General features: G+C 44.7%; 45 protein-coding genes and 1 riboswitch (1 of these 46 running past the window's edge). Of the genes, 7 read left to right on the top strand and 38 right to left on the bottom strand.

Annotated features, from left to right (window positions below; translation table 11 throughout):
- Positions 1–41, top strand: partial view of a hypothetical protein gene (locus HFM85_RS13805; RefSeq protein ID WP_173738764.1) — the 3' portion only. It extends 103 nt beyond the left edge of the window; only the last 41 of its 144 coding nucleotides appear in the window; its start codon lies off the left edge, out of view; it ends in the stop codon at positions 39–41.
- Between the two features lie 112 nt (positions 42–153).
- A complete protein-coding gene (locus HFM85_RS13800; RefSeq protein ID WP_173738798.1) occupies positions 154–675 on the top strand; it encodes a hypothetical protein in 522 nt (173 codons plus the stop codon).
- A 48-nt stretch (positions 676–723) separates the two neighbouring features.
- Here the strand turns inward: HFM85_RS13800 and HFM85_RS13795 are convergent, their stop codons facing one another.
- Positions 724–1,335, bottom strand: coding sequence for an NUDIX hydrolase (locus HFM85_RS13795; protein ID WP_173738797.1), 612 nt, complete (start codon positions 1,333–1,335; stop codon positions 724–726).
- A gap of 150 nt (positions 1,336–1,485) precedes the next feature.
- Between HFM85_RS13795 and HFM85_RS13790 the strand changes: the two genes are divergently transcribed.
- On the top strand, positions 1,486–2,880 hold the full coding sequence (locus HFM85_RS13790; protein ID WP_119239673.1) for an MATE family efflux transporter: 1,395 nt from the start codon (positions 1,486–1,488) through the stop codon (positions 2,878–2,880).
- A gap of 124 nt (positions 2,881–3,004) precedes the next feature.
- Here HFM85_RS13790 and HFM85_RS13785 read toward each other — a convergent pair whose 3' ends face one another.
- From HFM85_RS13785 to HFM85_RS13685, 21 genes are all read right to left on the bottom strand, one after another.
- Positions 3,005–3,640 carry an ECF transporter S component gene (locus HFM85_RS13785; RefSeq protein ID WP_119239674.1) on the bottom strand — a complete coding sequence of 212 codons (636 nt, stop codon included), beginning with the start codon at positions 3,638–3,640 and terminating at the stop codon, positions 3,005–3,007.
- Between the two features lie 140 nt (positions 3,641–3,780).
- Positions 3,781–3,898: riboswitch (FMN riboswitch) on the bottom strand.
- A 68-nt stretch (positions 3,899–3,966) separates the two neighbouring features.
- Entirely contained in the window at positions 3,967–7,128 is a 3,162-nt protein-coding gene (locus HFM85_RS13780; protein WP_173738796.1) for a glycosyl hydrolase, read from the bottom strand.
- A gap of 55 nt (positions 7,129–7,183) precedes the next feature.
- Positions 7,184–8,668, bottom strand: coding sequence for a response regulator transcription factor (locus HFM85_RS13775; protein ID WP_173738795.1), 1,485 nt, complete (start codon positions 8,666–8,668; stop codon positions 7,184–7,186).
- Entirely contained in the window at positions 8,646–10,460 is a 1,815-nt protein-coding gene (locus HFM85_RS13770) for a sensor histidine kinase (protein WP_173754688.1), read from the bottom strand. The genes HFM85_RS13775 and HFM85_RS13770 overlap by 23 nt, the downstream gene beginning before the upstream one ends.
- 199 nt (positions 10,461–10,659) lie before the next feature.
- Positions 10,660–11,490, bottom strand: a complete 831-nt coding sequence (locus HFM85_RS13765) for a carbohydrate ABC transporter permease (RefSeq protein WP_173738793.1) — start codon at positions 11,488–11,490, stop codon at positions 10,660–10,662.
- Between the two features lies 1 nt (position 11,491).
- The gene (locus tag HFM85_RS13760) at positions 11,492–12,352 is read right to left on the bottom strand and encodes a carbohydrate ABC transporter permease (RefSeq protein WP_119239679.1); all 861 of its coding nucleotides are present in this window, start codon (positions 12,350–12,352) and stop codon (positions 11,492–11,494) included.
- Between the two features lie 83 nt (positions 12,353–12,435).
- A complete protein-coding gene (locus tag HFM85_RS13755) occupies positions 12,436–13,755 on the bottom strand; it encodes an ABC transporter substrate-binding protein (RefSeq protein ID WP_119239680.1) in 1,320 nt (439 codons plus the stop codon).
- 351 nt (positions 13,756–14,106) lie between these two features.
- On the bottom strand, positions 14,107–15,411 hold the full coding sequence (gene thiC, locus HFM85_RS13750) for a phosphomethylpyrimidine synthase ThiC (RefSeq protein ID WP_022426187.1): 1,305 nt from the start codon (positions 15,409–15,411) through the stop codon (positions 14,107–14,109).
- A 475-nt stretch (positions 15,412–15,886) separates the two neighbouring features.
- The gene (locus HFM85_RS13745; RefSeq protein WP_173738792.1) at positions 15,887–16,135 is read right to left on the bottom strand and encodes a hypothetical protein; all 249 of its coding nucleotides are present in this window, start codon (positions 16,133–16,135) and stop codon (positions 15,887–15,889) included.
- Positions 16,136–16,240: 105 nt separating this feature from the next.
- Positions 16,241–17,269, bottom strand: coding sequence for an AraC family transcriptional regulator (locus HFM85_RS13740; RefSeq protein ID WP_173738791.1), 1,029 nt, complete (start codon positions 17,267–17,269; stop codon positions 16,241–16,243).
- A 202-nt stretch (positions 17,270–17,471) separates the two neighbouring features.
- Positions 17,472–18,458, bottom strand: a complete 987-nt coding sequence (locus HFM85_RS13735; protein ID WP_173738790.1) for a bile acid:sodium symporter family protein — start codon at positions 18,456–18,458, stop codon at positions 17,472–17,474.
- A gap of 3 nt (positions 18,459–18,461) precedes the next feature.
- Entirely contained in the window at positions 18,462–19,301 is an 840-nt protein-coding gene (gene panC / locus HFM85_RS13730) for a pantoate--beta-alanine ligase (protein WP_173738789.1), read from the bottom strand.
- Between the two features lie 158 nt (positions 19,302–19,459).
- Positions 19,460–19,852: an aspartate 1-decarboxylase gene (gene panD, locus HFM85_RS13725; protein WP_021652727.1), complete on the bottom strand. Its 393-nt coding sequence runs from the start codon at positions 19,850–19,852 to the stop codon at positions 19,460–19,462.
- A gap of 350 nt (positions 19,853–20,202) precedes the next feature.
- The gene (locus HFM85_RS13720; protein WP_330594915.1) at positions 20,203–21,066 is read right to left on the bottom strand and encodes a mechanosensitive ion channel family protein; all 864 of its coding nucleotides are present in this window, start codon (positions 21,064–21,066) and stop codon (positions 20,203–20,205) included.
- 217 nt (positions 21,067–21,283) lie between these two features.
- Positions 21,284–23,440, bottom strand: a complete 2,157-nt coding sequence (locus tag HFM85_RS13715; RefSeq protein ID WP_173738788.1) for a Tex family protein — start codon at positions 23,438–23,440, stop codon at positions 21,284–21,286.
- A 72-nt stretch (positions 23,441–23,512) separates the two neighbouring features.
- Positions 23,513–24,460 carry an L-lactate dehydrogenase gene (locus HFM85_RS13710; protein ID WP_173738787.1) on the bottom strand — a complete coding sequence of 316 codons (948 nt, stop codon included), beginning with the start codon at positions 24,458–24,460 and terminating at the stop codon, positions 23,513–23,515.
- Positions 24,461–24,872: 412 nt separating this feature from the next.
- Complete coding sequence (locus HFM85_RS13705; RefSeq protein WP_173738786.1) at positions 24,873–26,447, bottom strand: FMN-binding protein; 1,575 nt, start codon at positions 26,445–26,447, stop codon at positions 24,873–24,875.
- Positions 26,448–26,563: 116 nt separating this feature from the next.
- Entirely contained in the window at positions 26,564–28,774 is a 2,211-nt protein-coding gene (locus tag HFM85_RS13700) for a penicillin-binding Tp47 domain C-containing protein (protein WP_173738785.1), read from the bottom strand.
- A gap of 127 nt (positions 28,775–28,901) precedes the next feature.
- On the bottom strand, positions 28,902–29,966 hold the full coding sequence (locus HFM85_RS13695) for an FAD:protein FMN transferase (protein ID WP_173738784.1): 1,065 nt from the start codon (positions 29,964–29,966) through the stop codon (positions 28,902–28,904).
- A 3-nt stretch (positions 29,967–29,969) separates the two neighbouring features.
- A complete protein-coding gene (locus HFM85_RS13690) occupies positions 29,970–30,743 on the bottom strand; it encodes a 4Fe-4S binding protein (protein ID WP_173738783.1) in 774 nt (257 codons plus the stop codon).
- The gene (locus tag HFM85_RS13685; protein ID WP_173738782.1) at positions 30,740–31,345 is read right to left on the bottom strand and encodes an FMN-binding protein; all 606 of its coding nucleotides are present in this window, start codon (positions 31,343–31,345) and stop codon (positions 30,740–30,742) included. Before HFM85_RS13685 ends, HFM85_RS13690 begins: the two co-directional genes overlap by 4 nt.
- Positions 31,346–31,793: 448 nt before the next feature.
- Between HFM85_RS13685 and HFM85_RS13680 the strand changes: the two genes are divergently transcribed.
- On the top strand, positions 31,794–32,168 hold the full coding sequence (locus tag HFM85_RS13680; protein ID WP_173738781.1) for a NusG domain II-containing protein: 375 nt from the start codon (positions 31,794–31,796) through the stop codon (positions 32,166–32,168).
- Between the two features lie 4 nt (positions 32,169–32,172).
- A complete protein-coding gene (locus HFM85_RS13675) occupies positions 32,173–32,661 on the top strand; it encodes a Gx transporter family protein (RefSeq protein WP_173738780.1) in 489 nt (162 codons plus the stop codon).
- A gap of 624 nt (positions 32,662–33,285) precedes the next feature.
- Here the strand turns inward: HFM85_RS13675 and HFM85_RS13670 are convergent.
- The 15 genes from HFM85_RS13670 to HFM85_RS13600 all read right to left on the bottom strand — a co-directional run bounded on the left by HFM85_RS13670 (position 33,286) and on the right by HFM85_RS13600 (position 50,841).
- The gene (locus HFM85_RS13670) at positions 33,286–34,065 is read right to left on the bottom strand and encodes a DUF975 family protein (RefSeq protein WP_173738779.1); all 780 of its coding nucleotides are present in this window, start codon (positions 34,063–34,065) and stop codon (positions 33,286–33,288) included.
- Between the two features lie 93 nt (positions 34,066–34,158).
- Positions 34,159–35,367 (bottom strand): aspartate kinase, encoded by a 1,209-nt coding sequence (locus HFM85_RS13665; protein ID WP_173738778.1) that lies wholly within the window; start codon positions 35,365–35,367, stop codon positions 34,159–34,161.
- A 22-nt stretch (positions 35,368–35,389) separates the two neighbouring features.
- Positions 35,390–36,601, bottom strand: coding sequence for a homoserine dehydrogenase (locus HFM85_RS13660; RefSeq protein WP_173738777.1), 1,212 nt, complete (start codon positions 36,599–36,601; stop codon positions 35,390–35,392).
- 4 nt (positions 36,602–36,605) lie between these two features.
- A complete protein-coding gene (locus HFM85_RS13655) occupies positions 36,606–37,058 on the bottom strand; it encodes an ACT domain-containing protein (protein ID WP_173738776.1) in 453 nt (150 codons plus the stop codon).
- A gap of 172 nt (positions 37,059–37,230) precedes the next feature.
- A protein-coding gene (prfB, locus tag HFM85_RS13650) for a peptide chain release factor 2 (protein WP_118061801.1) occupies positions 37,231–38,350 on the bottom strand; the annotation gives its coding sequence in 2 pieces (ribosomal slippage) (positions 37,231–38,274 and positions 38,276–38,350; 1,119 coding nt in all).
- Positions 38,351–38,451: 101 nt separating this feature from the next.
- On the bottom strand, positions 38,452–39,282 hold the full coding sequence (locus HFM85_RS13645; protein ID WP_173738775.1) for a carbon-nitrogen hydrolase family protein: 831 nt from the start codon (positions 39,280–39,282) through the stop codon (positions 38,452–38,454).
- A gap of 111 nt (positions 39,283–39,393) precedes the next feature.
- Positions 39,394–41,973 (bottom strand): preprotein translocase subunit SecA, encoded by a 2,580-nt coding sequence (secA, locus tag HFM85_RS13640; protein ID WP_173738774.1) that lies wholly within the window; start codon positions 41,971–41,973, stop codon positions 39,394–39,396.
- A 491-nt stretch (positions 41,974–42,464) separates the two neighbouring features.
- Positions 42,465–45,410, bottom strand: a complete 2,946-nt coding sequence (locus HFM85_RS13635) for a transglutaminase domain-containing protein (RefSeq protein ID WP_173772929.1) — start codon at positions 45,408–45,410, stop codon at positions 42,465–42,467.
- A gap of 157 nt (positions 45,411–45,567) precedes the next feature.
- A complete protein-coding gene (gene hpf / locus HFM85_RS13630; RefSeq protein ID WP_173738772.1) occupies positions 45,568–46,095 on the bottom strand; it encodes a ribosome hibernation-promoting factor, HPF/YfiA family in 528 nt (175 codons plus the stop codon).
- Between the two features lie 191 nt (positions 46,096–46,286).
- Complete coding sequence (hisA, locus tag HFM85_RS13625) at positions 46,287–47,057, bottom strand: phosphoribosylformimino-5-aminoimidazole carboxamide ribotide isomerase (protein ID WP_173738771.1); 771 nt, start codon at positions 47,055–47,057, stop codon at positions 46,287–46,289.
- Positions 47,058–47,186: 129 nt separating this feature from the next.
- Positions 47,187–47,669, bottom strand: a complete 483-nt coding sequence (locus HFM85_RS13620; protein ID WP_173738770.1) for a hypothetical protein — start codon at positions 47,667–47,669, stop codon at positions 47,187–47,189.
- Between the two features lie 182 nt (positions 47,670–47,851).
- Complete coding sequence (gene dapB / locus HFM85_RS13615) at positions 47,852–48,607, bottom strand: 4-hydroxy-tetrahydrodipicolinate reductase (protein WP_173738769.1); 756 nt, start codon at positions 48,605–48,607, stop codon at positions 47,852–47,854.
- A 36-nt stretch (positions 48,608–48,643) separates the two neighbouring features.
- Complete coding sequence (gene dapA, locus HFM85_RS13610) at positions 48,644–49,540, bottom strand: 4-hydroxy-tetrahydrodipicolinate synthase (protein ID WP_119240464.1); 897 nt, start codon at positions 49,538–49,540, stop codon at positions 48,644–48,646.
- Between the two features lie 35 nt (positions 49,541–49,575).
- A complete protein-coding gene (locus tag HFM85_RS13605; RefSeq protein ID WP_173738768.1) occupies positions 49,576–50,082 on the bottom strand; it encodes a cob(I)yrinic acid a,c-diamide adenosyltransferase in 507 nt (168 codons plus the stop codon).
- A gap of 132 nt (positions 50,083–50,214) precedes the next feature.
- Positions 50,215–50,841, bottom strand: a complete 627-nt coding sequence (locus HFM85_RS13600; RefSeq protein WP_173738767.1) for a single-stranded DNA-binding protein — start codon at positions 50,839–50,841, stop codon at positions 50,215–50,217.
- A 204-nt stretch (positions 50,842–51,045) separates the two neighbouring features.
- Here HFM85_RS13600 and typA point away from each other — a divergent pair, with 204 nt between their 5' ends.
- Positions 51,046–52,878: a translational GTPase TypA gene (gene typA, locus HFM85_RS13595; protein WP_119240476.1), complete on the top strand. Its 1,833-nt coding sequence runs from the start codon at positions 51,046–51,048 to the stop codon at positions 52,876–52,878.
- Between the two features lie 816 nt (positions 52,879–53,694).
- Positions 53,695–56,331 carry a bifunctional acetaldehyde-CoA/alcohol dehydrogenase gene (adhE, locus tag HFM85_RS13590; RefSeq protein WP_173738766.1) on the top strand — a complete coding sequence of 879 codons (2,637 nt, stop codon included), beginning with the start codon at positions 53,695–53,697 and terminating at the stop codon, positions 56,329–56,331.
- 85 nt (positions 56,332–56,416) lie between these two features.
- Here the strand turns inward: adhE and HFM85_RS13585 are convergent, their stop codons facing one another.
- Positions 56,417–57,607: a pyridoxal phosphate-dependent aminotransferase gene (locus HFM85_RS13585; protein ID WP_173738765.1), complete on the bottom strand. Its 1,191-nt coding sequence runs from the start codon at positions 57,605–57,607 to the stop codon at positions 56,417–56,419.
- Positions 57,608–57,671: the final 64 nt, after the last annotated feature.

Genomic DNA, 57,671 nt, shown 5'->3' with positions numbered 1-57,671 from the left:
TTCCGATCTATTTCGGAAATATCATTCCCGGCGGTTCATAATATTGTCATTTTACATGTTTTTTATTGCTTTATGTATAATCCAGATTTATAATAAAAGATACAAAAAAGTACAAAAAATCCTACATGGAAATAAAATTCTGGAGGGAATATTATGAACGAAGAACTTTTTAATGAAGCGTCAAGATCCAATGTCCTTTCTAAGAAGCTGGTAGATCAGCTGCAGGAGAGCATGAGCTACAGCAGCATTTCCTTTATCAACTGGACGATCGAGGTTCTGAAACTGTTGAAAGCCCGTATTGAACGCGGAGATAAGCTCACAGATGAAACCACAGGTGTTACCTATGATCTTCAGTCCTTCCGTAAATTTGTGGAGGATAATTTCTCTGATTACATCACAGGCCAGGTATTTGCAGTATCCTTCAGAGCGCAGAAGGTCTACTTCTCCCTGGAGGCCTGTCCGGGCGGCTATAACCTTATCATGGCAGATGATGGCAACCAGAAGACCTACCGCTGGATCTCCAGCCTCAGTAAACGTTTCTCACTGGTAGAGATGATCGCTACAGGAATCGTATATGTCAAAGATAACCGCACGGATACCTATCAGCCTTTCATCTCTGAGAATGGTAAATACTGTAAATATAATAAAGACACAGGAATGATCGTGGAACTGTAAGTAACAGACAGGGGAATCTGCACATGGCAGATTCCCCTGAAATTTTTCTCAGATTTCCTTCAGAAAATCAAACGGCTCCTCATCTTTCAAAAAGTGCATAAGCATATATGCACACATAATAGCCACTCTTTCTTCCTTCAGGATTCTTCGTACTTCATCTCTGTCAGCGATGATAACTTCGATTTCTTCGCTGTCTTCCTGGGCTGCTGCGCTGATTTCACCACTGGCGTAGCCATAGACGGTTGCACAGGATTCATCTGTCATTCCGATGGTTGTAAAATACGGCTTCTCAAAAGCTTCTGCAACCTTGATCGGCTCAAGCTTCAGGCCTGTCTCCTCGTAAAGCTCTCTGGCTGCGCCCTCATGAAAATCTTCCCCAGGTTCCACCAGACCTGCCGGAAACTCATAGATATACCCGCCGATAGTATAACGATACTGACGAATCAGAACTACCTTGTCATGCTTCTCTCCATAAACACTGTAAATAATCACACCATCCGGATTATTTTCCCCTGTGGACAGCTTCATATCTTCCACATCCTTCGCTCTGGAAGCCACAAAATACGAAACCTGCGTATTGTGAACACTGGTTGCATCCACTCCGTAAAGATTCACGAATTTATTATCTGTAAGTTTTTTTACACTGTTGATCTTACCCATCTCAGAAAAACTCCTTCCAAAATATTCTCTTTTACAACATAGCCTCATAAACACATTGTAGTCCATCCCACACAAAAGGTCAATTTTTATGCTTTCACCAAATCGCAAAAAATGCTATAATCAATCATTATTCAGAAAGAAGGAAAAACATTGAACAATCAAACAACTGTCTCCCAGGATGAAAATCCTCTGGGAGCTGCACCAGTAGGCAGCCTGATCGCCAAATTCGCCATTCCTGCAGTGATCAGTATGCTGGTCAGTGCATTTTACAACATAGTTGACCAGATCTTTATCGGGCAGGGAGTTGGAATGCTTGGAAATGCAGCCACCAACATTGCATTTCCGGTAACCATCATTTCCACTGCAGCCGCTCTTCTCCTGGGAATCGGAAGTGCGTCCAACTATAACCTGGAAATGGGTGCAGGCCGGGAAAAAAAGGCCAGCTCCATCGCAGGAACCGGACTTTCTTCCCTTGCAATCTTCGGCACTGTGATCGCAGTGATCGTGCTTTTGTTCCTGAAACCGCTGCTTCACCTCTTCGGCGGAACACCGGACGTTATGCCATACGCCATTGACTACATGGGGATCACTGCCATCGGACTTCCTTTTTATGTGCTTTCCATTGGCGGTAATCACCTGATCCGCGCAGACAGAAGCCCGACTTATTCCATGACCTGCACATTGATCGGAGCCATTATCAACACCATCCTGGATCCGCTTTTTATCTTCGGATTCGGCTGGGGGATCAAAGGCGCAGCCTGGGCAACAGTCACAGGGCAGGTCGTTTCCGGAATTCTGGTGATCTTTTATTTCGCCAGACTCCGAAAAATGTATCTTGACCGTTCCATGCTGATCCCGCGGTTTCCCAACCTGTGTGCGATCTTTTCCCTCGGAATGGCATCCTGCATCAACCAGATTGCCATTGCTGTGGTACAGATCGTTATGAACAATATTCTCCGCCACTACGGAGCAGAATCTGTTTACGGAAGTGATATCCCTATTGCCTGCGCAGGCATCATCTCAAAAGTTAACCAGGTATTTATGGCTATCTGCATCGGAATCTCCCAGGGTTCCCAGCCCATCTGGGGCTTTAATTACGGAGCCGAAAAATACAGCCGTGTACGTCAGACTTACCGCTGTTCCGTAACACTTTGCACCATTATCGCTATGATATTTTTTATCTGCTTCCAGTTCTTCCCACATCAGATCGTGGGCATCTTCGGAAACGGAAACGATCTGTATTTTCAGTTTGCGGAAAAATATCTCCGCATCTTTATGCTGATGACTTTTGCCAATGGAATACAGCCTATGTCTGCCGGATTTTTCACCTCTATCGGCAAGGCAAAGCTTGGTATCATCATGTCCCTTACAAGACAGGTACTTTTCCTGCTGCCGCTGATCGTGATCTTCCCGCTCTTTCTTGGAATTGACGGTGTCATGTATGCAGGACCGATCGCAGATACTTCTGCTTTCGTGCTTGCAGTTGTTTTTGCAAGAAAGGAACTTGGAATTATGAAATCCATGGAATCCGACCAGGAAATTTAGAAATTCAAACAAAAAATACCTGCTGACCAAAACAGAAATGCCATGTACCGGCCGCTGCCTCAAACAGCTGCACGTTACATGGCATTTCTGTGTCAAAATCCGTAATATGTCTTTTATGCTTAAATCAGTCACCTTTCAGCACAACACGGATTTTCTTATAAATTACAAACACGATCAGGGATGTCACTGCATATTTAAAAATATTAAACGGTGCAATGATCAGCAGTGCAAATGTAAGCAGTCCGTTTACTGAACTGTGTACTGCGCTTCCCATCTGGATAAAAGTCTCGATCGGCATTCCAAAAGCTTTACCGTAAGCCGGAAGCAGTACGAACGCATTGATGAAACATGCAAGGATCGCTGTCAGAACAGTTCCAACTGCCATACCTGCAACTGCATGTACTCTGCTCTTCTTATGATGAAAACGATAAATCAGTCCTGCCGGTACTACATAAGCACATCCAAACAGAAAGTTGGCAACATCACCGACACCGGCTGTCATAGTTCCCTTGGTCACAAGATGCACGAGGATCTTCACAAGCTCGATCAGAATACCTGCTACAGGACCCATGGCAAAAGTTCCCACCATAACCGGAACCTCGGAAAAGTCAAGCTGATAAAAAGACGGTGCAAGAAACGGGATCGGAAATTCCAGATTCATCAGCACACCTGCAACAGCACCAAGCATGGCTACCTGCGCGATTGTCCTTGTCCTGCTCCTTTCCATGGCGTTTCCTCTCTGCAATACCTGTTCACTCATAATTCTCTCTCCTTCTTTCGAAATATTCCAAAGAAAATTTCTGCCAAAATCATGTCGCGAGAATTTCCTGAATAATTCTCCCAAACATAGAAAACCCCGGGAACTTCTTCCCGGGGCACTGAGCACGTTTAAAAATACTGCGCGTTCTTCTCTCATCCAGACTTTACTGTCGGTTCCGGAATCTCACCAGATCAGCCGCCGAAGCGGGTCGCGGACTATACCGCCGGTAGGGAATTACACCCTGCCCCGAAGAAATTTTCTTTTGTGAATTTATTATAACTCACACTTTCTGTAATTACAACCTTTAATTTTGCTGTCTTCGCGTCTTACCGCTCCATAAGTACCGGTGCTTTCAGAAGTCCGGTTGGCCTTATCTGATATTCATATGCCCACAGATCACCTGTTGTTCTCCAGGCATTCGGTCCGTACCAGTCTTCTTTCCGGTCACAGTTATGCAAAGTGCCGAAGGTGTTTACCCTGTTTCCGAATACAGTCAGTTCAAGCATATGTTCTCCCGCCGGCAGTTTGCCAAGAGATATCTCATATGGGGAAAATGCGATATACCCTGCCTCTTTTCCGTCAACAGATGCTTTTATTACAGGTGCACGGAATAAGTTTTCACGGACACTTACTTCGCCGCCGTTGCTTACAAACGGAATCTGATAGGTCACATTTCCACCGTAGAACGGATAACCCTGGCTGGTAAGATCACTGAAAGCTGCTTTGTGGCTCGCTGCGCCAAGTATCTGGTCTCTTCCCACAACCTTTACTGAGAATTCTCCGAGAAGGAACATGGCCTCGATATTTACTTTGGAATTATACGGAATCTCCACGATCAGCTCATGCTCTCCTGCTTCCATATCCGGCATCAGTATCTTGCGGATGCAGTGATCCACATACCATCCGTCAGCCTTGTTTTCCACTGGCTTTGCATCCAGGAATATCTTTGTCTTCTCATCATTTTCCATTGCAAGGAATGTTCCCTTTAATGCTGTTTCGGTATTGATATGGAACCGTAAAGCCAAAGTGTGTTCAAAACCTTCCACCTTATCGTTGGTCCATGGCTGTGCAAAAGCCTCCATACGGAGCGGATATCCCAGTTTTTCACGGAAACGGTTATCAATGCGGAGGATTTCATCCTCATCCTGCCACTCACCGCCGTCAAAAGCATACTCTGCAAGATCCAGGATGCTTACATTCGGCTCACTGCGGATGATCTCCACCTGGTCGGAAATATCCAGCGCACAGCTGCACTTCTTTGACATACACGCCGAACCCAACTCATTATTCTCTTCTCCTGTACCAGAAGGCTCCAGCCAGAGAAGAAGACTGTCATGGTCAAACATACTCCGTTTCAGAACAGTGTCCCCTTTATGGTACTCTGCATTTACCGGATAGATCTCACCGGTCATGGCATCGTACACCGTTACCTTCCATGCTCCGCGGATACGGATACGAAGCTTTTCCTCTCTTGGAAGATCCTGGTTTTTCCTGCGCTCCTGCAGTTCATTGATCACGATGCAGGCATCGGAAATCTTCTCTGTGCGGTTTACATGGCACAGGAACAGCCAGCGGTTTTCTCCTTCTTCTCGCATCTGGTAGATCAGGTTTGTGGAAGGTTTACCATCATCCTCAAGTACCTCGATATCTCTTGCGCCTTTCACAGCTTCCAGCAGACGGTACTTGCTGAATGCCACAGTCTCACACTTTTGCGCCAGCTTCGCACCTCTGTCTGATGGATAGGCATCTGCATATTTCGGAAGCTGGCCTGCGAAGATCACACGACCGCCTCGTTCTTTGAATTTCTCAAGAATCTCCAAAGTAGAGTTTCGAAGTGTCAGGCAATTTGGTACAAGAACAGTATCGTATTTCATTGCTCCGACCTTCAGAAGTTTTTCCTCTTCCTGACCCATATTCAGATCCGGAAGCAATGATTCAGAAATAAAATCAAAATCAACGGTACCGTAAAGCAGCCACTCGATCATATGGATAAAGTTCTCATCCATCTCCTCACGGATCGGTGCTGTCTGCTCCTTCGGACCCCAGAAAAGCCAGTAGGACTCTACCGGATGGATCACAGCCAGCTTCACATGAGGAACACCTCTTGTCAGTGCTGTATTTACTCTTGCAAAATAATTCTCTACAAGAGGATATTCTTTATACCACGGTGACTGATAGCTGATAGAAGCCGGATAATCACGTTTCGCCTCGCCGGCCATAGAAGTCCAGGTCAGATGAGGTACACGGACAGTTACACCAAGAGCAGCCTGCCAGTCGCCCTGAAGCTTATGTCCCCGGAAATCAAAATCCCAGTTTGTAACGCCGTAAAGCTCACTTGTCATACCTTCTCTTCCGAACTGATGCACTGCACTCTCTGCCTGCTTCGCAGTGGAAAGCTCTCTTCTGTCACAGAGCATATCAATTCCCGGAATTTCGAAAGAACGATAAGAACGCATTGCCTCACCAAGTGCTGCTGTCTGTGTTTCCAGAGTAGGCTCTTCCATCATATGGCCTGTCAGTGCGATCCCATGCTCCCTGCACCAGCATCCAATAGTATCTGCAAAAGCATCTGCAAAACGCTCTGCGATATGGTCATGATACTCATAACGGATTCTGGAAACAGCCTCTCCCGGAAGCTCCCAGAACAGCTCCGGAAGGTGTTCAAGAAGGCTGTGTCCATATGCAGCCTTGAAAGTATCCTCCAGATCATCGGTGTAAGGAATGGTCACATCCATCCTCTCATCTGCAAAATCAAGGCACTGTTTATGGGAAAACTGTGGCTCATCTGTGAAGATCGCGGGAATCGTTTTCCCAAACTCCTGTCCCAGATTTTCATAATATTTCTCGTGTGTTACCTCAACGAAACGCTTTACGGCCTCTTTATCAAGGGTATTCAGATAGGCTTCGTTATTGAACCATGGATTATCGCCGGATACCTCAAGATAAGCAAACCATTCCTGAAATCCCTCTTTCAGCTCCTGGTCCTCACTGATCTTCTCATACTCTGCCAGATAACCGTTCTCCAGGTGCACCTGATATCTTCCCAGAAAAGTCCTTTCATTACTTCGGACAGCCTGCCCGGATGACCTGAGATCACTGTTCCCGATTTCTTTTCCATCCTGACATTCCGGTGTGAAAAGCAGAAATCTGATTCTGTATTTATGGTCTCTTGTAACCAGTCCACCGCCTGCACCTGACGGCCAGCGATCTTCATCATAAAGCCATGTGAGCATGTCTTTTTCCAGGCTTTTTTTCCAGGAATATTTTACCAACTCCAGGAATTCCTCACCCAAGTACGGATTGTCCATTCCTGTACGACAGTGTATATGTCCTCCTCCCATTCCCATGGCCTTCAGCGCATCCAGAGTGTTGTCGATCTCTGCTTTTGTCATGCGGCAGTTCCAGGCCCAGAACGGTGCTGCCCTGTACTCGCTGCCCGGATTCTGAAATTTCTCTTTTGTAAGTTTTTCCCCATTATGATACAGCATACCTTAACCCTCCATTTTGGTTTTATATTATTTTTGTTATATCATCCCAACTTTTTTATTTTTCAACATATTCTGACGGCCGCACTCCTGTATAGGAATAAAAAATACGGCTGAAATAAAACTGATCCTTATACCCAACTTTCTCCGCAACATCCTTCACATACATCTTATCTTCCCGAAGAAGAAGCTTCTTGGCTTTTTCCATTCGAAGTGCAGTCAGATATGTATTAAATGACGCATCCTCATATTTACGGAAAAGTCTGCTTAAATAAGTCTGTGAAACGCCTACCGCTTTGCTTACACTATGAAGTGACAGCTGTTCTGCCATATGCTTACGTATGTATTCTTTTACACTGTCAAAATATTCTTCTGTGTCTGCTTTCTGTGCGGGAGCACTTTCCTCACGGACATCCTTGAAGAAAATATCTGAAATTCCGCAGCAAAGCTGATCCACATTCTCTGCACCGGAAAAAATGTCATCCATAAGAAATTCTGCTTCCCGGTAATCCCTGTTTCCTGCATTGTAACGCTGAAGCAGATAACTGATCTGCCGTACACGCCCTTCGATCCAGAGCTGAGTATGTTCTTCTTTTACCCACTTACGGATCAGCATTTCCGTGTCCTTCTGAAGCCGGTCATACTTCTGTTTTTCTGCCAGATATTCCAGCTCCTCCAGATATTCATAATCCCGCCCGGATAATCCGGGTGTCTGAAAATTTCCGGCATCCTCTATAATAATAGTCTGGCTCTTTCCCAGAATAATGGAAGCATCCAATGCCCGGTAAAGTTCACGAACCATATCTCCAATCTGTCCTGCCGGAACTGATTTTCTTCGGATAATAGTAGTCACATAAGCCGCTTCCGGCTGTTCTTTTTCAATATGGCGGCGGATCATCTGTTCATAATCTTCATCGCTGACAAGCACGCCCGGGCAGAGATAAAGCGTCTCCTGGGTATCACGGCCATATGCTAACATCATCTCATTGATATCTGAAAAAATCTCCTTTTTTCCCCGCTCCCCATAGCGGCTTGGAAGTCCGTTCAGCCTGACGATCGCCCCGTAATAATTTTCCGACTGAAAGTATCTTCTGAGAGCTTTTTCATCTACAGGAAGCTCATTTACCATCCTGTGCATAAGAACGTTTCGTTCCTTATAATATTTCTGTCTCAGCTTCTCTTCAATCTTTACGATCAGCTTGGCAAACTCTGACGGCACGATCGGTTTCAGGATATAATCACACACACCAAATGCGATAGCCTGCTTCGCATATTCAAATTCCTGATATCCGCTGACTATCACACTAAGCACTTCCGGATAACGTTTCTTTGTCTCTTCTACAAGCTTCAATCCATTCATCACCGGCATCTGGATATCTGTGATCAGAACATCCGGTTCTCCTTTTTTCTCCATCAGTTCCAGTGCTTCCTCACCGTCATAGGCAGTTCCCATGATATCAAAATTACTGTATTTTCGTTTTATAATGTTGACGATCAGACTGGCTGCCATCGGCTCATCATCAACAACCATCACCTGATACATCGGCTTCATCCTCCTTTTCCGATACCCCTATGATGACACTTAATCCCTCTTCAAGGTTTCTTATCCGGAATACTGCTCTTCTATTGTACAGAAGGAACATTCTGGCATAGGTATTCGCCAGCCCCATACCTCCGATTTCCATCTCTATACTGCTTCCCTTGGACATGATCTTTTTCCGGATTTTTCTCATTTTTTCGTTTAACTCTTCACGCACTTCTTCCGTGGTCCCCTGTCCGTTATCCCGGACTTCAAAGTACCAGCCCGTTTCATCTCTCCAGCCATGTACGTGAATTTTCATGATATTTTTGCTGTTATTATATCCGTGCTGTATGCTGTTCTCCACCAGCTGCTGCAGTACAATCTTGGGAAGCTGCTCATGTTTTACGGATTCCTCACACTCCACTTCCACCTCCAGCCGATGTTCATATCTGGATTTCAGCAGAAAAATATAACGTTCAAGATACTCCAACTCCTTTTCTACTGTTGCGTATCTCTCCTTTGTGTTCGTGGAATATCGGAGCATGGCTGCCAGACAGCCGCATATCTCACAGATTTCCTCATCACCGTCCATAATGCCTCTGCTTGATATCACATTGAGCACATTGTAGAGAAAATGCGGATTAACCTGCGCCTGAAGGGTATCAAACTGAGCCTGAAGCTGCAAAAGAGACATTCGTTTTTCCTTTACAATGGATTCGTTCAGTCTGTGCATCAGATTCTGGTATGCGATTCCTACAGCCTGCACTTCATCATCTGTATCCGGAACTGCAAGCTCTGCATCCATATTCTCGATTCCTGTATTTTCCATCTGATCCTTTAACACAGTCAACGGCCTGGAAAGCTTGCTGGCAATAAAGATTACCACACCCATGGAGATCACAAAGCAGCCTATAGCCATTCCCAGAGCGATCATCACAGCCTCTTTCATACCCGCAACGATCTCCGTTTTTTCCTCCAGGGCAACCACACGGATTCCATAATTATCGGATATCTCTGATGCTGATGCCCACATGCTTGTGTCCGAGGAAACGGTAATAGAATCCATTTTTGTTACTTCCGGATGTTTTTTTATGTAGCTTACCAGATCGCCGGCCAGTCCCTCGGACTGATACAGTATTTCTCCTCCCGGAAGAAACGCCACAACTTTAATATCGGAATCCGGAACCTCAAATATATCCTTCAGTTCATCCGTAGCATACTGTACTTCAATATATCCGAAATCTCCGCCCTGAACTTTTCTGGCCAGGGAAAAAACTTCCTCGCTTTCCCTGATTCCCCAGCCATCCATATGTGGTGCTATCAGGATCGGTTTACCATGCATTCTGGTTGCTGAATCCAGCCATTTGATGTCGGATGTATTCCTTGCCTTATTGGTAAGCTTGGAACCGGTATTTGTACTGGATGCCACATCTCCGAACTCATTAAAAATGATCACCCTGTAAAAATTACTGTCGATATAGTACATGGCAAGTCCTGTATTTAAGGTATCCAGAAGATCATTATGTTTTATCGTTTTACCAAATCCATAATTGCCTTTTTCATAATATTTCGGCAATGTTTTCATTGCATTGAGCATATCCTGTTCTGACAGGATATAATCTGTCACATGCTTCATGGAATCTACTGTAAAATCAACATTAGCAGCTGTCTGCCTGGAATAGAATTTCAGGCTTTGAGCTGCTTTTTCAGATAGCCTTTTTGAATTATAGTTATAGCAGACTATACCCAGGATTGCCGATATAAAAAATATTACAATGGAAAAACCCAAAATCAGTTTTGTGCGAAATTTCATAAACACACCTCATATATTTTTATTTGCCAAAACAGATACCCTGCCGTCACAGCAGAGTATCTGTTTTCTTTTATCTGCATGGCATGTCAGGTGGATAAAACCATCCTTATTCACTGCTTGCTTATCATAACCGAATAACTGCTTCGCAGTTGATTCAATTATGATAATACCACACAAATCCGATTTTGCATATTTGGCATCAGCCTTTGACAGCTCCGGCTACCATACCGTCTACGATCTTCTTGTTGAAAAACAGGAAGAGGATCAGCATCGGGATAGTGATTATCAGTACATCTGCAAACAGCAGGTTATAAGAACTGGAGTATCTGCCCATAAAGTTATAAAGAGTAAGCTGAACTGTTACATTATCATTTCCCGGAAGGAAGTACAGCGGGTTAGTAAAATCGTTGAAAATTGTTACCGCATTCAGGATGATAATTGTGGATGTAACCGGTTTCAGAAGAGGGAAAATAATCTTTACAAACAGATTGCTTCTTGTACATCCGTCGATGTATCCTGCCTCCTCAAGCTCTACAGGAATTGTATTCATAAAACCTTTGTAAAGCATGATGGTAAACGGAATCTGAAGTGCTGTCTCAACCATGATCATACCAAACATGGTTTTGTAAATGTGAAGTCCCTGCATAATCCAGATTGTAGGAAGGATTGCAGGAGGAATCATAAGACCTGTCATAACAAGTGTATCCACGATCTTTACAGGTCTGTCAGATCTTCTCTGAAGAACATAGCCGGCCATGGATCCTACAATGATAAGCACGATCAGGGATCCTACAGTAAGGATAATACTGTTCTTGAATGCTGTGATGATCTGATAATTATTTGCGGAAAATACTTCTTTGAAGTTGCTCCACATCCACTCAGTCGGAAGGGAAAGTCTCAGAAGGTTTGCTTCTTTTCTGTCCTTCAGTGCATTGATCAGCATGAAGAGAAACGGTACTGCAAAAATGAGAATACCGAAAACACATCCAAGGATGTCTCCTAATAAGGTAAGTCTTTTCTGTTTTTTCATTTTAGTTGTACACCTCCCTGCTGTTAAGGAACTTCTGAAGCGGGAATGCGATGATCGCAATTACCGCAAACATGATAACGTTTCCTGCTGTAGACAGACCGAAGAAGCCTGCTGCGTACTGTTTGTAAACAACGGATGCAAGTACGTCTGTTGCAAATCCAGGACCACCCTTTGTCATAGCCCAGATCAAATCAAAGCAGCGAAGTCCGCCGATCAGGGAAAGTGTGATAATGGTATTTGTTGAAGAACGAACCAGTGGCATTACGATGTTTCGAATAGTCTGCCAGCGGGTTGCACCGTCGATAGAAGCAGCTTCATAATAGCTGGAATCAATAGATGTGATGCCGGCAATAAAGATTACTGTGGAAATGCTGACACCTTTCCATACATCAACCGCAATTACGGAAAACAGGGCAAGGTGTGTATCACCCAGCCAGTTAGGTCCGGAAATTCCAATGGCTGCAAGAACTGTGTTGAAAAGTCCCTTGCTCGGATGCATCAGTGCTTTGAAAATAATACCGATTGCTACCGCACTGACAAGGTTCGGGAAAAATACAAGAGATCTTAAGAAATCTTTTGTTTTGATCTTACTTGTCAGGAACAATGCAATAAAGAATGCAATGATCACTTTCAGTCCACTTGTAAGGACTGCATAGATCAACGTATTTTTTACAGATATACTTAAGGAGTTTTCACTGAAGAATGTTTTATAGTTATCAAGGCCGCAGAATGTAAATGATTTCAGATCCCATACAGTTAAGCTGAAAAACAGTGATGTCACCATCGGGATGATGAAGAAGATCACGAAAATCAGTACTGCCGGAAGAAGAAACCATAAACTGTATATTTTCTTTTTGTTCATGCTTCATTTCCTTTCCGATTTCCAGATGTCTGGCTGACATTAAAGCCGGCCGCCTGCAGCGCAAGCGGCCGACACACATTTACTTATTTCCAGTCAAGTCCAAGCTGTGTTGCCTGTTTCTTGCAGTCCTCATCGTAAGCTTTTGCAGCTTCCTCTGCTGTAGACTGTCCGGTTGCAACCTCAGAGCAGATATACTCGCAGTTTGTTCCCTTTACAGATGTCTGGAACTCCATTGCAACATTTGTTTTTCCTGTGTCAAAGTATTTCTCCTGAGCCTCTTTAACTCCGTCATATGCGTCATCCGGAAGCTCATATCCCTTGATACAATATGGGCCGTCTGGTTTCTGTGCTTCTGTGAATGCGTCAAGTGCCTCATCAGATGTATAGAACTCCATAAATCTTAAGATATCATCTTTTTTGTCACTGTTAGCGTTTCCGTAAATAGCTGTTGGCTCCCAAACTGTAAGACCATGGTTGTCAGCGTCATCTCCCGGAACACCCATAACACCGATTTTGTTTACATCGTCTCCGTAGAGCTCATAGATGCTGGAAAGTGCCTGAGAAAGAATGAACCAGTGAGCACCCTCGCCGTTTACAAGCTTATCGCATGCATCTGCGTATGTAGTTGCTGTGTAATCCTCGTTAAAGTATGGCTGAAGGTCAGCGATTTTCTGGAAGCTCTTAAGACCAGCCTCTGATGTAGCGTATTTAGCTTCACCAGCTTCGAATTTCTCTGAGAAATCCGGCTCTGCTGCAAGTACGTTGTAGTGATCTCCAAGGTATGGAACCTGAATTGTCCAGGAATCTCCAAGAGATCCGATCACTGCTGTCTCACCAGCATCTTTCAGTGTATCACAGTTTTTAAGGAAATCTTCCCATGTGTCCGGAACCTCGAGATCATATTTCTCATAGAGGTCTTTGTTATAAAGGATACATCCGAGGTTTGTAGCTGTAAGCGGAACACCATATACTGCGGAATCAGAACCTGCACTTACTGCAGATGCGAATGTATCGTCCAGACGGCTGGCCCACTCTTCGCCGGAAATATCGATAAAGTTGCTCTCCGGATCAAGCTCGTTAAGTTTCGCTCCTGAGTTGTATCCACAAAGATCTGTCATATCGCCGGATGCAAGTCTTGTTTTTACCTGGTTGTCTCCGTCACCGCCTGATGCACGAAGCTCTGTCTCAATGTGGATACCTGTCTCTTTCTCGCAGAGATCAAATACTGCCTGATATCCGGATGATGCTGTGTCCGAATCGATCAGAAATGTAAGAGTGGCCTCTTTGTACTCCCATTTGCTGTCGGAATCTTTGTCGTCAGCTGCAAGTACGCTTGTTGCACCTGCCAGTGTTGTTCCCATCATCGCTGCACAGAGCAGAACGCTGAGCATCTTTCTTTTCATGTTTCGTCCTCCTTTATTTTGACGTTCTCCGTTATTTGATGATGCTATTTTAACAATTTGGACATAAAAAATACATGGATTATCCAATCCTTCTACATGGATTATTGAGCACTTTGTATATGGAACATGTATTTTTTCGTCATATAGACGACATTTTACATGTATGTTTTTATTTTATACACAGAAAAAGAGCCGCCCTGTTGTGATATTTTACCACAAACATGGACGACTCTGATATTCCGTTTTCTTCTATTATATTATATTGCAGCTAAACAATATATCCCGTCAGTGCTCTGGCTGGCTGCTGCATATCCCGAAAACAGGTATGTTATGCTGCCGGCTGCCTATATACTACAGAATATCGATATGCTCTCCTGCAAGTGCCTTGTTCATGCTTCGCACTGCGCAGAATTTACCGCACATGGAGCAGGTATCATCATGCTCCGGTTTGCGCTCGTTCCAGATACGTTTCGCTGTTTCCGGATCCATTGCACACTCCCACTGCGCTTCCCAGTCAAGCTTTCTTCTGGCATCAGCCATCTTGTCATCGATCTCACGGGCACCGCGGACACCTTTGGCAATGTCTGCTGCATGAGCTGCGATCTTGGATGCCATGATTCCCTGTTTCACGTCCTCAAGGTTCGGAAGGGCAAGGTGCTCGGCCGGTGTTACATAGCAGAGGAATGCAGCTCCGGACATAGCTGCTACTGCGCCGCCGATTGCAGATGTAATGTGGTCATATCCCGGTGCAACGTCAGTTACGATCGGTCCTAATACATAGAACGGTGCACCCTGGCAGATGGACTGCTGTACTTTCATGTTTGCCTCTACCTGATCAAGCGGAACGTGTCCCGGTCCCTCAACCATAACCTGGACATCTTTTTCCCATGCACGCTTGGTCAGCTCGCCAAGACGTACAAGCTCCTCGATCTGGCATACGTCTGTTGCATCAGCCAGACATCCCGGACGGCAGGCATCGCCAAGGGAGATGGTCACATCATACTCACGGCAGATATCCAGGATCTCGTCGTAATATTCATAGAACGGATTCTCCTCGCCGGTCATGCACATCCATGCAAATACAAGAGAACCTCCTCTGGAAACAATGTTCATTTTTCTCTTGTGGTTACGGATCTGATCGATAGTCTTTCTTGTGATTCCGCAGTGAAGAGTTACAAAATCTACTCCATCCTGTGCGTGAAGTCTTACCACATCAATGAAATCCTTAGCTGTCAGTGTGTCAAGATCTCTCTGATAGTGGATAACTGAATCATAAACAGGAACTGTTCCGATCATAGCCGGACACTCACTTGTCAGCTTACGGCGAAACGGAATGGTATTTCCGTGGGAAGAAAGATCCATGATAGCGTGTGCTCCCATGTTGACAGCTTCCATTACTTTCTGCATCTCTACATCATAGTCCTTGCAGTCTCTGGATACACCAAGGTTTACGTTAATCTTAGTGCGGAGCATGGAGCCTACACCCTCCGGATCGATACATTTATGATTTTTATTTGCACAGATTGCCACCTTACCGGAGGCTACCAGCGGAAGCAGCTCCTCTGTTGTCATTCGTTCTTTCTTAGCTACAATCTCAAGTTCAGGTGTGATGATGCCTTTACGGGCAGCCTCCATCTGTGTACTGTAATTTCTCATGTAAAAAAATCTCCTTTCATTTCGTATCCGAATCTGGAAAATCTGTCACTGCTGTCGGAATTCCGGTCTGCTGTACAAGCTCTGTTCCCGTCAGATATAGGGTATCCTTCTGTAAATTCTTTATGTTTATACAACAAAAAGCCGGTCGCTGCAACGCATACGCATCACGGCAACCGGCTCTTAATCTTACGTACTTAATAAAAATCTTCTGTACTCTCTGATCTTCTGTGTCTTTAAGAATCCTTCGTGCATATGTCCCTACGTTGGCATTATCCAAATCAGGTTATGGGTCAAGACATTTACAGTCTACTCTCAGCTCGCTTCAGCGGGCCCCCCTGTTTTCATATGTTGGGGACTTTTGTCGTCCATGGTCTTATTATAGTATAAGAAAAAATATTTGTAAACCGCATTTCTGCATTTTATGACTTTTTCTTTCGACATAATGTGACTTGTATCGATTTGTTGTAACAGATTATCACACTCTGTCTCCACAATCGACAGCACATGCACATATCGTATGCGCATCACATCTGCATTTACCGGCACTGTCGGACATATTCTCTGTAATATTTCCCGAACGCTTCTTTAATCGAGATATCATGACAATCAATTTGCGTAAGAATCTGCGGCGTTTTTCTTTTTTCTCCCGTTCTTTCTTAAACTCAACTTCAAATCCCTGGTTAATCATAGCTCCGATCATGGAATAAGTATCATTATATTTCATACTGGCTTCCTCCTTTTTATTCTGCATTGATGTTTTTTATTTGCTTACATCATAGCGGAATGTCGGAACTGCTTCCATGATTTGAAATAATCAATTTAATTGACTTTATTTATTCTTTCTTCTGTATTGACTTGGTGTATCATTGTATAAGCGGCGAAATGCACGGATAAAACTTTCCGGATTTTTATACCCTACCCTGTCACTGATATCTTCTACACTGAGCTGGCTGCAGAGAAGAAGCTGTTCGCCATGCTGCAGACGGATCTCTGTGAGAAGATTGGAAAAATTTTTTCCTGAGATAGATTTGATCAGTTTCGAACAGTATGGTACAGAGAAATGAAATTTCTCTGCAAGTTCATTTAAAGTTACTGTACTGCAGTTTCCCATCATATAAGCAAGCATTTCGGATTCCTGCTCCGTCCGTTCTCTTCTGTTATCCGGTATGCTTACATTTTTCCCATGGCGTCTGGTCAGCTCCACAAAAAACAATGTAAGGATGCTGCAGATGATCCTGTCTGAAAAACTGTCGCTGGTTTTCTGTTCCCTGTACATGTCCAGAATGTAATTACGGATAACTGTATCATTCTTCGTACGGAAAAGAAGGTAGCGTATTTTTTCTCTGGAATATAGGTTCCCTACAAAGAAACCGGAAATCTGGGTCTTATCACGGACTGTATTGTAAAAGATATCCATAAATGTGCTGCGGCGGATCAAGATATTCAGAATTACACTGTCGTCCTCCACTGCCAGGATTCCATGTCTGACATCAGGTGCGATCAGGCACAGGTCTCCTGCTGTCAGTTTCTCTGTGGAATCCCGGAAGGAATTAGTACAGGTTCCTGACAGAACATATATGATTTCAAAAAAATCATGTTCATGATAAAACAATGGAAAATATCTCGGGTGTTTTACCAGACTCACATTATATCCCTGCGGGATAAACGCATCCTCTCTGGAATGCGCATTTACTTTTTTCGGATTCTGTACCCACTCAACTTCTTTTTTATGGTCCGAATGTCTTGCTGCAAATCCCGAAATATTCTTCGGAATTTTTTCCATAAAATAATATTCCCGGAAAATCTTCTCATCATACTCCCATGTATTCAATTCCTGTATCAGATCATCATATTTCATTGCAGTGTCCTCTTTTACAATGTTTAATGTTCACAGGCTTCTTTCCTGAACCTGTCTTATATCTGTGTTTTATGTTTCCAGTTTAACATGCGATTTCCAAATCCACAACGCAAAACCCGACAGCATACAGATCAATCCATACGCTGTCGGGTTTCTTTATAAAAACGATATTCCGAACTCCCCTCAGTGTTCTTCTGTCTTTTTAGCTTTCTTCCGCCAGCTTACCGCTCCCTGGTTCTGTCTGGCGTTCTGCTCCTGCACGGCGGATTCCGGCGAATATGGAACCTGCGATATTGTGCCATACGCTGAAGATTGCTCCTGGCAGTGTTGCCAGAGGATTGGCTGCAAAATTAGCTGCTGCCAGCGAAACTGCAAGACCGCTGTTCTGCATGCCTACTTCTATAGCTATGGCTGTTGTTCTGGAATATTCCACGTGGAAGATTTTTGCTGCAAGGAGACCTAACATCATACCGCAGAAGTTATGGATAGCCACCACTCCAAGCACCAGAACTCCACAGTTTAAGATCTTGTCCGCATTTACTGCCACGATTCCTCCGATGATCATAGCGATAGCGATCACTGAGATCAGCGGCATCACGTCGGATACTTTGTCTACGTGTTCTCCTGCAAGACTCCGCAAAATGATTCCCAGAAGTACCGGAACCAGGATCACTTTTATCACAGAGAGCACCATAGCCCAGAAAGATACTTCCACCCAGGCTCCTGCCAGAACATATACAAGAAACGGTGTGGCAAGGGGTGCTGCCAGCGTGGAAACGATTGTCATTCCTACAGATAATGCCACGTCACCGCCTGCAATATAGGTGATCACATTGCTGGCTGTTCCCCCCGGGCAGCAGCCTACCAGGATCACTCCCAGGGCCAGGTCAGCCGGAAGATTCATCACCTTGCACAGTATCCAGGCCACTACAGGCATGATGGTATACTGTGCCACTGCTCCGATCACCACTTCTTTAGGTCTGGAAAAAACAATCCGGAAGTCTTCCATCTTTATGGTCAGTCCCATTCCGAACATGATAACCCCAAGGAATACAGAAGTGTAATTGGTCATCCAGGCAAAACCGTCCCTCCAGAAAAAAGCCACGCAGGAAAAAGCGATGATAATGATCCCGATATATCTGGATGCAAGGCTGCTGATCTTTGCGATTTTATTTAAGATTTTTTCCATATATTATACCTCGTAGCTGAAGTTGTCGATCAGTCTTGTTTTTCCGATGTAAACAGCCATTGCTACGAGAACGCTGCGGTCAGCTTTTTCCACCGGCTGCATGGTAAGTGCGTCTACCATGGATACATAATCGATCTTTGCCAGAGGTTCTTCTTCGATCACTGCGCGCATTCTTCCAAGGAGCTCTTCTGCCGGGATTCCTGTGCGGATAGCTTCCTGTCCGGCTTTTACTGCTTTTGACAGGCAGAGAGCTGCTTTTCTTTCTTCAGGGCTTAAATATGTATTTCTGGAGGATTTTGCAAGTCCGTCCTCCTCACGGACGATGGGGCAGCCAATGATCTCAATATCAAAATTCAGATCCTGCACCATCTTGCGGATGATAGCCAGCTGCTGTGCGTCTTTCTGTCCGAAATATGCTCTGTCCGGTGCTACGATGTGGAACAATTTGGACACTACTGTGCATACACCCTTAAAATGAATAGGGCGTGTTTTTCCGCAGAGTGTTTCGGATAAGGTATCTATGCTTACAAATGCGTGGGGATCATGATACATTTCGGAAGGCTCCGGGCAGAAGATCAGGTCTGCTCCCAGGCTTTCGCAGAGTTTGCTGTCACGCTCAAAATCTCTTGGGTATGCTTCCAGGTCTTCGGTCGGTCCGAACTGTGTCGGATTGACGAAATCAGATACTACTACGATGTCGTTCTGCTCTCTGCATTTTTTTATCAGGCTTGCGTGTCCTTCATGGAGAAATCCCATGGTCGGGACAAGTCCTACTGTTTTGCCTTCCTTTTTCCACGCTTTGATCTGTTTTCTTGTTTCTTCTACTGTTTTTGTTACCTGCATTGTTCTCTCCTCTTTCTCAGTCACGGGAACTGGGATTTTTTATAGATTTCGAGATAGCCTCTTTTCTGAATTCACTTTCCTCTTATTTTATAAGGCGTTATGTCCACATTGGACACATACCTAATCTGTAATCTGAGTTTCCTCTATTACGGATTTTTTCAGGCCATATCTTTCAGCAGTCCGTGTTTCTCATAATTGGTCACTCTGCTGATCTTATTTTCTTCATCTACAAATACTACTGCAGGCTTATGTGTACGGGCTTCTTCCTGCTCGTACTGTGCGTAAGCCATGATGATGATCTTGTCACCTGTGCTCACGCATCTTGCTGCTGCTCCGTTCAGGCAGATCATACCGCTTCCGCGTTCTCCGCAAATGGTGTATGTCTCGAAACGGCTGCCGTTGTTCACATCTACGATCTGAACTTTTTCATATTCCAGTATTCCGGCAGCTTCCAGCAGTTCCTCATCCACAGTGATACTTCCCACATAATCCAGTTCTGCCTGGACAACAGTTGCTCTGTGGATCTTTCCTTTTAACATTTCTATTGTCATCTTATATAAGTCCTTTCCTGCAGGGAAGTGCATAAAAAAAGCGCCTCAGGGTATACTTCGACCCTGAAACGCTTCTGATTGATTCCCTGTATGCTGAGTCCTGTTTTTTGTACATGAAAAGGTATTCACAGAATTTTCTGCTATAATACTTTCCCTGCCATCAATACAGGCTCTTATCTTTTATAATTTCATATATCCGTCCGTTCCCATTTCCCGGGTTCCGGCTGGTTATTTATATAAGATTCCAGTGATTTCAGCCAGAGTATAGTTTTGAGTCCAAATACTATCTCTGTGGGGTATTATGACATTGTGATAGTTATTTGTCAATAACTGAAACTTAATCCGGGTTTTTATTTATGCAAATGCACATCCAGCTGATTATAAGGAATCTCAATTCCATAATAATCAAAGTCTTCTTTGATCCTCTGGTTCAGTCTCCATCTGGTGTCCCAGTAGCGGTCTGTATCTACCCAGACACGGAAGCCCATGATCACAGCACTTTCTGCCAGCTCATCTACAAATACTACCATCTCTTCGTCTTCTCTTGTGTCAGGATCTTCTGTCAGGATGTCTTCCAGGATCTCCTTGGCTCTCTGGATGTCTGCGTTGTAAGAAATCCCTACTTTGATCTCCAGTCTTCGCTGATCCCTTGCCGTTACGTTGGTGATGGTTGTGTTGGAAAGCGTACCATTTGGGATCACGATATGCTTGTTGTCAATGGAAAGAAGCGTTGTGTAACAGATCTCGATCTTGGATACTGTTCCTTCGCTTCCGTTCTGTCCGTTGACAACAATGTAATCTCCTACCTGGAATGGCTTGAATAAAAGAAGCATCATTCCTCCTGCCAGGTTTGAAAGTCCGCCCTGCAGGGCAAGACCCAAGGTAACGCCGGCAGTTCCAAGAAGTGCTGCCAATGATGATTCCTTCACTCCGAAGCTTGTGGATATGTTAAAAATCAGAAGTATATAAAGCACGATCTTGACCAGGGATGACATAAACTGAGCAACACCTGTGTCCAGTCTGGATTTTGTCAGTGATTTTCTGACGAACTTTACGATCCCTTTAATGACGGTGCTTCCTACCCAGAAAGCCACGATGGCCAGGACAACCTTGATTCCGAATTTGGTAATATCCGGAATATAATTTTCAAACATCTGCTTGTACTGGTTTACCTGATTTCCTACCTCCTGAACGGTCTGTACTGTACTGTCCAAATTAATTTTCCTCCCGTCTGATATAGTCAAACTCTATTGTCCGCATCCTGTAATATAATAATACAGCAGCGATTTTTTCCTGTAAAACCGATTTCTCCGGCTCTGTAAGGAATAAGTTATAATCGCTGCTGTAACTGTATCATAATTCTGTTGTATTTCTATCCGGTAATGTAATGCAAAACATTCCCGGCTGCTTCACTTTACTGAATATTTCTTTTTATTTACTGATCCCCTTCATGGAAAGGCTGATCCGCTTCTTCTTCATATCCACACCAAGAACACGCACATCCACAATATCACCAACGCTGACTGCTTCCAGCGGATGTTTGATGAATTTCTCGCTCATCTCTGAAATATGAACCAGTCCGTCCTGATGTACACCGATATCTACAAAAGCTCCGAAATCAATTACATTGCGGACAGTTCCTTTAAGAACCATGCCTTCTTTCAGATCCTTCATATCAAGGACATCTGTGCGGAGAATCGGCTTCGGCATCTCATCACGTGGATCTCTTGCCGGTTTCTCCAGCTCTTTTACGATATCCCGAAGTGTCGGCTCACCGATTTCCAGTTCTTTGGCCAGTTTTCCGTAATCGCGGATCTGTCTGGAAATGCCGGTAAGTTTACGCTCTGCCACGTCTTGTGGTGTATAGCCAAGTTTTTCCAGGAGTTTTTTTGCCGCGTCGTAGCTCTCAGGATGAACACTTGTTGCATCCAGAGGATTTTTGCCCCCTGTGATCCGTGTGAAACCTGCACACTGCTCAAAGGCTTTCGGGCCAAGTTTCGCAACTTTGAGAAGTTCCCGTCTTGTCTGGAAGCGGCCGTTCTCCTCACGGTAAGCTACGATATTCTTTGCGATAGCTTTGCTGATTCCGGAAATATATTCCAGAAGGGAAGCAGATGCTGTATTGAGATCTACGCCGACTTTGTTCACGCAGTCCTCAACAACTCCGTTCAGTGCCTCGCCCAGTTTCTTCTGGTTCATGTCATGCTGGTACTGACCGACACCAATGGATTTCGGGTCTATCTTTACAAGCTCTGCCAGCGGGTCCTGGACACGTCTTGCGATAGATGTGGCACTACGCTGTCCCACATCAAAATTCGGGAATTCTTCCGTTGCAAGCTTGCTTGCGGAATATACGGAAGCACCTGCCTCGTTGGTGATCACGTACTGAACTTTTTCCGGGATTTCCTTAAGGAGTTCCACGATAATCTGCTCTGACTCTCTGGATGCGGTTCCGTTTCCTACGGAGATCAGGGTTACGTGATATTTGCTGATGAGTTTTTTGAGGGTTTCTTTGGCTGCACGGATCTTGGTCTCATTGGTAGGCGCTGTCGGATAGATCACAGTGGTATCCAGAACTTTTCCGGTCGGGTCTATCACTGCCAGCTTACATCCTGTACGAAATGCCGGATCCCAGCCAAGAACTACCTGTCCTGCAATTGGAGGCTGCATAAGAAGCTGCTCCAGATTTTTGCCAAATACGTGAATGGCTCCGTCCTCTGCTCCTTCCGTTAATGCACTTCTGATCTCACGCTCAATGGCCGGGCCGATCAGACGCTTGTAGCTGTCCTCCACCACTTCCTTCAGAACCAGGGTTGTATTCGGATTGTCACGGACGATCACCTGTTTCTCAAGATAGCGGATGATATCTTCCTCCGGTGCCACGATCTTCACTGTGAGGAATTTCTCCTTCTCACCACGGTTCAGTGCAAGGACACGATGGCCTGCCAGTTTCTTCACAGGCTCCTCGAAATCATAGTACATTTCGTAAACAGACTGCTCTTTCTCATCTCTCGCAGTGGAACAGATAGTTCCTTTATCCATTGTTTTCTTACGGATATAGATACGGTAGTCTGCCTCATCGGAAATATGCTCTGCGATAATATCTTTGGCTCCATTGATAGCATCTGCCGTTTTTTTAACTTCTTTTTCCTCTGAAAGAAAAGCCTTCGCCTCTTCTTCCAGCGGTTTCTTTGTCATCTGAAGAAGAATGATATCTGCCAGCGGCCCGAGCCCCTTCTCCTTTGCAATAATAGCACGCGTACGGCGTTTCGGACGATATGGGCGGTAAAGATCCTCCACTACTACAAGAGTCTGTGCCGCTTCGATCTGCTTTTTCAGTTCCGGTGTCAGCTTGCCCTGCTCCTCAATACTGCCAAGGACCTGAGCTTTTTTGTCCTCAAGGTTTCTTAAATAGGTAAGTCTCTCATTAAGATTACGAAGCTGTTCATCGTTTAATGTACCGGTTGCTTCTTTACGGTATCTGGAAATAAAAGGAATGGTGCAGCCTTCATCGATCAGCCTGACTGCTGCTTCTACCTGCCATTTCTCAACGTTCAATTCTCTGGTAATTACCTGAATAATATCCATTTTTATCTTTCTCCCGTTGTTACAGATTTGTCTTGGGCTGCATTCCCCTTTTTACACAGCTTCAGACATTTATTAAAGGTCAATCTGTGCGATCACGTTTTTCAGTGCATTGGCACTTGCATGAAGTTTCTCAGTCTCCTCTTCAGTAAGAGGAACGCGTACGATACTCTTCACACCTTCCGGTCCGATAGATGCCATTGTACTAAGACATACATCCTCAATGCCGTACTCTCCGTGAAGCATAGTTGACACACTGACAATTGTATCAGATGCTGCAAGAAGAAGCGAGCAAAGTCTGCACACAGATACTGCTACTGCATAAAAAGTTGCACCTTTTTTGGCAATAACAGTTGACCCTGAAGTATGAACATACTCCAGAACCTCTTCCTTGTCAAGTGGCGGCATATCCTTCTGATCCTCATGAGCAATCTTATCAAATTCATCCAGAGTTGCACCTGCCACAAATGCTCTTGACCATGGTACAAAAGAAGTATCTCCATGCTCGCCAAATACATAAGCGTGGATATTTTTCTCAGAAACTCCATAATGCCTGGAAAGTCTGCAGCGGAGACGTGCAGTATCCAGAGCTGTACCGGAGCCTAAAATCTGGCTCTCCGGAAGTCCGGAAAGCTTCGCAAAAGCGTATGTCATAATATCACACGGATTGCTTACGATAATATAAAGTGCTTTAGGAGCCACTTTTACGATCTCCGGAGTGATGCTCTTCATAATATTAACGTTAGTCTGTGTCAGTTCAATTCGTGTCTGTCCTGGTTTTCTGGCAATACCGGAAGTGATGATTACAATATCTGAGTCCGCAGCATCCGGATAATCTCCCGCCACAATGGAGATCGGTTCACGGAAACTGGTTCCCTGTTCAATATCCATGACCTCTCCTTCTGCCTTCTGCTTGTTGATATCGATCAGTACGATTTCTGAGGCAATGCTCCTCTGTGATAATGTGTAAGCGATGGTTGCTCCTACACTTCCTGCTCCGATGATCGTAATTTTACTACTCATGTTATTCTCCTTTCAGCGTTGTTTGTCATATAAATAACAATTATAAGTACACACACTAAAACATATCATAAAATCAAGATCCGTGCAATAAAATTATAACTATACTTCTTAAGTTACGCGCCATTAATTCGCGATATTTTTCAATTATTTTCAATGTATATTCTGACGTTTTTTATATTATTCTGTATATTTCCATGTTATTTTTTTATCGAAATAACCTCTTGAACGGATATTTGCAATCCTGCTGAAAACTTCCCTGATTCGGTTAAATTTTTTCTAATACGGAAAAACCCCTGAATTCCAGAATATTTTTTTCTGAAATTCAGGGGGGGCTTTTAGTCAATCGGATATTCGCAATCCGCTTTCGCTACTTGCTCATAACCGAATAACTGCTCCGCAGTTTCGGTTAAAATCAGTTTTTCGCCTGGTTTAATGCTTTCTGTGCTGCTCCGATGATTCCCTCTGAGGAGAAGGTTGCACCGCTGACTGTATCAATTCCGTCTGCTGACTGATTCGCCATGATCTGGGCATAGATAGTTTCCCATGCCGGATCAAAAAATTCCGGCGTGTCGTTGTTGGTTTGTGTGATGGACACGATCTGACCTCCGCTGATAGTCACTGTCAGTCTTGTTTTTCCGCCATATCCGAAAGCAGCTGCTTCATATGTTCCGTCTCTGTACAGGCCTGCAGGGGTTGGCTCAGGTGCTTCGGTCGGCTCCGGCGTTACATTGGGATCATTCGGAACAGGTGTTGTGTTCGGATCATCCGGTGTCGGTGTTATATTTGGATCATCAGGCACTGCCGTTGGTTCCGGTGTGGCAGTTGGCTCAGGCGTTGCTGTCGGTTTCGGTGTGGCAGTTGGTTTCGGAGTTGGCTTCTTCGTTGGAGTCGGGGTCACTTTTTTTCCATATTCTGGATTTTTCGCTTCCTTCAGGGCTTTTTTTACAGCTTCCAGAATTCCCTTTGAAGAATAAGTTGCTCCGCTGACTGTGTCAATATCATCCACGGAATCTGAGCCTACGATCTGCTCTTTCAGAGCACTCCACGCTTTTTCAAAAAACATCGGAGTATCTGTATTCTCCTGTTTTACAGATGTGATCACGTCATTTTTGATAGTGATAGTTACTTTTACATCTCCGCTGTAGCCTTTTGCAGAAGCTTTATAGGTTCCGTTCAGGTACTGGCTCGGACTATTCGGATCAGGTTTTTTGGTCGGCTTCGGCTTTTTTGTCGGAGTTGGCGTTGGTGTGGAAGTCGGTGTCGGTGAAGGGGTTGGCTGACTTGTGCTTCCATCTGCTGCTGCCTGGGATAAAGCATTCTGGACTGCCTGGATGATTCCGTTGGAAGAATAGGTTGCTCCGCTGACCGCATCTACATTCGGTGTGTTTCCGGCGATCATTTTGCTGATAACACCTTTCGCTGACGCAAAATACGATCCGGTTTCTCCGGAAGCGTCCAAAATATCAATAGCTGCGATCTTTCCGCCGCTTACTGTCACGCGTACAGTGATCGTACCGCCGAATCCGGTTCCGGATCCTTTGTATGTTCCGTCTTTATAGCCGCCTGCCGGAACATTGGCCACTGGTGTCTGAGTGGAACCCTGTCCTGCTGCGCCGGCATTGTTTTTTGCAGATTCAGATACAGTTCTTTTTCCGGAGCTCTTTTTTGCTGCTGTTTTTTTAGCAGATTTTTTTGATGTCTTTTTTGAAGTACTTTTATTGGATGTGCTTTTCTTATCTGCTGCTGTACCGGTTTCGGAAACTGAATTATCTTCTTCCTCATAACCAAGATATTTTTCCAGCTCAGAAGCAGACATTACGGTCGTATCTGACTTCTGAAGAGTTTCTGTGTTTTCATCAGAGCCCTGTGCCTTGATACCTGAAAATGCAAGTGCCGCGATCACAGCTGCTGCAGGGATCAGTTTTGGCCAGGGTATCTTCGGGTCATTATTTTCAGATGGCTTTTTTTCTTTCAGATCTTTTTCCATGAATACTTTTCTCCCCTCTTTATGCGGCTTTTGCCAGGCATTTATTTCCGTGCCGACAGGCAGACTTCTGCCGCAGATACATAAAATGCTCTGCGGCAGAGGTACTTACCAGGTATTTACTTAACAGTTACCACAAATTTCTTTGTAATGCCGTTGCATTTAACTGTGATTGTTGCTTTACCTTTTTTGATTCCTTTAACAACGCCTTTGCTTGTTACAGTTGCAACTTTCTTGTTGCTGCTTGTGTATGTAACTTTGCCGGCAGGTGCTGCTTTGGATTTGATTGTTGTTGTTTTTCCTTTTTTGATTGTTGCGGAAGATTTTGTAAGACTGAATGTCGGGTTCTTAACTATCAGCTTGTATGTTGCTTTCAGTTTTCCGCTTGTTGCTGTGATTGTTACTGTTCCAGCTTTCAAACCTTTTACTGCACCTGTTTTGCTGTTTACTGTTGCAACTTTATTATTGCTGCTTGTGTATTTTACAGAGGAAACGCCTGCCAGTGTTGCTTTTACTGTTGCTGTTTTTCCTTTGTAAACAACCACTGTCTTCTTTGCAAATTTAACAGATGAAGCTTTAACTGTTACTGTGCATGTTGCTGTTGCATTTCCGTAAGCAGCTGTAATTGTTGCTGTTCCGGCTTTCACACCTTTTACAACTCCTGTACTACTTACTGTTGCTACTTTTGTGTTGCTGGATTTAAATGTTACCTTTGCATCTTTATCATTACTTGTTGCTTTCAGAGTTACAGTTTTTCCTATGTATACAGCTGCTGTCTTTTTATCCAGAGCTGCAGTTACTTTGACAAGTTCTTTCTCTGCTGCCTGAAGATGTGAAAGTGCTTCGTTAACCTCTGCCTGGCTTGCATCTGTCTTTGCAATAACTTCCTCTGCCTCAGCAAGCTCACCTGCGAAAGATTTCCATGTTGCAACAGTGTAATCTGCCTGTTTCAGTGCTTTTGCAGTCTCAACCTCAGCTTTAAGATATGTAAAGTCAGTCGGCTCCACCTGCGGCTCTACAATATTCTCTGCTGTTGCCTGGAATGTATATGTATAATCATTGTATCCAAGTGCATATACAGTCAGTTTCCAGTAACCGGTTCCGTCTGTTCCTCCCGGAAGTTTGCAACGCTTGGAATGAGTCAGTCCAAGCTGGATTCCCATAGCTTTATGCATCCAGTTATCTGCAGCAAACTTGGTTCCGTAAGAAGCAAGGGGTTTGGTATATGTAGAATCATCTCCATAGTAATCCCAGCGTACAGCCTGCATGTTCGCACCAAGATCTCCGTAATTTCCAAGAAGGTCTACACGAAGGAACTCACCATAGCTTCCACTTGCAGCTTTCACCTGCGGTTCAATACCTGTAGCTGTTTTCAGAGCCTGATCTTTAATACCGGATGCTGTTCCATCAGACTTTCTTGCTGTAAATGTAAAACTGTCACCGTTCTTCTCAGCATATTTCAGACCATTGGTATCAGCAGTTACATCAGCTACAAGACCAACATAGGACTGAAGATTCATCTCGCCATATCCACCGGAAATAGTTCCGCCAGCCTGTACAACATTATATTTTTTGCAAAAATCTGCAAAATCTGCTGTTTTAACTGCTACCGGAACATATTTAAGGCCATACACTTCGTAATGATTCATTTCATAATCTTTTCCGTCTTTTGTAACAGTTCCTCTGTTCCATGCAGCCTCAGAACCATCTGTAAGTACGATTGTTTTTCCACCGTCTTTCCAGTAGGAAACATCAAATCTTGTTCCATCTTCTGCAACAATTGTAGCTTCTGTCTGATAGCTTCCTCTGTGAAGTCCATGATTGGCAGTTGCTCTTGTTACTGTATCAAAAGCACCTTTATCAGCCTCACCTTTAAGGTCAGGCTCATCACTGGAGCTTGTATCGCCTGCATTATAAACTCCCTCGGATGCCCAGTACTCACCCCATGTAAGTCCCGCATATACATACTGATACTCACCTTTCAGCTGGCTTGCATCGGAGAAAGCTTCCTCTGTATCATCGCCTGCTGAAAACTCATCTTCTCCATCGGAAACAGGATCGGCTTCTTCAGCTACAGCATCTTCCTGGATCTCAAGATCATCTGCTGCCTCATCCTGCTGAATATCCTCTGGCATCTCTTGTGTTGTATCCTCAGCAGCTTCAACTTCTTCTGCGCCAAAGTCCTCAACATCTGCTTCCTGAGTTTCTGCTTCGGAAACGACTGCCGTATCAAAATCTGTTGCCATTACAGCTGTCGGGAAAGTTGTTGCTGCCACTGCAAGACTCAGGATGCATGGAGCTGTTTTTTTCAGTAGATTCCACTTCTGCATTACTTATTCCTCCTAAAAATATGAAATATTTATAGAAAACCTTCCATAACAATTCCGACTCTCCCTGTTTTCGGTCGAGAACCTGATGACGAAATTTCAGGAATTGCTACAGGCTTTACTATCGCTTTTATTGTGTGATATCCTCCACGCTGTAGGAATCCTGAAGAAGGCTGAATCGCTCCTTCATTCCATCGGTGAGGTACACATGATGGTCTTCATCCACAAAAAGTCCATCTGCGTTGTACTTTTTCAACAATTCGGAGCCTTTTTCCACACCTAATACAAAGCATGCTGTGGAAAGTGCATCTGCTTCCAGTCCTGTATCGCATACAACGGTCACTCCGGTTACTCCGCTTTTTGCCGGATATCCGGTAGACGGATCCATAATGTGGTGATATCTCACACCATCTTCGATAAAATATTTCTCATAATCTCCTGATGTGGAAAGAAACTCTGTGCCGTTTAAGGCAACCACTCCAAGATACTCTTCGTCATTTTCAGCCCGCGGATCTGTCACTGCCACGTTCCAGGAAGAACCGTCCGGTTTGCTTCCGTAAGTCATGACACTGCTTCCACCAAGATTCATCAGTGCTGCTGTTACATCCTTCTGAGTTTCCACATATTCCAGAACAGAGTCACATCCGATACCTTTTCCGGCTGCACCAAGATCAAGGGAACATCCTTCATCCATACTGATGTTGTTTCCTGCCAGCGAAACTTTTTCGTAGCCGGAATCCTTCAGAACTTTCCTGATCTCATCCTCGCCCGGAATCCTCTGATCTTCCCCTCCAATATCCCACAGCCGGATCAGTTTCCCGATCGTCGGATCAAAAGCTCCGTCAGAGTCTCTGGCAATTTTAAGTATCCGCTCCAGATAACCGGAAAGTTCTCCGGAAATCTCCATATCTTTTCCGTCAGATGCGTTCACCTTGCAGATCTGCGAGTCCTCATTCGTCCAGGAAAGAAGGTTCGTTTCCACATCCGTCAGCACGGATGTCAGCTTACTGTTTATATCGTCTCCTGTGGTATAAAGTGTTTCGGATACCACAGTATCCATAGCAAAATCTGTATCTGTATATGTCTGTATATCTTTATCTGATGCAGCCAGGCACATGGATGGAATCACCATTGTTGTTCCCGTAAATACTGCTGCTGCCAGAAAAGCTTTCTTTTTCAGAGCATGAAATTTCATAGATTATTTTTCCTCTGTTGTTCCTATGTGAATGTTTTTTCTGGGGCATGTTGCCGCACAGGCATGACAGCAAAGACATTCGCCGGACATTGCTGTGTCACCGTCAATGTCCAGATGTGCAGGGCATCTTTTTTTACAAAGTCCGCATTTCGGAGGGCATTTCTCTCGGTTTCTCTTAAAAAGTGCTCCGGGCAGGATCGGCATCAATGCGAAAACCGCTCCCATCGGGCAGAGAAACTGGCAGAAAAAACGCTCCTGTGTACACATTCCCACCATGATCAAAATCAAAAGGATGATTCCCACCAGATATGTACTGTTTGGAAGCCTTCCGGCTGTGAGCATGGAAAAAACATCCCATGGGCTGGTTCCTGTAAGCTTTCCGTATACGCCTGTGAGGCAGGAAAGCAGGATCAGAGCCAGTACGATATATTTCACTTTCTGAAGTCTGTGAACCAGTTTTTCAGAAAGAGCTGGTTTCTTTTTTTTATGAAAACATTTCGTCCAGATCCAGGCAAAGCCTTCATACATGACATCTCCAAATGCTCCGAATGCACAGGCATATCCGCAGAAATGTCTTCCGAAAAAGCATGTAAAGATCAGAAGTACTGCTGTTACGGTCAGAAAAGAATTCCACTCTACCGGCTGTCCGGCTGCAATGGCGAGAAAAATCGATTTAATTCCTGCAAAAGCTGTGGAAAACAGAGACGGGGCCGCTATGAAAAACGCCAGCTGAATCCCTGCACGTATCAGCCTTACATCCCGCTGTCTTTTTTTCATTTGTTTTCCGCCTTTCCAAGTGCTTCATCAACAGCATTCAGGATTCCTGTTGAACTGAAGGTTGCGCCAGATACAGTGTCCACATCTGTGCTCTGGGCACTGATAACGGAATTTATCACGCTTTCTGCCTGTGAAAGATATGCGCTGTCCTCGCCGGGTGCGCTGACTACATTGATGGATGTGATCTCATCACCGGCCAGTGTCACCTCAACCTGGATCGTTCCGCCGTATCCCTCAGCTTCACCTGTGTAGGTACCATCTTTATATACGTAATCAGAATCTGTTGTTGTGTCGTCTGTGGTGTTGTTATCTGCTTCGCTGTTGTCTGCTGATGCACTGTCTGTTGATACACTGTCTGTTGTATCGCTGTCTGCCGCAGTATCTGCTGCGGATGCTGTCTGATTCTGAACCCGGCTGGTGTAGATCGTCTCCAGTGCGCTTAAAAGTTCACTCTGCTGATTCTGAAGAGTGTCCACTTTATCGGTCAGAGCTGCGATCTCTTTCTCATTCTCCTCAGCCTTCATACTGCTGTTGTAAAAAAGCACAGCCATGATCACCAGAAGAACGGAGATCACTCTCATGTAAAAATTCTGGTTTTTCATCTCTTTTCTCCCCTGTTTTTATTTATAACGAGTAAAGCAAAATAATCCGTCAAGCAAATATCCTTTATTTCAATTACATTGTAAAATGCCAGATATGGCACTCCCTGAAATGACTATAGATTCCTTAGTTCCGTGGGAGCTCGCAAAGTTATATATTATTCATTTACATATTTAACTTAGTCGTATTTAATCTTATTTTACAAATTAGATACTTCTAACTTACAGGTAGGTATTATATCATCGTTTTTTTTCCTTGTCCATACTTTTTGTTAGTATCTTATAACTTTTTTATTGGGGATTTTATCTGCCTGAATGAATGATTTCAATTTTGCCGGTTATGGAGCGAACAACATTATTTTTTAGGTTAGATGCACTTAACTTATATTTGCCTTTTGAATGGGAGTATGATATTATTTTTACGAATCTGTGATAGAAATGGAGATTTATTTTGAAGAAAAAAGAAGCGATTTTTATTGCGTCCATACTGGTGATCGCCGGGATTCTTGGGCTTGGTTTCCGGATTTCGGGGCAGCGTTCCCATAATACGATCCGCATTACTGTTGATGGAAAAGAATTCGGGACGTACTCACTGAGCAAGGATCAGGTGATCCATATCGGAGATACCAATGTCTGTGAGATCAAGGATGGAAAAGTCACCATGATCGAAGCCACCTGCCCGGATCATTACTGTATGAAACAGAAGGCAGTTGACGAACACGGCGGTTCTATTATCTGCCTGCCGAATAAAGTTGTAATAGAAGGAAAGGATTCTGCTGAGCCTTCGGAGCCTGATGATTCACCGAAGATCGATGCAGTAACATAAGATCATGAAACGAAAAACAGCTTATCTTGGATTGTTTGCTGCGGTTGCCATTATATTTGGATATGTAGAATCGCTGATCCCCGTCTTCGCCGGAATTCCCGGTGTAAAAATAGGACTGGCGAACCTGGCGGTACTTTTTATACTGGATCGGTATTCCTGGCGGGAAGCTGCACTTGTATCGGTTGTCCGCATACTTGTAATTGGATTTATGTTTGGAAACCTGTTCAGTATTGTATATAGTCTTGCCGGAGCAGCACTCAGCCTGACTGTGATGAATTTTCTGAAAAAGCATTCGGAGTTCAGCCTGATCGGAATCAGTGTTGCCGGAGGCGTTACCCATAATATCGGGCAGCTGATCGTTGCTATGATCGTGGTCAGCAACACCAGTCTGATGGTGTATGCACCGGCACTGCTTGTTGCAGGTGTGCTCGCCGGGGTTGCCATAGGTGTGTTGGTAAAGGAAGTTCTGGGGAGAGTTCCTTTGAATCCTTAGTTTTGTATGTTTTGCTTTTTGGATTTATTAGTTTTACTTTGTGAAAGTGGGGAAAACCGTGGGGAGGAAAGGCACTCATAGTTGCGAAGGCCGTTTTTCCTCCCCACCCCCCTCCTTTCTGGCCACGCCGCTGTGATGCGTTTTGATTAGTGTAAATTTATCGGCTTAATCCTGTATGCTTCTGTATTGGAAATGACAGGTTGAGCCGATTTTTTTGGACCGTATATTATTAGCCCAATTCTTCATTTCTCAATTGGGATATTTTTTACGTATGGGTACGGAAAAGCGGCCTGCGCGGCAGGCCTGTTTCCTGTTTATTGAATATACGGAGAAAAACTTCCTCTTTCTACATTCAGTTCCAGGAACAGGTCTGCTATGCAGACCGCCTTCTGTCTGGCTGAGGGAGTGATCACTCTGACGGCTCACCCTCACCCTCAAAAATCGGCTCAGACTTTCATACAGCAACGGCGTGCCCGGAAAGGGGGAGCTCAAGGGGGAAAAGTGGGCTTCGCAACTCCGAACGCCTTTCCCCCTCGTAACCTTGCCCACGCAACAGTGTCCCCCGGAAAGGAAAGTGCAATTCATGCCAGTCGCATCCAGGCCCTCCCGTCGAGAGACATTCATCTACGCCTCGGTTTCATCCTGAAACTGCGGTATCGGTGTTACAGGAGATACCGGGGGTTCATCGAACTCCCCGGATATATTCCGATAGAAAACCGCCATGCAGGTCTCTATATAAGGTACCAGCCAGATAAGCGCAAGATAAAGTGTAAACATGGAAAAAATAATCCACGGCACAAAGCTGAGCAGCATCTTCAGGTACTCCCATAAATGCCCTTTCATAAGCTTCGCACTGGCTTTCAAAGCCTGTCCGCCCTTCATTTCCGGATTATCCGCCAGAATATAATAAGTCATGGCAAACGGCATCGCTATCAGAAGATTCAGCAAAAATCCCAGCAGCGTAAACAGCAGATAATTCACCGCCCAGTTCATCTGAGCATCTGCTGTACTTCCCATATCCGTAGTATACGAAAACCACGCCATAGGAAGCGAAGTCACCAGATTGATCAGTGCCAGCACAAATGATGCCACGATCACATGATCCGGCTGATGGCTGAAAAAGTACAGAAGATCACCAAAAGAATATTTTTCCCGACGGGAAATATTCAGATAAATCCTGTAAAGTCCCGCTGAAAAAACACAGATCACCAGTGAAAGGATAAAACTGAATACCTCTCCCCCAATGATCGCATACAGGGAATCTCCCGGAAAAAGTGCTGTAGAAATATAACCGGATACCGCACTCATCGCCGCAACTGCAATACTTCCGATCACAGGAACTGTAAAATTCCCAGCCAGAGTTTCCCTCGCAAGCCTCTTACAGCCCTTCAGATTTTTTCTCATAAAATTCTCTCCTTATGAGCGATTACATCGCTCCGTTATAGAAAGCGGAGACTTATACCAAGCCTCCGCCCTGTCATTCATTTCTTATTTTGTTTAATCCGCCAGATTAAACGCATCATGTACCGCATTCATCGCACGTACACCATCTTTTTCATTGATAAGAACAGTGACACGGATCTCAGAAGTTGCGATCATGTTGATGTTCACGCCCTCATTGTAAAGGCTCTCGAACATCTTCGCAGCAACTCCCGGGTTACTCATCATACCAGCTCCCACGATGGAAAGCTTGGCGATATTTTTCTCCGCATGAAGCTCAACATAACCGATACGTGACTGGTTGGCCTCCAGTACACCCATTGCATCATCCAGATCATTCTTGTCAACTGTAAATGAAATATCCTTAGTTCCGGCACGGCCGATAGACTGAAGGATCATATCTACATTTATATTTTTCTTAGCCAGGGTATCAAACAGCTTAAATGCTACTCCTGGTGAATCTTTAAGTCCGATCACAGCAATACGTACTGCATCTGTATCCAGAGCAACACCGCTGATCAGCATTCTCTCCACTGTAACTTCCTCCTTTACCACAGTTCCTTCGCTGTTGTTGAGACTGGAACGTACTACAAGCGGTACGCCATATTTCTTTGCCATCTCTACGGAACGGTTGTGAAGCACACCTGCTCCCAGAGTTGCCAGATCCAGCATCTCATCGTAAGTGATCTCCTTCAGCTTACGGGCTTTGGGAACTTTACGAGGGTCAGCTGTATAGACTCCATCCACATCTGTATAGATCTCGCAGGCATCTGCATGAAGTGCTGCTGCAAGAGCAACAGCTGTGGTATCGGAACCGCCACGGCCAAGTGTAGTGTAGTCATTATACTTGTCTACACCCTGAAAACCTGTAACAACAACGATCCTGCGGTTATCCAGTTCTCTGCGGATACGTGCGGCATCGATCTTTTTCAGGCGCGCACTGCCATGGGCACTTGTTGTATGCATAGCCACCTGAAACGCATTCAGGGAAACAGCCGGTACTCCCATGCTGTCCATAGCCATAGCCATAAGTGCTACTGACATCTGCTCTCCGATAGTAAAAAGCATGTCCATTTCACGTTTCGGAGGTTTCTCATTAATGTCCCTCGCCATGGTGATAAGCTCATCAGTATATTTACCCATTGCTGAAAGCACAACCACCACGTCGTTTCCTTTTTTGTAATCTTCGATACATCTTTTAGCCACATTGAAAATCCTCTCTTTGTTAGCCACAGATGTACCACCGAATTTTTTTACGATTAACATGTTCTTTTCTTCCCCTTCGGCATCAGTCCTTCACACGGATCATCGCCAGTACTTTTCCGTCAAGCTTGCTGATCTTCTCTTTGTAATCAGCCTGCTTCATCTTCGGTGTGATAAATCCGAACTCCTCCGGAAGATTATCCGGCTCGATAGTCTGTACATCACCGAAAGCTTTCTCCACTTCATCCATAGTTGTATCGGACACACGTACAAAGAAACGTCCCTCAACATCATCCATATCCATAAGTTCCAGATCACGGCTGCTCCAGTTTGTCATGATATTTCTGTGAAGATGTTTTGCCTCATCTACAACATCGGCAACCACTGCGCTTGCAGTCGGGAGTTTACCTGCTCCACTTCCGTAGAACATGGCATCTCCAAGAACATTTCCATGTACAAATACTGCATTGAACACATCATTTACGCTGTAAAGCGGGCTCTCCTGGCCCACCAGGAACGGAGCTACCATTGCATAGAAAGCATCTCCGATTCTGCGGCTTGTTGCAAGAAGTTTGATGGTCATGCCAAGCTCTTTCGCATATTCCATATCTGCCGGTGTGATCTTTGTAATTCCTTCTGTATAAATATTCTCGTAATTCAGGAATTTTCCATATGCAAGTGAGGAAAGAATAGCAATCTTACGGCATGCGTCAGCACCTTCTACATCTGCTGTCGGGTCTGCTTCTGCATAGCCTTTCGCCTGTGCTTCTTTCAGAACTGTATCAAAATCACAGTTCTCTGTACTCATTTTATAAAGCATATAGTTGGTGGTTCCGTTAAGGATACCTGTGATCTCATCGATCTCATCTGCTGTCAGTGAAGAATTCAGCGCACGAATGATCGGGATTCCACCGCCACAGCTTGCCTCAAAAAGGAAATTGATACCTTTCGCCTTGGCGATCTCCATAAGCTCGGAACCATGTTTGGCCACCAGAGCCTTGTTGGATGTACTTACGCTCTTTCCGGCCTCGAGTGCTCTTTTTACAAAGGTATATGCCGGCTCGATTCCACCCATAACTTCAACGACAATATCTACCTCCGGATCGTTTACGATCACTTCATAATCATGAACCAGAACTTTCTCCACCGGATCTCCCGGGAAATCTCTTAAGTCCAGCACGTATTTAATATTGATCTCATCTCCGGCTCTCTTGTTAATGCTCTCATGGTTTGTGTTGATAACCTCGACAACTCCGCTTCCTACTGTACCGTAGCCTAATACTGCTATGTTTATCATATGCTTACTCCCTGCCTAAAATTTTCAAATAGTGTATACCGTCTTTCTGTTCAATATCCTCCACCATAGCTTCTGCATCACCTTCACCTGGAAGGATATCAACGCTCAGCGTCAGTGTTGCAACTCCGTTAATAGGAATACTCTGATGTATGGTCAGGATATTACCGTGAAAACGGGCAATCGTCTGCAGCACCATTGATAAAAGTCCCGGCTCGTCGTCCATCTGAATAATAAAGGTGATGGTCTTTCCCCTGGTCTCCTCGTGGAAAGGAAAAATATCGTCCTTATATTTGTAAAAAGAGCTGCGGCTGATCCCGGTCTTTTCAGCTGCTTCCTGAACAGTTGCCACCCTTTTTGATTCGATCAGTCTCTTGGCTTCCACAACTTTCAGAAGCACTTCCGGCACTGCCCTCTCTCTTACTACATAGTATTTTTTCTTCTCAACCTGTTTCTGCATAGCAACCTCTTCTGTCCGTTCTATAAAGACAACTGTTTTTGTACAAGAGATATATTATCATAATAAAAGAAACTCCACAAGCATTTTTTTGCCTGCGGAGTCCTTGTATTGCTGTGGCCAGCTTCCTGGCCAGCAATCCTGGTCATCTTTATAGGGTTCCGTGACAGTAATGTTATTCTTTCTTTTTCGCCAGCGCGATCCATTTCAGGTATGCATTGATAAAGATATCAATACCGCCGTCCAGAACTGCGTCAACATTACCGGTTTCCTCGTTGGTACGGTGATCTTTCACCATAGTATATGGCTGCAGGACATAAGAACGGATCTGGTTTCCCCAACCGATATCTGTCACTTCGCCTCGAATGCCGGAAAGCTTCTCCTCAGCTTCCTGCTGCTTCAGAAGATACAGCTTGGCCTTCAGCATCTGCATGGCCTTGTCCTTGTTCATGTGCTGAGAACGCTCATTCTGGCACTGTACCACGATTCCTGTCGGAAAATGGGTGATACGAATCGCGGAAGACGTCTTATTAATATGCTGTCCACCGGCACCGCTGCTTCGGTAGGTATCAATACGGATATCATCATCATTAATCTCTACGTCCAGATCTTTCTTGATATCCGGCATAACATCACAGGATACAAATGATGTCTGTCTCTTACCTGCTGCGTTGAACGGTGAAATACGTACAAGACGGTGAACACCTTTCTCGGATTTCAGATAACCGTAGGCATTCTCTCCGTTTACCTGGAAAGTTACAGATTTCACTCCGGCCTCATCACCGTCAAGGTAATCCAGCACCTCAAGCGCAAATCCTTTCTTCTCTGCCCATCTGCTGTACATACGGTAAAGCATTCCGCACCAGTCGCATGCTTCTGTTCCGCCTGCTCCTGCATTCAGCTTGATAATGGCATTCTCTCCATCATATTCTCCGGAAAGCAGTGTCTTCACACGGATACTGTCAAAACTTGCCTGGAATTCATCCAGCATCTCCTGGATCTCCGGGATGATCTCGGGATCATTCTCCTCATATCCCATCTCGATCATGGTTTCCATATCTTCCATCTGTGTTTCCAGATTATGGTATGTCTCAATATCGTCCTTGAGACTCTTTAACTGTTTCATCTTCATCTGGGATACTTCTGCATTATCCCAGAAATCAGGCGCTTCCATCTCGCGCTCTAATTCTTCGACCTTCTGCTCTTTATTAGCGAGGTCAAAGTGAATCCCTCACTTCCACTAATGGCTCTGTGTATGTTGCAAGAATACTCTTGAACTGATCTAACTCAACCACAGCTTCACCTTCTTTCTATATATTGATGCAGGAAATCCTGCCTGTCTTATACAATACCATATGGACATGAAAATTACAACGAAAACGTGGCTCAGGCATTTCTATTTTATCTGTGACAGTTTATAGATATCCTCTCTGCGATGCTTCAGAAACGGCAGCTGCTCACGGACTTTTTTCACCTCATCCAGATCCAGCTCCACGATCTTAACTCCAGGTTTCTCGTCCATTTGCATGAGGACTTTTCCCCAGGGATCTGCGGCAATGGAATGCCCCCAGGAATGATATCCTGCGTTCATGTCCCTGGCTGGTGCGGCTCCGATGGTGTATACCTGATTGTCTACGGCTCTCTGACGGAACATCAGCTCCCAGTGGAGAGGGCCTGTTGTCATGTTAAAAGCAGCCGGCACAATGATGATTTCTGCACCTTTATCTGTCATCAGTCTGGCAAGCTCCGGGAAGCGGAAATCGTAGCAGATACAAAGTCCTATTCTACCAAATTCCGTATCAAAAACTGTCACCTGGTCTCCTGGTGTGAGTGTATCGGATTCTTTAAAATACTGGCCACCTTTTACATCAATATCAAAAAGATGCATTTTTCTGTGTTTCCCGATCTGATGTCCCTTTCTGTCAAAAACATAGGAGGTATTGTAAATATGTCCGGCCTCATCCCGCTCAGGCACGCTTCCTGCTATGAGATAAATCCCATGATCTGCTGCCAGCCAGGAACATTTTTCCCATGTATCTCCACCCTCTGGCTCGGCATATTCCGGGAAGTATTTATTCTCATAGGGACAGCAGAACATTTCGGGCAGGACTGCCAGATCGATGTCTTTGAGCTCCGGATCGGCGAGAAGTTCTTCTGCCTGGGTGATGCTGCGGGATTTTTCCTTGTATACATGTGTCTGGAGAATTGCTGTTTTTATAATTGCCATACCCATCACATCCTCTCTCTGATTTTATATCATCAATATAATCTCTAATATGCCTCGATACAAAAATAGCCCCACCACGTCATCAGGGTGAGACTATTTTCATCTTCATTCTCAGATCTTAGCAGCCTTACGTCCGCAGCACTGTTTATATTTCTTGCCGCTTCCGCATGGGCACGGATCGTTCGGATATACTTTATCTTCTTTTCTCTGAACAGGTTTCTTCGGGCCTGCGCTGTCATCTTTGTTTGTGCCTGTTACTTTAGCAACCTGCTCACGCTCAATCTTCTGCTCTACATGAACATGATACAGCATACGTACAGTATCTTCCTGGATGGAAGTGATCATATTGTTAAACATTTCGAATGCGCTCATCTTGTACTCAACAACCGGGTCTCTCTGGCCATATGCAGTCAGACCGATACCCTGACGGAGCATCTCCATATCATCGATATGATCCATCCACTTGCTGTCGATACATTTCAGAAGAACAACACGCTCAAGCTCACGAAGCTGCTCCGGCTCCTGGAACTCAGCCTCTTTTGCTTCATAAAGCTTCACAGCCTCTTCTTTCACAATGTGCTTGATCTCGTCTTTCTTATGACCTTTGACCTTCTCAGCTGTCAGCGGTTTGATCGGAATGATCGGAGTGATGGCTGTATTGAACTCATCAAGATCCCACTCGCTGGAATCCATATCATCAGAGAAGCACATATCTGTCATGCTGTCTACGATATCTGTGATCATCTTGTAAATGGCATCACGCATGTTCTCACCGTCAAGTACCTGACGACGCTCCTCATAAATGATTTCTCTCTGCTCATTGTTTACCTGGTCATAATCAAGAAGATTTTTACGGATTCCAAAGTTGTTGAACTCAATCTTCTCCTGAGCTTTCTCGATAGCGTTGGAAAGCATCTTATGCTCGATCTGCTCATTTTCCTCAACCCCAAGAGATGTGAAAACCTTCATCAGTCTCTCAGAACCGAACAGACGCATCAGGTCATCCTCAAGAGAAATATAGAAACGGGATTCACCCGGATCTCCCTGTCGTCCTGAACGTCCACGGAGCTGGTTATCAATACGTCTTGACTCATGACGTTCTGTACCGATGATCTTCAGACCGCCGGCTTCTCTTGCCACATCGTCAAGCTTGATATCCGTACCACGTCCTGCCATGTTGGTTGCAATGGTAACAGCATCTGCCTGTCCGGCCTGTGCTACGATCTCAGCCTCCAGTTCATGGAACTTGGCGTTCAATACGTTGTGCGGGATTCCTTCTCTCTTCAGCATCCTGCTGAGAAGCTCGGAAGTCTCAATGGTGATCGTACCAACCAGTACCGGCTGATGCTTCGCATGTGCTTCTTTAACAGATTCTACAACTGCATTGAATTTTTCTTTCTTTGTCATGTAAACAGCATCGTCAAGGTCTTTACGCTGTACTACACGGTTAGTCGGGATCTCTACAACGTCCATTCCGTAGATATCACGGAACTCTTTTTCCTCGGTAAGGGCTGTACCGGTCATACCGCCTTTTTTGTCATATTTGTTGAAGAAATTCTGGAAGGTGATGGTCGCAAGAGTTTTGCTCTCTCTTTTAACCTTAACATGCTCTTTCGCCTCGATCGCCTGATGAAGACCATCGGAATAACGGCGGCCCGGCATAATACGTCCGGTAAACTCATCAACAATCAGGATCTCATCGTCTTTTACAACGTAATCCTGATCTTTATGCATCAGGTTATGTGCACGAAGTGCAAGGATAATGTTATGCTGGATCTCCAGGTTCTCCGGATCTGCCAGGTTCTCGATATTGAAGAATTTCTCAACCTTCTTGATACCCTGCTCAGTAAGGTTGACAATCTTATCTTTCTCATTTACAACGAAGTCACCTGTCTCGATAACTTCCTCTCCCATGATGGCTGCCATCTTAGTCATCTCATGGCTGGCCTCACCACGCTCCAGCTGCTGTGCAAGGATATCGCACACTTCGTAAAGCTTGGTGGACTTGCCGCTCTGTCCGGAAATGATAAGAGGTGTACGTGCCTCATCGATCAGGACGGAGTCGATCTCATCGATGATACAGTAGTGAAGGTCTCTCTGAACAAGCTGTTCTTTGTAGATAACCATGTTGTCACGAAGGTAATCAAAACCAAGCTCGTTGTTGGTTACGTATGTGATATCGCATCCGTATGCCGCACGGCGCTCTTCCGGCTTCATGTCGTTGAGTACAACGCCTACTGTCAGACCAAGGAACTCATGAACCTTACCCATCCACTCAGCATCTCGTTTAGCCAGGTAGTCATTGACTGTTACAATATGAACACCTTTTCCCTCAAGGGCATTCAGGTATGCAGGAAGTGTGGATACAAGAGTTTTACCTTCACCTGTTTTCATCTCGGCGATACGACCCTGGTGAAGAATGATACCACCGATGATCTGTACACGGTAATGCTCCATTCCAAGTACACGTTTCGCTGCCTCACGTACTGTTGCAAATGCTTCCGGAAGAAGGTCATCCAGTGTTGCCCCTTCTGCCAGGCGTTTCTTATATTCTCTTGTCTTCTCTCGTAACTGCTCATCACTAAGCTGCTGCATCTGAGACTGATAGCTCTCAGTTTTCTCAACCAGCGGCATGATACGCTTTACTTCTCGCTGGCTGCGGGTTCCAAATACTTTTGAAAAAACATTCATGTTTCTGCTCCAATCATCTTAATTCATGCGGATATCCATATTCCGATCCGCTGCATATTCATAAACGCAACCACATTTCAGGACGTGATTCACGTTCAAAACAGGGCTTTTAAGCCTCTTATCTATCCGATTCAGGATCATTCCAGGTCACTGTTGATATCCAGATCACATATGGTATATATTCTACCACTTTCCTGTAATAAAAACAATGAACAATTATTTAATAAATCGTGTACTGTATATCTGTACCGGAGCCTGTATCACTTTCTGACTTTAACAATTTTGATACTTCCCCAGGCACTATAATATATTTTTCCACCTGTCCAGGAATCTCCTCCGACTCCTCATTCATATCCTTCTCAGATATTTCCATAGCTACAGTATCATTAGTGAACTCTGCCGCCATACCAGTTACAGGCGTAGCACTAAAAACTATCTCTGCAGTAAACAGCTTTATCCAGCGTAATACTGCAGAGATATCTTCTTTTTTATTATTTGGTTATTTTCACAGCTTTTACGGCACTCCAGGATGAATACAGCTTCTTCTTACCTGCGGTTTTATAGGTTCGAACTCTTACATAGTAGGTCTTTTTACCTGCAAGGCTCGTTGCTGTATATTTTGTTGTGGAAGCTTTTGTGATGGCTTTTGTTTTTACTCCGCTTTTGAAGGTTTTGTTTGTGGAGTACTGAACTTCGTAACCAGTTGCATAGCTATTCTTCTTCCACTGGAGATCCAGCTTTCTTGTTTTTATGTTGCTGCATTTCGTGAATGATGTCGCCGAAGGATTCACGGTTACTGTAACAGTTTTTTTCGCTGACTTATAGTTCTTGGATGCTGCTGATGTGATGGTGATCGTAGCTGTTCCTGTAAAATTCGCCGCAACTGTTACTTTTCCATTCTTATCAACTGCAACACTCTTGTTGCTGGACTTATATGTAAGCTTCGCCTTGTACAGATCCTTTGCTCCCAGAGAGAAGGTCTGCTTCTTTGTGTTCTGGGTTTTCTTTACATTGGAAGCTGTAATTTTATTGCTGCCCGGAACGATCTTAAAGGTTGCCGTCAGAGTTCCCTGATAAGCGCCCTCTATTCCAGTTACCGTTACCGTCGCAGTTCCTACATTTACGTTATTTTTCCAGGTAACTTTGTAATCAAAATCTTCGGAAAGAAACTGGTCTCCAAAATCTCCCTTGTAAGCCTTATCGCGCACATAAAGCTTCACCTTCTGCGCTTTTCCGGTATATGGCATCGTAGTATATCGAAGCGTCAGTTCGCCGTATTTCTCCAGATCTGCGCCGTATACATGTCCGGTCTCCGGATCCCAGGCAGACCAGGTTATCCAGGTTCCGCCATAATCCTTCAGCTTAGCATCAGTCCAGGTTGGATCGTTTTTCGGATAATAAGCAGTCAGCGCTCTGCCGCGGAACATATTTGCTGACATTTCCGGAGCATTTCCATAGAAATAGAGAGAATATATCTGTGTTCCGGCTAAAATGTCATCTTCGATCTTCTTTACATTTTTATCAATGTTGGCATTGCTTCTGTCCCAGTTCTTAAATGTATCCTTTGTAATAACTGTTTTATCTCCGGACGGTGTTGGCGTTGCTGTTGGTTTCGGTGTCGGTATCGCGGTCGGTTTCGGTGTCGGCTTCGCAGTCGGCTTCGGCGTCGGTATCGCGGTCGGTTTCGGTGTCGGCTTCGCGGTTGGTTTCGGTGTCGGCTTCGCAGTCGGTTTCGGCGTCGGTATCGCGGTCGGTTTCGGTGTCGGCTTCGCAGTCGGTTTCGGCGTCGGTATCGCGGTCGGTTTCGGTGTCGGCTTCGCAGTCGGTTTCGGCGTCGGTATCGCGGTCGGTTTCGGTGTCGGCTTTGCAGTTGGCTTCGGTGTCGGCTTTGCAGTTGGCTTTGGTGTTACTCCAAGATTAATCTTGATAAACTTTTCATCGTCCTGGAGATTCGGGCTTGGATGAACCGTGATCCAGAACGAATTTTTCAGATATGCAAAACCATACACATATCCATTGGAATATTTCAGGTCTGCCAGCTTCTCATTTCCGGAACCGTCCAGGTTGATCCTGTACACTGCATCCGGGCCGTTATAATAAAGCTGATTATCATAAAGAACCATTCTCGAATAATTTCCAAGCCACCATCCACCACTTGAGGTTGGCCATTTCATGTCCAAATTTTTGAGCACTTTTTCGGAAGAATCCGAAAGCGTCCGGCGTTTTATCGCCCCTTTTGTATAGTCTATACTATCCATATAATACCAGTAGCCATCCTGATACCACATGGCAGCATTAACATTTCCCCAGAAATAATCCTTATACTTATCCGAGTCAGCTACCGGTGTTTCCTGTTCCGGATCATAACTTGACCAGTCATAATGCTCTTTTTCTTTGATTGCTGCATCACTCAGCATGAAATATTCATGCCGGACCCTTCCAAGTATATCCCAGACAGGATCATCCCAGGTTACATCAACGTGATACCATTTTCCACCGATCTTCAGCATGTTCCAGGCATGATTCATGTTATTGCTGACAACCATTCTGTTCTCAATATTAACATTATTCAAAAGAATATAATATGCATACGCATACCCCTGGCACACAGCTTTTCCTTCCTGCAGAGCACCATATATATTGTATACATTTCCTCCCAGGCTGCCATTTATGTAATCCTTGTACGCATAAGCAATATGCAATACGAGATAATCATGGAGAGCCAGCGCTTTATCCAGATCCGTCATCCCTGGTTTGATCACTGCCAGCGCCTCATCGATCGCATGCTCCAGGTTGTCCGCATCAGAACCATATATGTAGTTTCCATCCTTTCCCATGGATGGGATCTGAACCTCATAAAGCGTAACTGCAAATCCATTCTCCACATCACAGGACTCAAAGCACAGCCAGTAATATTCCGGATGGCGGTTCAGAAACAGCATTACTACATCTGAGATCTGATCTGCCGGGATTCCAAGCGCAGATACGTCCAGCACAGCGCCGCTGTTCTCCACAAGCTCGACAAGTCCCTGTTCCCATTCTTCTTTAAGTACTACGGAAGTTTTTTTCGGGCCAATGGCGCCTTCCTGGATAATACCTTCGTGGGACAAAATAATATTCCCATTCTCCGGCACCTCTCCATCCGAAAACTCTTCTTCTGCATCAGAAAACTCTTCTGCATTCCTCTCCCCGTAAGCCTGTTCCACTTTTCCAATGCTCAATTCTTCCGATTCTTCGTACTCTACATTTTCTGCATCATCGGAAATATCCGCTTCCTTATTCTCCTGCCCGGAAAGTTCATCTGTCTCGTTGGGTTCTTCTAACGTGTTTTCTGTCGCTGTTGTATCGTCACTGAACTCAGCCGCCATACCGGTTACAGGCATGGCAGTCACGCACAATACCGCGCTGAGAACCAATGCTGCGAGCCTCTTTTTCATTCGTACGTCCTCCTTCGTATTTTGTTATTTTCATTATAAATTACTGCTTCAGTTCTGTAAAGTGGACTTTTATACTATAAAAAGGCTCCGGAGACCTGCGGATTTTCCACGCAGATCTCCGGAGCCTCACGCTCAATATTCAGTTTTTATGCAGTAATCAGAATTCAGGCTCGATCAGTCCGTAAGTATTACCTTTACGTTTATAAACTACGTTAACCTGCTCTGTCTCCGCATTGAAAAATACAAAGAAGTTATGTCCAAGAAGCTCCATCTGTACGCATGCATCTTCCGGATACATTGGTTTAATTCCAAATTTCTTGGTACGGATGATCTTAACTTCCTCATCCTCTTCATAATCCTTATCAAGATATGCCTTCTGGAAGTTTGTGGATTCCTGCTGTCTGTCAACAATCTTGTTCTTGTATTTACGAAGCTGACGCTCAATTACCTCTTCAACCAGATCGATGGATACATACATATCATTGCTTACCTGCTCGGAACGGATAATGTTGCCTTTCACAGGAATTGTTACCTCGATCTTCTGGCGATCCTTCTCAACGCTTAAGGTTACTGAAATTTCAGTTTCAGGAGTGAAATACCTTTCAAGTTTACCAAGCTTGTCCTCAACAGCTGTTTTAAGTCCTTCTGTTACTGCTATATTCTTTCCACTAATAATAAATTTCATGACTTCCATCCCCTTTGCTGTTTTATGTTGTCATTATAACACATAAAGTTAAATTTTAACATCACTTTTCAAAAATTTCACAAATTTTTTCTAAAATTATTTGATATATTTCTGCAAAAGGTTTTTTTTGTCGCGAATGCGCAACTATTAGAGCAGTTTAACAAAATCAATAATCAGCTGTAGAATTTCCTTTAGTGCATTGCTGCCAGAACTTCAAACGGTATGCTGCCGCCAAAAATATCCAATGCACTGCCAACCGTCACATCCAGACGGCCTTTTCCTGCTTCACGCAGAACTTCAATATCCTCCATGGAGCCAACTCCACCTGCGTAAGTTACCGGATGCTCCGTATACTGTCCCAGAAGCTCTGCGAGATCTTTTTCCACACCGTGGGCCTTGCCTTCCACATCCACAGCATGAACCAGAAACTCATCACAGTAGCTTCCAAGCTTCTCCATCAGTTCCAAAGTCACGATCTCCTCTGTGAACCTCTGCCATCTGTCTGTGACAATATAATATTCTCCATCTCTTTTGCGACAGCTTAAATCCAGCACAAGACGTTCCTTTCCTACGACATCTCGGATCTTCGTCAGATTCTCCCACGAGATCACGCCGTTCTTAAAAACATAGGAAGTTACGATCACATGACTTGCACCTGCATTCAGATATTCTGCCGCGTTTTCCGGACAGATACCTCCGCCGATCTGAAGCCCACCCGGATAGCCGGAAAGTGCCAGCACAGCCTGCTCTCTTGTTGCCTCATAATATGGGGAATCCTTTCCGTTCAGCAGGATCACATGTCCACCCTTTAATCCTGCCTTCTTATATAATCCCGCATAAAAAGCAGCATCCTGTTCTGACACAAAATTCTCTGCCGCCTGGTCGCCCTGGTCTTTCAGGCTCCCTCCCACGATCTGTTTCACCTGGCCGTTATGTATATCAATGCATGGTCTGAATTTCATAGTCCTTATCCTCCGTTCTTCTTTCCATGCACTGATAATAGCATCTGAGACAGTTTTATGCAATGCTGTGGTAAAATATCTGCCGGAACCATTTATTTTTCACTGCTGATCCCGAAATTAACAATAACTCTATCTTCCTTCTACTGCATTACCAACTGCATTGCCAATATCGTCTACTGCATTGCCAACGCCATCGCCCAGATCCTTCACGCTGTCACCAAGCTCACCGGATACGGTTCCGTCATTTCCTTTATTTCCGGTCCCATTATCTCCAGTCCCTTCTGTTCCAGGTGTCACAGCTGCATCATTCCCGTTATTTCCTGTATCTGATGTTCCTGCTCCTGGAGTTACAGTAAGATTTCCGCCGGCCATCTCATTATTGTCTGTACCAGAATCCTCAATGATTCCACCATTATCCATCACACCATCATTATCAGCATCATTGTCCATGATCTCATCATCTGCTGCATCATTTTTGTTTTTGTCTTTTGTATCTTTTTGTGCATCATCCACAGTCTCATCCGCATTGTTTACCTCTGTCCCGCAGGCTGTAAATGTACAGAGAGACAGTGTGAGCAAAGTGCCGAAAAGAATTGCCTTCCATTTTTTCATATGATCTTCTCCTTTTTTGAAAAATTTCTGTATTCATAATATGGCACATTTCCTGATTTCCTATGCTGGGAAATTTTTCAAAAAAACAGCAGACCGAACATTCGCACTCCGCTTCACAACACGCAAAACGGGTTCTGCTTTTACACAGAACCCGTTATCATCACTTATATTTTTTATCAGGATCAGCCGATCACGTCACTCATATCGTAACGTCCTGCCGGTTTGCCCGCAATGAATTTCGCTGCTTCCACAGCACCTTTTCCAAAAATAGCCTTGGAATAAGCTGTGTGCTTGAACTCAATCACCTCGTCCTGTCCTGCAAAGATCACCTCATGCTCACCTACGATAGTACCGCCACGAACTGCAGAGATTCCGATCTCCTTATCATCACGTTTCTCACGTTTCTGGCTGCGGTCATATACATAGTGATACTTATTGTCCATTGCCTCATTCAGACTGTCAGCCAGTGCCAGAGCGGTACCGCTTGGTGCATCAACCTTCAGGCGGTGATGCTTCTCAACGATCTCCATATCAAATCCTGCTGCTGCAAGAACCCTGGCAGCATCCTGGACCAGTTTCAGAAGTGTGTTGATACCAAGAGACATATTTGCAGATTTCAGCACTGCAACCTTCCTGGATGTTTCCTCTACCTTTGCAAGCTGCTCCTCGCTTAAGCCTGTGCTGCAGAGAACAACCGGAATCTGACGTGCTGCGCTGTACTCAAGAAGCTTGTCTGTTGCTTTTGCAGAAGAGAAGTCGATGATGGCATCTGCTTCTGTCTGACATGCGTCAATATCGGTAAATACCGGATAGCTGTTTTTTCCCTGGTCTGCAATGTCGATACCTGCCACGATCTCAGCATCCGGATCTTTCTCCACGATGTCGCTGATCACCTGACCCATATGTCCGTTGCAGCCGTGCATGATAATTTTTACCATAGTATGTTTCTCCTTTACCTTCCGCTTACAGTCAGATTATTCAGCAAGCTTAAGACCGAATTTCTCGATTTCTTTTGCAAGAGCTGCTTTTGTGTTGTCTTCCATATCACAAAGCGGCATACGAAGTGGTCCTACATTCATTCCCATAAGATTCATAGCTGTCTTAACAGGGATCGGGTTAACCTCACTGAACAGGGCATTGATCAGCGGAATAGCCTTCAGCTGATCCTCAGCTGCACCCTTTGTATCACCGTCGAAATATTTCATAACCATATCATGTGTATACTTCGGTGCAACGTTGGACAGTACGGAGATTACTCCAAGTCCACCCAGAGAAAGAATCGGGAGAATCTGGTCATCATTTCCGGAGTAAAGCTCAAGCTGTCCGTCAGCCAGAGACATCATCTTGGCGATCTGGGAAAGATCTCCTGTAGCTTCCTTGATTCCGACAATGTTCTTCACATTCTTGGCAAGGTAAGCTGCTGTAGCCGGCTGGATATTGCAGCCTGTACGGCTCGGTACATTGTACATAATGAGCGGAGTTTCCGGAACTGCATTGGCAATTGCTGTGTAATGAGCGATAAGCCCCTTCTGTGTAGCCTTGTTATAGTAAGGTGTTACGATAAGAAGAGCATCTGCGCCATAGGAAGCAGCTTCCTTGGACATCATGATCGCTGTCTCTGTACAATTGGAACCTGTTCCTGCGATTACAGGCACACGTTTGTTAACCTTATCGATAGTGAACTTGATCGTCTGAAGGTGCTCTCCGTGTGTCAGAGTAGAAGATTCTCCTGTGGTTCCGCAGATAACGATGGCGTCTGTGCTGTTCGCGATCTGATCCTCAAGAATCTCCTCAAGCTTCTCATAATTTACCTTACCGTCTTCATGCATAGGTGTTACGATTGCAACGCCTGCCCCTTTAAAAATTGCCATTTGTCTTCCTCCTTCTTTCTTCTGTGAAATATTGCTTATTCCCGTTCCTGGCCGGTCAGCTCTGTTGTTATTGTGGTAATACTGTCCACATAAGGCTTCAGAGCGTCCGGAAACCAGCGTCCGGTCATAATTATATGCATACTTTCATCCTTCTGCTTAAGCATATCGATGATCGTCTCAACTGGAGCGATTCCTTTATCCATAAGCCCGAGGATCTCATCCAGCAGCAGAAAATCACACTCGCCGGTAGCAATTACCTTCCGTGCAAAGTTAAGACCATTAAGAATGTTCGTCCTCTCCTCAGCCTTCTCCTGCTCACTCAGGTCATTATAGCAGGTGTCCATTTTTTCGAAACGGAAAATCTTAAAATCAAGATTATCCAATTCCTCAAGAAAATCCAGTTCTCTACGTTCCCTGCCCTTAAGAAACTGTATGATGATCACACTCTTTCCCTGTGCGGCAAAACGCAGTCCCTGACCAAGAGCCAGTGTTGTCTTTCCTTTCCCGTTCCCGCAATAAACCTCTGTTATTTCTCTTTCCATGATTCTTCCTCTTACTGTTAGTGAAACCGGTAATTCCCCATTTTTAATAATTTTTTTTATATTACCGCAGATTGGCCGGAAATGCAAGTAGTACCTTAATGTTCTCAGCAATATTCCATAACATTTCCAATGTTACTCAACATATTCCAATTTGCTAACCGAAACTTCATAGGCTATCCTTTTTTCTGTCTCATTTTCATTGATCCGCTTCATATATTCCCTGCTCTGTATTCTGCCCCAGATCAGTACATGACCGCCCACCTCAAAAGCAGACGCATATCTGGCATTTCTTCCCCAGCATATACAAGGTATGTAATCAGATTTTCCATAAGGGCGGTTAACTGCCATGAGAAGATCAGCGATTTCTCTTCCAAGAGGTGTTTTTCTGTATACAGGAGGTTTGCAGATATAGCCGTCCAGAAAGATCTGGTTCACAGGCATGGAATCATCTTCCTCCCCCACAAACTTCACTTCCCTTGCAAAAACAGAAAGCACAAGCCTGTTTCTTTTTTCCTCATGACGGTTATAGGACCGGAACTGTCCGTGGATCTCAATATATTCTCCCACGTAATCCTGTGTAATATCTATCAGGCGTTCAGATACCATGACCGGAATCCTGTCCTCTGAATCGCTGAGACGTTTTACCAGGATATCCATCATATAAAAGCCTTCTCCAAAGACCTGATGACTGAAGGTAAATCCCGTTGCGATCCGTCCCATAACCGATACCTGATTGTTTTCAATGATTTTATCTGCCATAATTAAGTAACTCCCTTCCTTATCGTATATTTCGTTTATACATGAAGTGTATGTACATTCATACTGTAATATGTCTGAAAAATGAAAAACTAAAAATATTTTTTTATCTCTTGTAATCTGAAAAAAATGTGATAGACTATAAATTTGGACATCATTTTTAACAAAAAGATTACTTATTATATGGAAAGAAAGGATTTTGATTATATGAAGACCAAGCGCGAAGATGTTCGTAACGTGGCCATTATTGCCCATGTCGATCACGGCAAAACAACACTTGTTGACGAGCTTTTGAAACAGAGCGGTGTTTTCCGTGAGAACCAGGAAGTCCAGGAACGTGTCATGGACTCCAACGATATTGAGCGTGAGCGCGGCATTACGATTCTCTCCAAAAACACCGCAGTTCATTATAAGGATGTGAAAATCAATATCATCGATACTCCAGGTCATGCGGACTTCGGCGGCGAGGTAGAGCGTGTGCTGAAGATGGTAGACGGCGTTATTCTTCTTGTGGACGCCTTCGAGGGTGCCATGCCTCAGACTAAGTTTGTACTTCGTAAAGCTCTCGAACTGGATCTGCATGTTATTGTCTGCATCAACAAGATCGACCGTCCGGAAGCACGTCCGGAAGAGGTTGTTGACGAAGTTCTGGAGCTTCTTATGGATCTGGATGCATCTGATGAGCAGCTTGACTGCCCGTTCCTGTATGCTTCCGCAAAAGCCGGCTATGCAGTCCGTAACCTCGATGACAAGCCAGAGAATATGGCTCCTCTTTTTGAGACTATCCTTGAGTCAATCCCTGCTCCGGAGGGAGATCCTGACGGAGATACACAGGTTCTTATCAGCACCATCGACTACAACGAATATGTGGGACGTATCGGTATCGGTAAAGTTGAGCGCGGAACTATTTCCGTAAACCAGGACCTGATGCTTCTGAACCATCATGACCCTGACAAACGTGAGCGTGTAAAGATCAGCAAGCTGTATGAGTTTGATGGTCTGAACAAGGTTGAGGTTAAAAGTGCTACCATCGGTGCTATCGTTGCAATCTCCGGTATTTCGGACATCCACATCGGTGATACTCTCTGTGCAGGAGACAATCCGGAAGCAATCCCATTCCAGAAGATCTCCGAGCCGACACTCTCCATGAACTTCCTCGTAAATGACAGCCCTCTTGCAGGACAGGAAGGTAAATACATCACTTCCCGTCACCTCCGTGACCGTCTCTACCGTGAGCTGAATACCGATGTCAGCCTTCGTGTGGAAGATACAGACACAACAGAATGCTTCAAGGTTTCCGGCCGTGGTGAGCTTCACCTCTCCGTTCTTATCGAGAACATGCGCCGTGAAGGATACGAGTTCGCAGTCAGCAAGCCGGAGGTACTTTACCACACAGACGAGCGCGGACGTAAACTCGAGCCGATCGAGATCGCATATGTTGACGTTCCGGAGGAATTTTCCGGTACCATCATCCAGAAGCTCAGCGAGCGTAAAGGTGAGCTCCAGGGTATGAGCACAGCAAGTGACGGAAGTGTCCGTCTTGAGTTCTCCATCCCTTCCCGTGGACTGATCGGATTCCGTAATGAATTCCTTACCTCCACCAAGGGTACCGGTATCCTGAATACCATGTTTGACGGATATGCACCTTACAAGGGAGATTTCCCGTACCGTAAACAGGGATCCCTCATCGCATTTGAAGCTGGTGAGACTGTTACTTACGGACTTTTCTCCGCTCAGGAGCGTGGTACTCTCTTTGTCGGACCTGGAGAAAAAGTTTACAGCGGTATGGTCATCGGACAGAACGGAAAGGCTGAGGATATCGAGCTGAATGTCTGCAAGACAAAACACCTTACCAACACACGTTCCTCTTCCGCTGATGATGCTCTGAAGCTTGTTCCGCCTAAGATCTTAAGTCTCGAGCAGGCCATCGAGTTCATCGACCAGGATGAGCTTCTTGAGGTAACACCTACAAGCCTTCGTATCCGTAAACGTATCCTGGATTCCAGAGACAGAAAACGTGCTGCATTCCGCAAAAGCTGATAGGATTTTGACGATATTTTATCATTTACCGGAATCCGGCAGTGTTTTGCTGTGACAGGGTATTCGGATATATCTTTGACATAATTTATACGACTGCCATATGGGAGTGTTCTCCTGTGTGGCAGTTTTTTTTGAAAAAAATCTCCTGGCTTTCCCAGAAACCATCAGAAATCCCCCTTTACTTTGCCTTATATTTCCCTAAATTATTTTTGAATTGTTCTGAAAACTCAAAAAATTTCAGATTTTTTTATCTCTTATGGTTTTCCACTTTAGCGCGATATTATGTTTTTGTGAATTATTTATCAAAATATCGAGATATCTTTGTTAATTTTTTATCACATCCGCTATTGACGTATTATATCCGTTGAATTATAATGGTTTCATGATCGATTGATAAAAGTTTAACGTTATTTTTTTAACTTCTATAGCGTTTTGTCTTTTGCCCGCCCCTCATATGTATGCATGTTTTTTGTCAGTGCTGACAAATAATTAACATGTATTTTGTGCACAATGCTGAATTTCATTTTTTTTACAAACTGTTTTTCAAGAGATTCAGACAGCTGCAAAGTAAAATTTACAGTATTTTCCCACAATTTTCAGTTCGTCATTTTGCACATAGTGGCAAAATTCTGAATTTGCGTTTTATTCTGAATTTTGATACTATATCAGTATCAAAACAGAAAATTCAATCAGATTGAATCAAAAAACGAGAACGCAGCGCGGGGACTTACAAAAAAACTCTGCAGCATCTGCCGGTCAAAAAAAGACAACCGCAGAACCACAGACTATCATCATATGAAAACAGGAGGATTCCACATGGCAAAGAAAGATACTATCCCTACCATTATTGACACTCCAGAAGCCCTGACCGCGAAAATGGCAGCAATGAAAGAAGCACAGAAAATATTCGCCACCTACACACAGGAGCAGGTTGACAAGATTTTCAAGGCAGCTGCTACTGCTGCTGACAAGATGCGTATTCCACTGGCTAAAATGGCTGTTGAAGAGACCGGCATGGGAATCATGGAAGACAAGGTTATCAAGAACCATTACGCAGCAGAGTACGTTTACAATGCTTATAAGAACACTCAGACATGTGGTGTTGTAGAAGAAGACAAGGCATACGGGATTAAGAAGATCCTTGAGCCTGTAGGACTGATTGCCGCAGTTATCCCGACAACCAACCCGACTTCCACAGCAATCTATAAATCCCTTATTTCACTGAAAACACGTAACGGTATCATCATCAGCCCGCATCCGCGTGCCAAAGGATCTACTATCGCAGCCGCTAAGGTTGTTCTTGACGCAGCTGTTGCTGCAGGCGCACCGGAAGGAATCATCGGATGGATCGATATCCCGAGCCTTGAGCTTACCAACATGGTAATGCAGAATGCAGACATCATCCTCGCTACCGGTGGTCCCGGAATGGTTAAGGCAGCTTACTCCTCAGGTAAACCGGCTGTTGGTGTCGGACCTGGAAATACACCTGCCATCATTGATGACAGCGCAGATATCCGTCTTGCAGTTAACTCCATCATTCACTCCAAGACATTTGACAATGGTATGATCTGTGCTTCCGAGCAGTCCGTAACTGTTCTGGAAAGCATTTATAAAGAAGTTAAAGAAGAATTCCTTTACAGAGGATGCTATTTCCTCAAGAAAGACGAGATCGAGAAAGTCAGAAAAACGATCCTTATCAATGGCGCACTGAATGCCAAGATCGTAGGACAGAAAGCAACTACTATCGCAGAGATGGCCGGCGTTACTGTTCCGCCACAGACCAAGATCCTGATCGGTGAGGTTGAATCCGTTGATATCAGCGAGGAATTCGCACATGAGAAGCTTTCCCCTGTACTTGCAATGTACAAGGCTAAGAATTTTGACGATGCTATCGCAAAAGCTGAGCGTCTTGTTGCAGACGGTGGCTATGGCCATACCTCTTCCCTCTACATCAACGTAAATGAAACAGAAAAAATGGATAAATTCGAGGCAGCTATGAAAACCTGCCGTATCCTTATCAATACACCTTCTTCCCAGGGTGGTATCGGCGACCTTTACAACTTCAAGCTTGCTCCATCCCTTACTCTTGGCTGCGGTTCCTGGGGCGGCAACTCCGTATCCGAGAACGTTGGTGTTAAACATCTTCTCAATACCAAGACCGTTGCTGAAAGGAGAGAGAATATGCTCTGGATGAGAACACCGGAAAAAGTTTACTTTAAGAAAGGCTGTATGCCGGTTGCTCTTGATGAGCTCGGTACTGTTATGGGCAAGAAACGCTGCTTCATCGTAACAGACTCCTTCCTTTATAAGAACGGCTACACCAAACCGATCGAAGACAAGCTGGATCAGATGGGTATCGTACACACATGCTTCTCTGATGTAGCACCAGACCCATCCCTTGCTTCCGCAAAAGCAGGTGCCAAAGCTATGACAGCATTCGAGCCGGACTGCATCATCGCTCTTGGTGGCGGTTCTGCAATGGATGCCGGCAAAGTTATGTGGATGCTTTATGAGAATCCGGACGCTGATTTCTCCGATATGTCCATGGATTTCATGGATATCCGAAAGAGAGTTTACACTTTCCCGAAGATGGGTAAAAAAGCTTACTTTGTAGCGATCCCGACATCCTCCGGTACAGGTTCCGAGGTTACACCTTTCGCCATTATCACAGATCAGGACACCGGCGTTAAGTGGCCGCTGGCTGATTACGAGCTCCTTCCGGATATGGCGATCGTAGATACCAATAACATGATGAGCGCACCTAAGGGACTTACCCGTGCTTCCGGTATCGACGTTATGACACATGCCATCGAGGCTTATGTTTCCATGATGGCTTCTGATTACACAGATGGTCTCGCACTGAAAGCGATCAAACTGGTATTCGAGTATCTGCCACGCGCATACAAGGATGGCAACGATGTAGAAGCAAGAGATCATATGGCTAACGCTTCCTGCATGGCAGGTCTCGCATTTGCCAATGCCTTCCTTGGAGTAAACCACTCCCTTGCTCACAAGCTTGGTGCTTTCCACCACCTGCCGCATGGTATTGCAAACGCGGTTGTTCTTCTGGATGTTATGCGCTACAACAGTGCCGAGGTTCCGACTAAGATGGGTACATTCCCACAGTATCAGTATCCGAAGACACTTGCACGCTATGCTGAGATCGGACGTTCTGTAGGTCTTACAGGCAAGAACGATGCAGAAGTATTCGAGAAGCTTCTTGCTAAACTGGATGACCTTATGAGAACTATTGAAATACTTCCTACAATCCGTGACTACGGTGTAGATGAAAAATACTTCCTTGAGACTCTGGATGATATGTCCGAGCAGGCCTTCAACGACCAGTGTACCGGTGCCAACCCGAGATATCCACTGGTATCTGAGCTGAAAGATATCTATCTGAAAGCATACTACGGAGAAGCGCCAAAGAAAGAAGATAAAAAAGCCAAATAAATGTGGAACACCCCTCTAATTGACGTAGCCGGGAGCGATTGACTCCCGGCTGCGTCTCCTTTGTTTATTCTTTCTTGTTGTTCATTTATTTCAGGCCATACTCTGCCGCAAGCTTCTTAAACTCAGGAAGAGAATTGACGATCGTCTCATAAGATACACAATACGCAAGTCTCACATAACCAGGGCATGCAAAAGAGCTTCCCGGTACCATGAGGATATTGTATTTCTTACCTGCTTCGCAGAAAGCTTTTTCATCTGCTACCGGTGATTTCACGAACAGATAAAAAGCTCCCTGTGGCTTGATACACTCAAATCCACACTCTTTCAGGCCATTGTAAAGTGCCTGACGGTTCTTATCATAAGCTGCAAGATCAGTCTTGGCATCTACACATTTCGCAACTACTTTCTGGATCAGGGACGGTGCATTTACACAACCAAGTGTACGGTTTGCGATGGTTGCTGCTGAGATCAGCTCTTCGCTTCCATCTGCCTCATCCGGGATCACCAGATATCCGATACGCTCTCCCGGAAGGGAAAGAGATTTGCTGTAGGAATATCCAACAACCGTATTGTCATAGTATTTGGTCAGGTACGGAACCTCAACGCCATCATATGCAAGTTCACGATACGGCTCGTCAGAGATCAGATAGATCACTGTTCCGAATTCCTTCTGCTTTGCTTCCAGAATTGCAGAAAGTTTCCTGATTGTTTCTTCTGAATATACAACTCCTGTTGGATTATGAGGTGTATTTACAATGACAGCTTTTGTCTTCGGTGTGATCTTTTTCTCAAACTCAGCAAGATTCGGCTGGAAGGTTGCAGTATCCGGAGAGATTTCCACAAGGACACCATCATAATTGCGGACATATGCACCGTACTCCAGGAAATATGGTGCAAAAACGATCACTTCTTCTCCCGGATTCAGGATTGTCTTCAAAATCACGTTCAGTCCGCTTGCTGCTCCAACTGTCATGATCAGGTTCTTTGCAGAAAATTTCGTATCAAAGCGCTTGTTGAGGGATTCTGCGATAGTCTGGCGTACATCCTCAAAACCTGCATTGCTCATATATCCGTGAAGAACCGTCGGATCTGTCTCATTAACAAGCTCAATGATCGCCTCGCGTACACAATCCGGAGCCGGCACACTCGGGTTTCCAAGGCTGAAGTCAAATACCTTATCTGCGCCGTATTTCGCACGGAGACGGTTGCCTTCTTCAAACATCATACGGATGGCAGAATTATTTTTTACATAGGGTTTCATTTTTTCTGATATCATGGTGGTTCTCTGCCACTCAAAATGTGATTAAACATACTCACATCGAGATAATGCGGATTCTCAC

Origin of the sequence: Blautia schinkii (genome assembly GCF_013304825.1) — a bacterium.
GTDB lineage: Bacteria > Bacillota > Clostridia > Lachnospirales > Lachnospiraceae > Blautia_A > Blautia_A schinkii_B.
Note: the sequence above shows the minus strand (reverse complement) of the source record. Positions and strands in the feature narration are given on the sequence as shown.

Bases quoted from the DNA above. Each gene is read 5' to 3' on its own strand.
- HFM85_RS13800 (WP_173738798.1), top strand. From the start codon at position 154: ATGAACGAAGAACTTTTTAATGAAGCGTCAAGATCCAATGTCCTTTCT.
- HFM85_RS13795 (WP_173738797.1), bottom strand. From the start codon at position 1,335: ATGGGTAAGATCAACAGTGTAAAAAAACTTACAGATAATAAATTCGTG.
- HFM85_RS13785 (WP_119239674.1), bottom strand. From the start codon at position 3,640: ATGAGTGAACAGGTATTGCAGAGAGGAAACGCCATGGAAAGGAGCAGG.
- HFM85_RS13780 (WP_173738796.1), bottom strand. From the start codon at position 7,128: ATGCTGTATCATAATGGGGAAAAACTTACAAAAGAGAAATTTCAGAAT.
- HFM85_RS13775 (WP_173738795.1), bottom strand. From the start codon at position 8,668: ATGTATCAGGTGATGGTTGTTGATGATGAGCCGATGGCAGCCAGTCTG.
- HFM85_RS13770 (WP_173754688.1), bottom strand. From the start codon at position 10,460: ATGAAATTTCGCACAAAACTGATTTTGGGTTTTTCCATTGTAATATTT.
- HFM85_RS13765 (WP_173738793.1), bottom strand. From the start codon at position 11,490: ATGAAAAAACAGAAAAGACTTACCTTATTAGGAGACATCCTTGGATGT.
- HFM85_RS13760 (WP_119239679.1), bottom strand. From the start codon at position 12,352: ATGAACAAAAAGAAAATATACAGTTTATGGTTTCTTCTTCCGGCAGTA.
- HFM85_RS13755 (WP_119239680.1), bottom strand. From the start codon at position 13,755: ATGAAAAGAAAGATGCTCAGCGTTCTGCTCTGTGCAGCGATGATGGGA.
- thiC (WP_022426187.1), bottom strand. From the start codon at position 15,411: ATGAGAAATTACAGTACACAGATGGAGGCTGCCCGTAAAGGCATCATC.
- HFM85_RS13745 (WP_173738792.1), bottom strand. From the start codon at position 16,135: ATGAAATATAATGATACTTATTCCATGATCGGAGCTATGATTAACCAG.
- HFM85_RS13740 (WP_173738791.1), bottom strand. From the start codon at position 17,269: ATGAAATATGATGATCTGATACAGGAATTGAATACATGGGAGTATGAT.
- HFM85_RS13735 (WP_173738790.1), bottom strand. From the start codon at position 18,458: ATGGAAAAAATCTTAAATAAAATCGCAAAGATCAGCAGCCTTGCATCC.
- panC (WP_173738789.1), bottom strand. From the start codon at position 19,301: ATGCAGGTAACAAAAACAGTAGAAGAAACAAGAAAACAGATCAAAGCG.
- panD (WP_021652727.1), bottom strand. From the start codon at position 19,852: ATGACAATAGAAATGTTAAAAGGAAAGATCCACAGAGCAACTGTTGTC.
- HFM85_RS13715 (WP_173738788.1), bottom strand. From the start codon at position 23,440: ATGGATATTATTCAGGTAATTACCAGAGAATTGAACGTTGAGAAATGG.
- HFM85_RS13710 (WP_173738787.1), bottom strand. From the start codon at position 24,460: ATGAGTAGTAAAATTACGATCATCGGAGCAGGAAGTGTAGGAGCAACC.
- HFM85_RS13705 (WP_173738786.1), bottom strand. From the start codon at position 26,447: ATGGAAAAAGATCTGAAAGAAAAAAAGCCATCTGAAAATAATGACCCG.
- HFM85_RS13700 (WP_173738785.1), bottom strand. From the start codon at position 28,774: ATGCAGAAGTGGAATCTACTGAAAAAAACAGCTCCATGCATCCTGAGT.
- HFM85_RS13695 (WP_173738784.1), bottom strand. From the start codon at position 29,966: ATGAAATTTCATGCTCTGAAAAAGAAAGCTTTTCTGGCAGCAGCAGTA.
- HFM85_RS13690 (WP_173738783.1), bottom strand. From the start codon at position 30,743: ATGAAAAAAAGACAGCGGGATGTAAGGCTGATACGTGCAGGGATTCAG.
- HFM85_RS13685 (WP_173738782.1), bottom strand. From the start codon at position 31,345: ATGAAAAACCAGAATTTTTACATGAGAGTGATCTCCGTTCTTCTGGTG.
- HFM85_RS13675 (WP_173738780.1), top strand. From the start codon at position 32,173: ATGAAACGAAAAACAGCTTATCTTGGATTGTTTGCTGCGGTTGCCATT.
- HFM85_RS13670 (WP_173738779.1), bottom strand. From the start codon at position 34,065: ATGAGAAAAAATCTGAAGGGCTGTAAGAGGCTTGCGAGGGAAACTCTG.
- HFM85_RS13665 (WP_173738778.1), bottom strand. From the start codon at position 35,367: ATGTTAATCGTAAAAAAATTCGGTGGTACATCTGTGGCTAACAAAGAG.
- HFM85_RS13660 (WP_173738777.1), bottom strand. From the start codon at position 36,601: ATGATAAACATAGCAGTATTAGGCTACGGTACAGTAGGAAGCGGAGTT.
- HFM85_RS13655 (WP_173738776.1), bottom strand. From the start codon at position 37,058: ATGCAGAAACAGGTTGAGAAGAAAAAATACTATGTAGTAAGAGAGAGG.
- HFM85_RS13645 (WP_173738775.1), bottom strand. From the start codon at position 39,282: ATGGCAATTATAAAAACAGCAATTCTCCAGACACATGTATACAAGGAA.
- secA (WP_173738774.1), bottom strand. From the start codon at position 41,973: ATGAATGTTTTTTCAAAAGTATTTGGAACCCGCAGCCAGCGAGAAGTA.
- HFM85_RS13635 (WP_173772929.1), bottom strand. From the start codon at position 45,410: ATGAAAAAGAGGCTCGCAGCATTGGTTCTCAGCGCGGTATTGTGCGTG.
- hpf (WP_173738772.1), bottom strand. From the start codon at position 46,095: ATGAAATTTATTATTAGTGGAAAGAATATAGCAGTAACAGAAGGACTT.
- hisA (WP_173738771.1), bottom strand. From the start codon at position 47,057: ATGAAATTCAGACCATGCATTGATATACATAACGGCCAGGTGAAACAG.
- HFM85_RS13620 (WP_173738770.1), bottom strand. From the start codon at position 47,669: ATGAAAAAATGGAAGGCAATTCTTTTCGGCACTTTGCTCACACTGTCT.
- dapB (WP_173738769.1), bottom strand. From the start codon at position 48,607: ATGGTAAAAATTATCATGCACGGCTGCAACGGACATATGGGTCAGGTG.
- dapA (WP_119240464.1), bottom strand. From the start codon at position 49,540: ATGGCAATTTTTAAAGGGGCAGGCGTTGCAATCGTAACACCTATGCAT.
- HFM85_RS13605 (WP_173738768.1), bottom strand. From the start codon at position 50,082: ATGGAAAGAGAAATAACAGAGGTTTATTGCGGGAACGGGAAAGGAAAG.
- HFM85_RS13600 (WP_173738767.1), bottom strand. From the start codon at position 50,841: ATGGCAGATAAAATCATTGAAAACAATCAGGTATCGGTTATGGGACGG.
- typA (WP_119240476.1), top strand. From the start codon at position 51,046: ATGAAGACCAAGCGCGAAGATGTTCGTAACGTGGCCATTATTGCCCAT.
- adhE (WP_173738766.1), top strand. From the start codon at position 53,695: ATGGCAAAGAAAGATACTATCCCTACCATTATTGACACTCCAGAAGCC.
- HFM85_RS13585 (WP_173738765.1), bottom strand. From the start codon at position 57,607: ATGATATCAGAAAAAATGAAACCCTATGTAAAAAATAATTCTGCCATC.